Annotated in this window: 57 protein-coding genes and 1 pseudogene (2 of these 58 cut by a window edge); 28 read left to right on the top strand and 30 right to left on the bottom strand. The window is 38.4% G+C overall.

What is annotated here, in order from left to right; translation table 11 throughout:
• Together H9D55_RS01480 and H9D55_RS08145 are read left to right on the top strand one after the other, a co-directional pair.
• On the top strand, positions 1 to 27 hold the 3' portion of the coding sequence (locus H9D55_RS01480) for a DUF2529 family protein (RefSeq protein ID WP_186076222.1). Its footprint begins 489 nt before the window's first position; only the last 27 of its 516 coding nucleotides appear in the window; its start codon lies off the left edge, out of view; the stop codon is at positions 25 to 27.
• A pseudogene (locus H9D55_RS08145) lies at positions 17 to 556 on the top strand (3'-5' exonuclease); the annotation flags it as partial. The gene H9D55_RS01480 and the pseudogene H9D55_RS08145, both read left to right, overlap by 11 nt.
• A 615-nt stretch (positions 557 to 1,171) precedes the next feature.
• Here the strand turns inward: H9D55_RS08145 and H9D55_RS01470 are convergent.
• Both H9D55_RS01470 and rpoE read right to left on the bottom strand, forming a co-directional pair.
• Positions 1,172 to 2,782 carry a CTP synthase gene (locus H9D55_RS01470; protein ID WP_186076218.1) on the bottom strand — a complete coding sequence of 537 codons (1,611 nt, stop codon included), beginning with the start codon at positions 2,780 to 2,782 and terminating at the stop codon, positions 1,172 to 1,174.
• 130 nt (positions 2,783 to 2,912) lie between these two features.
• Positions 2,913 to 3,422, bottom strand: a complete 510-nt coding sequence (gene rpoE / locus H9D55_RS01465; protein WP_186076216.1) for a DNA-directed RNA polymerase subunit delta — start codon at positions 3,420 to 3,422, stop codon at positions 2,913 to 2,915.
• 190 nt (positions 3,423 to 3,612) lie between these two features.
• On the opposite strand from rpoE, the gene H9D55_RS01460 reads away from it, so the two are divergent.
• Both H9D55_RS01460 and coaW read left to right on the top strand, forming a co-directional pair.
• Positions 3,613 to 5,208 (top strand): BCCT family transporter, encoded by a 1,596-nt coding sequence (locus H9D55_RS01460; protein WP_235963074.1) that lies wholly within the window; start codon positions 3,613 to 3,615, stop codon positions 5,206 to 5,208.
• Between the two features lie 68 nt (positions 5,209 to 5,276).
• On the top strand, positions 5,277 to 6,086 hold the full coding sequence (gene coaW / locus H9D55_RS01455) for a type II pantothenate kinase (RefSeq protein ID WP_186076212.1): 810 nt from the start codon (positions 5,277 to 5,279) through the stop codon (positions 6,084 to 6,086).
• On the opposite strand, the gene H9D55_RS01450 is transcribed toward coaW, so the two are convergent.
• The 3 genes from H9D55_RS01450 to H9D55_RS01440 are packed head-to-tail and all read right to left on the bottom strand — an operon-like array spanning position 6,076 to position 7,496.
• A complete protein-coding gene (locus H9D55_RS01450; RefSeq protein WP_186076210.1) occupies positions 6,076 to 6,756 on the bottom strand; it encodes an ATP-binding cassette domain-containing protein in 681 nt (226 codons plus the stop codon). The genes coaW and H9D55_RS01450 overlap by 11 nt on opposite strands.
• Before the next feature lie 32 nt (positions 6,757 to 6,788).
• Entirely contained in the window at positions 6,789 to 7,214 is a 426-nt protein-coding gene (locus tag H9D55_RS01445; protein ID WP_235963073.1) for an OsmC family protein, read from the bottom strand.
• Positions 7,215 to 7,274: 60 nt separating this feature from the next.
• Positions 7,275 to 7,496, bottom strand: a complete 222-nt coding sequence (locus tag H9D55_RS01440; RefSeq protein ID WP_186076208.1) for a hypothetical protein — start codon at positions 7,494 to 7,496, stop codon at positions 7,275 to 7,277.
• Between the two features lie 187 nt (positions 7,497 to 7,683).
• Between H9D55_RS01440 and nrdD the strand changes: the two genes are divergently transcribed.
• Together nrdD and nrdG are read left to right on the top strand one after the other, a co-directional pair.
• Positions 7,684 to 9,543, top strand: a complete 1,860-nt coding sequence (gene nrdD, locus H9D55_RS01435; protein ID WP_186076206.1) for an anaerobic ribonucleoside-triphosphate reductase — start codon at positions 7,684 to 7,686, stop codon at positions 9,541 to 9,543.
• A gap of 12 nt (positions 9,544 to 9,555) precedes the next feature.
• Positions 9,556 to 10,089, top strand: a complete 534-nt coding sequence (gene nrdG / locus H9D55_RS01430) for an anaerobic ribonucleoside-triphosphate reductase activating protein (protein ID WP_186076204.1) — start codon at positions 9,556 to 9,558, stop codon at positions 10,087 to 10,089.
• Positions 10,090 to 10,129: 40 nt separating this feature from the next.
• Here the strand turns inward: nrdG and H9D55_RS01425 are convergent, their stop codons facing one another.
• Positions 10,130 to 10,639 carry a GNAT family N-acetyltransferase gene (locus H9D55_RS01425; RefSeq protein WP_186076202.1) on the bottom strand — a complete coding sequence of 170 codons (510 nt, stop codon included), beginning with the start codon at positions 10,637 to 10,639 and terminating at the stop codon, positions 10,130 to 10,132.
• Between the two features lie 123 nt (positions 10,640 to 10,762).
• Between H9D55_RS01425 and H9D55_RS01420 the strand changes: the two genes are divergently transcribed.
• A complete protein-coding gene (locus tag H9D55_RS01420) occupies positions 10,763 to 11,671 on the top strand; it encodes an acetamidase/formamidase family protein (protein ID WP_186076200.1) in 909 nt (302 codons plus the stop codon).
• A gap of 33 nt (positions 11,672 to 11,704) precedes the next feature.
• Here H9D55_RS01420 and H9D55_RS01415 read toward each other — a convergent pair whose 3' ends face one another.
• Positions 11,705 to 12,004: an AzlD domain-containing protein gene (locus H9D55_RS01415; RefSeq protein WP_186076198.1), complete on the bottom strand. Its 300-nt coding sequence runs from the start codon at positions 12,002 to 12,004 to the stop codon at positions 11,705 to 11,707.
• On the bottom strand, positions 12,001 to 12,690 hold the full coding sequence (locus H9D55_RS01410; RefSeq protein WP_186076196.1) for an AzlC family ABC transporter permease: 690 nt from the start codon (positions 12,688 to 12,690) through the stop codon (positions 12,001 to 12,003). Before H9D55_RS01410 ends, H9D55_RS01415 begins: the two co-directional genes overlap by 4 nt.
• A gap of 83 nt (positions 12,691 to 12,773) precedes the next feature.
• Between H9D55_RS01410 and H9D55_RS01405 the strand changes: the two genes are divergently transcribed.
• Positions 12,774 to 13,613 (top strand): Cof-type HAD-IIB family hydrolase, encoded by an 840-nt coding sequence (locus tag H9D55_RS01405; RefSeq protein ID WP_186076194.1) that lies wholly within the window; start codon positions 12,774 to 12,776, stop codon positions 13,611 to 13,613.
• A 70-nt stretch (positions 13,614 to 13,683) separates the two neighbouring features.
• Here the strand turns inward: H9D55_RS01405 and H9D55_RS01400 are convergent, their stop codons facing one another.
• On the bottom strand, positions 13,684 to 14,289 hold the full coding sequence (locus tag H9D55_RS01400) for an alpha/beta hydrolase (protein WP_186076192.1): 606 nt from the start codon (positions 14,287 to 14,289) through the stop codon (positions 13,684 to 13,686).
• A gap of 130 nt (positions 14,290 to 14,419) precedes the next feature.
• Between H9D55_RS01400 and H9D55_RS01395 the strand changes: the two genes are divergently transcribed.
• A complete protein-coding gene (locus tag H9D55_RS01395; RefSeq protein WP_186076190.1) occupies positions 14,420 to 15,340 on the top strand; it encodes a VOC family protein in 921 nt (306 codons plus the stop codon).
• Between the two features lie 266 nt (positions 15,341 to 15,606).
• On the opposite strand, the gene H9D55_RS01390 is transcribed toward H9D55_RS01395, so the two are convergent.
• From H9D55_RS01390 to pdxR, 3 genes are all read right to left on the bottom strand, one after another.
• Positions 15,607 to 16,398 carry a hypothetical protein gene (locus tag H9D55_RS01390; protein WP_186076188.1) on the bottom strand — a complete coding sequence of 264 codons (792 nt, stop codon included), beginning with the start codon at positions 16,396 to 16,398 and terminating at the stop codon, positions 15,607 to 15,609.
• Between the two features lie 54 nt (positions 16,399 to 16,452).
• A complete protein-coding gene (locus tag H9D55_RS01385) occupies positions 16,453 to 17,439 on the bottom strand; it encodes a hypothetical protein (protein WP_186076186.1) in 987 nt (328 codons plus the stop codon).
• 63 nt (positions 17,440 to 17,502) lie between these two features.
• Complete coding sequence (gene pdxR / locus H9D55_RS01380; RefSeq protein WP_186076184.1) at positions 17,503 to 18,843, bottom strand: MocR-like pyridoxine biosynthesis transcription factor PdxR; 1,341 nt, start codon at positions 18,841 to 18,843, stop codon at positions 17,503 to 17,505.
• Between the two features lie 106 nt (positions 18,844 to 18,949).
• Between pdxR and pdxS the strand changes: the two genes are divergently transcribed.
• Positions 18,950 to 19,828, top strand: a complete 879-nt coding sequence (pdxS, locus tag H9D55_RS01375) for a pyridoxal 5'-phosphate synthase lyase subunit PdxS (protein ID WP_186076182.1) — start codon at positions 18,950 to 18,952, stop codon at positions 19,826 to 19,828.
• Between the two features lie 139 nt (positions 19,829 to 19,967).
• Here pdxS and H9D55_RS01370 read toward each other — a convergent pair whose 3' ends face one another.
• Positions 19,968 to 21,071, bottom strand: coding sequence for a M20 peptidase aminoacylase family protein (locus tag H9D55_RS01370; RefSeq protein WP_186076180.1), 1,104 nt, complete (start codon positions 21,069 to 21,071; stop codon positions 19,968 to 19,970).
• A 140-nt stretch (positions 21,072 to 21,211) separates the two neighbouring features.
• On the opposite strand from H9D55_RS01370, the gene menC reads away from it, so the two are divergent.
• Positions 21,212 to 22,351, top strand: coding sequence for an o-succinylbenzoate synthase (gene menC, locus H9D55_RS01365; RefSeq protein WP_186076178.1), 1,140 nt, complete (start codon positions 21,212 to 21,214; stop codon positions 22,349 to 22,351).
• A gap of 117 nt (positions 22,352 to 22,468) precedes the next feature.
• Here the strand turns inward: menC and H9D55_RS01360 are convergent, their stop codons facing one another.
• From H9D55_RS01360 to H9D55_RS01340, 5 genes are all read right to left on the bottom strand, one after another.
• A complete protein-coding gene (locus H9D55_RS01360) occupies positions 22,469 to 23,314 on the bottom strand; it encodes a metallophosphoesterase (protein WP_186076176.1) in 846 nt (281 codons plus the stop codon).
• 4 nt (positions 23,315 to 23,318) lie between these two features.
• Positions 23,319 to 24,557, bottom strand: coding sequence for a hemolysin family protein (locus H9D55_RS01355; protein WP_186076174.1), 1,239 nt, complete (start codon positions 24,555 to 24,557; stop codon positions 23,319 to 23,321).
• 111 nt (positions 24,558 to 24,668) lie between these two features.
• On the bottom strand, positions 24,669 to 24,875 hold the full coding sequence (copZ, locus tag H9D55_RS01350; RefSeq protein WP_245202390.1) for a copper chaperone CopZ: 207 nt from the start codon (positions 24,873 to 24,875) through the stop codon (positions 24,669 to 24,671).
• Positions 24,876 to 24,908: 33 nt separating this feature from the next.
• The gene (locus tag H9D55_RS01345) at positions 24,909 to 27,284 is read right to left on the bottom strand and encodes a heavy metal translocating P-type ATPase (protein WP_186076172.1); all 2,376 of its coding nucleotides are present in this window, start codon (positions 27,282 to 27,284) and stop codon (positions 24,909 to 24,911) included.
• Between the two features lie 9 nt (positions 27,285 to 27,293).
• Positions 27,294 to 27,587 carry a metal-sensing transcriptional repressor gene (locus H9D55_RS01340; protein WP_186076170.1) on the bottom strand — a complete coding sequence of 98 codons (294 nt, stop codon included), beginning with the start codon at positions 27,585 to 27,587 and terminating at the stop codon, positions 27,294 to 27,296.
• A 156-nt stretch (positions 27,588 to 27,743) separates the two neighbouring features.
• Here H9D55_RS01340 and H9D55_RS01335 point away from each other — a divergent pair, with 156 nt between their 5' ends.
• The 3 genes from H9D55_RS01335 to H9D55_RS01325 all read left to right on the top strand — a co-directional run bounded on the left by H9D55_RS01335 (position 27,744) and on the right by H9D55_RS01325 (position 30,623).
• Complete coding sequence (locus H9D55_RS01335) at positions 27,744 to 27,965, top strand: heavy-metal-associated domain-containing protein (protein ID WP_186076168.1); 222 nt, start codon at positions 27,744 to 27,746, stop codon at positions 27,963 to 27,965.
• A gap of 72 nt (positions 27,966 to 28,037) precedes the next feature.
• The gene (locus tag H9D55_RS01330) at positions 28,038 to 29,936 is read left to right on the top strand and encodes a heavy metal translocating P-type ATPase (protein WP_186076166.1); all 1,899 of its coding nucleotides are present in this window, start codon (positions 28,038 to 28,040) and stop codon (positions 29,934 to 29,936) included.
• A 54-nt stretch (positions 29,937 to 29,990) separates the two neighbouring features.
• Positions 29,991 to 30,623 carry a Crp/Fnr family transcriptional regulator gene (locus tag H9D55_RS01325; RefSeq protein WP_186076164.1) on the top strand — a complete coding sequence of 211 codons (633 nt, stop codon included), beginning with the start codon at positions 29,991 to 29,993 and terminating at the stop codon, positions 30,621 to 30,623.
• Positions 30,624 to 30,727: 104 nt separating this feature from the next.
• On the opposite strand, the gene H9D55_RS01320 is transcribed toward H9D55_RS01325, so the two are convergent.
• Positions 30,728 to 31,849: a tyramine oxidase subunit B gene (locus tag H9D55_RS01320; RefSeq protein WP_186076162.1), complete on the bottom strand. Its 1,122-nt coding sequence runs from the start codon at positions 31,847 to 31,849 to the stop codon at positions 30,728 to 30,730.
• A 138-nt stretch (positions 31,850 to 31,987) separates the two neighbouring features.
• Between H9D55_RS01320 and H9D55_RS01315 the strand changes: the two genes are divergently transcribed.
• Positions 31,988 to 32,839 carry a MurR/RpiR family transcriptional regulator gene (locus H9D55_RS01315; protein WP_186076160.1) on the top strand — a complete coding sequence of 284 codons (852 nt, stop codon included), beginning with the start codon at positions 31,988 to 31,990 and terminating at the stop codon, positions 32,837 to 32,839.
• Between the two features lie 33 nt (positions 32,840 to 32,872).
• Here H9D55_RS01315 and H9D55_RS01310 read toward each other — a convergent pair whose 3' ends face one another.
• Complete coding sequence (locus H9D55_RS01310; RefSeq protein ID WP_186076158.1) at positions 32,873 to 33,973, bottom strand: NADH-dependent flavin oxidoreductase; 1,101 nt, start codon at positions 33,971 to 33,973, stop codon at positions 32,873 to 32,875.
• Between the two features lie 166 nt (positions 33,974 to 34,139).
• Between H9D55_RS01310 and H9D55_RS01305 the strand changes: the two genes are divergently transcribed.
• Positions 34,140 to 35,210, top strand: coding sequence for a branched-chain amino acid aminotransferase (locus tag H9D55_RS01305; protein ID WP_186076156.1), 1,071 nt, complete (start codon positions 34,140 to 34,142; stop codon positions 35,208 to 35,210).
• A 133-nt stretch (positions 35,211 to 35,343) separates the two neighbouring features.
• On the opposite strand, the gene H9D55_RS01300 is transcribed toward H9D55_RS01305, so the two are convergent.
• Both H9D55_RS01300 and H9D55_RS01295 read right to left on the bottom strand, forming a co-directional pair.
• Entirely contained in the window at positions 35,344 to 36,090 is a 747-nt protein-coding gene (locus H9D55_RS01300) for a 2-keto-4-pentenoate hydratase (protein WP_186076154.1), read from the bottom strand.
• A gap of 6 nt (positions 36,091 to 36,096) precedes the next feature.
• The gene (locus tag H9D55_RS01295) at positions 36,097 to 37,359 is read right to left on the bottom strand and encodes an anthrax toxin lethal factor-related metalloendopeptidase (protein ID WP_186076152.1); all 1,263 of its coding nucleotides are present in this window, start codon (positions 37,357 to 37,359) and stop codon (positions 36,097 to 36,099) included.
• Positions 37,360 to 37,606: 247 nt separating this feature from the next.
• Here H9D55_RS01295 and H9D55_RS01290 point away from each other — a divergent pair, with 247 nt between their 5' ends.
• From H9D55_RS01290 to H9D55_RS01270, 5 genes are read left to right on the top strand one after another with little or no spacing between them, the layout of a single operon-like run.
• On the top strand, positions 37,607 to 38,746 hold the full coding sequence (locus tag H9D55_RS01290) for a betaine/proline/choline family ABC transporter ATP-binding protein (RefSeq protein ID WP_186076150.1): 1,140 nt from the start codon (positions 37,607 to 37,609) through the stop codon (positions 38,744 to 38,746).
• Positions 38,743 to 39,378 (top strand): ABC transporter permease, encoded by a 636-nt coding sequence (locus H9D55_RS01285; RefSeq protein WP_186076148.1) that lies wholly within the window; start codon positions 38,743 to 38,745, stop codon positions 39,376 to 39,378. Before H9D55_RS01290 ends, H9D55_RS01285 begins: the two co-directional genes overlap by 4 nt.
• A gap of 9 nt (positions 39,379 to 39,387) precedes the next feature.
• Positions 39,388 to 40,320, top strand: coding sequence for an osmoprotectant ABC transporter substrate-binding protein (locus H9D55_RS01280; protein WP_186076146.1), 933 nt, complete (start codon positions 39,388 to 39,390; stop codon positions 40,318 to 40,320).
• A complete protein-coding gene (locus tag H9D55_RS01275) occupies positions 40,320 to 41,009 on the top strand; it encodes an ABC transporter permease (protein ID WP_186076144.1) in 690 nt (229 codons plus the stop codon). The genes H9D55_RS01280 and H9D55_RS01275 overlap by 1 nt, the downstream gene beginning before the upstream one ends.
• 48 nt (positions 41,010 to 41,057) lie before the next feature.
• Positions 41,058 to 41,870, top strand: coding sequence for an alpha/beta hydrolase (locus tag H9D55_RS01270; protein WP_186076142.1), 813 nt, complete (start codon positions 41,058 to 41,060; stop codon positions 41,868 to 41,870).
• A 132-nt stretch (positions 41,871 to 42,002) separates the two neighbouring features.
• Here H9D55_RS01270 and H9D55_RS01265 read toward each other — a convergent pair whose 3' ends face one another.
• Entirely contained in the window at positions 42,003 to 44,120 is a 2,118-nt protein-coding gene (locus H9D55_RS01265) for a DEAD/DEAH box helicase (RefSeq protein ID WP_186076140.1), read from the bottom strand.
• A gap of 24 nt (positions 44,121 to 44,144) precedes the next feature.
• Entirely contained in the window at positions 44,145 to 44,849 is a 705-nt protein-coding gene (locus tag H9D55_RS01260; RefSeq protein ID WP_186076138.1) for an MOSC domain-containing protein, read from the bottom strand.
• A gap of 107 nt (positions 44,850 to 44,956) precedes the next feature.
• On the opposite strand from H9D55_RS01260, the gene H9D55_RS01255 reads away from it, so the two are divergent.
• Positions 44,957 to 45,391, top strand: a complete 435-nt coding sequence (locus tag H9D55_RS01255; protein WP_186076136.1) for an acyl-CoA thioesterase — start codon at positions 44,957 to 44,959, stop codon at positions 45,389 to 45,391.
• 290 nt (positions 45,392 to 45,681) lie between these two features.
• Here H9D55_RS01255 and H9D55_RS01250 read toward each other — a convergent pair whose 3' ends face one another.
• The 3 genes from H9D55_RS01250 to H9D55_RS01240 form a co-directional block, all read right to left on the bottom strand.
• Positions 45,682 to 46,155 carry a DUF1307 domain-containing protein gene (locus H9D55_RS01250; protein ID WP_186076134.1) on the bottom strand — a complete coding sequence of 158 codons (474 nt, stop codon included), beginning with the start codon at positions 46,153 to 46,155 and terminating at the stop codon, positions 45,682 to 45,684.
• Positions 46,156 to 46,229: 74 nt separating this feature from the next.
• Complete coding sequence (locus H9D55_RS01245; protein WP_186076132.1) at positions 46,230 to 46,595, bottom strand: iron chaperone; 366 nt, start codon at positions 46,593 to 46,595, stop codon at positions 46,230 to 46,232.
• Positions 46,596 to 47,423, bottom strand: coding sequence for a metallophosphoesterase (locus H9D55_RS01240; RefSeq protein ID WP_186076130.1), 828 nt, complete (start codon positions 47,421 to 47,423; stop codon positions 46,596 to 46,598).
• A 141-nt stretch (positions 47,424 to 47,564) separates the two neighbouring features.
• On the opposite strand from H9D55_RS01240, the gene chrA reads away from it, so the two are divergent.
• The gene (chrA, locus tag H9D55_RS01235) at positions 47,565 to 48,728 is read left to right on the top strand and encodes a chromate efflux transporter (RefSeq protein ID WP_186076128.1); all 1,164 of its coding nucleotides are present in this window, start codon (positions 47,565 to 47,567) and stop codon (positions 48,726 to 48,728) included.
• A 133-nt stretch (positions 48,729 to 48,861) separates the two neighbouring features.
• Here chrA and H9D55_RS01230 read toward each other — a convergent pair whose 3' ends face one another.
• On the bottom strand, positions 48,862 to 49,002 hold the full coding sequence (locus tag H9D55_RS01230) for a hypothetical protein (RefSeq protein WP_186076126.1): 141 nt from the start codon (positions 49,000 to 49,002) through the stop codon (positions 48,862 to 48,864).
• Between the two features lie 200 nt (positions 49,003 to 49,202).
• On the opposite strand from H9D55_RS01230, the gene fdhF reads away from it, so the two are divergent.
• The 5 genes from fdhF to H9D55_RS01205 all read left to right on the top strand — a co-directional run bounded on the left by fdhF (position 49,203) and on the right by H9D55_RS01205 (position 56,401).
• On the top strand, positions 49,203 to 52,169 hold the full coding sequence (gene fdhF / locus H9D55_RS01225) for a formate dehydrogenase subunit alpha (RefSeq protein WP_186076124.1): 2,967 nt from the start codon (positions 49,203 to 49,205) through the stop codon (positions 52,167 to 52,169).
• The gene (locus H9D55_RS01220; RefSeq protein ID WP_186076122.1) at positions 52,169 to 52,795 is read left to right on the top strand and encodes a DUF1641 domain-containing protein; all 627 of its coding nucleotides are present in this window, start codon (positions 52,169 to 52,171) and stop codon (positions 52,793 to 52,795) included. Before fdhF ends, H9D55_RS01220 begins: the two co-directional genes overlap by 1 nt.
• Before the next feature lie 413 nt (positions 52,796 to 53,208).
• Positions 53,209 to 54,372 (top strand): M20 family metallopeptidase, encoded by a 1,164-nt coding sequence (locus H9D55_RS01215; protein ID WP_186076120.1) that lies wholly within the window; start codon positions 53,209 to 53,211, stop codon positions 54,370 to 54,372.
• A complete protein-coding gene (locus H9D55_RS01210) occupies positions 54,365 to 55,795 on the top strand; it encodes a YfcC family protein (protein ID WP_186076118.1) in 1,431 nt (476 codons plus the stop codon). Before H9D55_RS01215 ends, H9D55_RS01210 begins: the two co-directional genes overlap by 8 nt.
• Before the next feature lie 87 nt (positions 55,796 to 55,882).
• The gene (locus H9D55_RS01205) at positions 55,883 to 56,401 is read left to right on the top strand and encodes a GNAT family N-acetyltransferase (protein ID WP_186076117.1); all 519 of its coding nucleotides are present in this window, start codon (positions 55,883 to 55,885) and stop codon (positions 56,399 to 56,401) included.
• Between the two features lie 32 nt (positions 56,402 to 56,433).
• Here the strand turns inward: H9D55_RS01205 and H9D55_RS01200 are convergent, their stop codons facing one another.
• Both H9D55_RS01200 and H9D55_RS01195 read right to left on the bottom strand, forming a co-directional pair.
• A complete protein-coding gene (locus tag H9D55_RS01200; protein WP_186076308.1) occupies positions 56,434 to 57,105 on the bottom strand; it encodes an ABC transporter ATP-binding protein in 672 nt (223 codons plus the stop codon).
• Positions 57,105 to 57,671, bottom strand: the 3' portion of a protein-coding gene (locus H9D55_RS01195; protein ID WP_186076116.1) for an ABC transporter permease. Its footprint extends 456 nt past the window's final position; the window shows 567 of its 1,023 coding nt (coding positions 457-1,023); its start codon lies beyond the right edge, outside the window — the gene reads right to left on this strand; its stop codon occupies positions 57,105 to 57,107. Before H9D55_RS01195 ends, H9D55_RS01200 begins: the two co-directional genes overlap by 1 nt.

Below are 57,671 nucleotides of genomic sequence, written 5' to 3'. Positions count from 1 at the left end.
GAAATGACGAGCGAAGATGAGCAATAGATTTGTGGCTCTAGACTTTGAGACAGCAAATGCTAACCCTGCATCGATTTGTAGTGTCGGTATGGTCAAAGTCATCGATAAGCATATGACAGAAACCTTTTACACACTCGTCGATCCAGAGACAAGATTCTCTGAAGGTAATATCAGAGTTAATGGCATTACACCTGAAGACATCCAAGATGCACCAACATTTGAGCACATTTACCCATATATGATGGATTTCATTGGAGACCTACCCGTTGTCGCGCATAATGCAAGTTTTGATATGAAGGTACTTTTCGCGTCTCTAGTGCGCTATGGAAAAGAAATCCCACCCATTCAATACTTCTGTTCTGTGCAGATGGGACGTCGCACAGTACAAAACCATAGTTACTCCCTTGCAAATATGATGCGCTTTTATAATATCGATTTTAAAGGGCACCACCATGCCTTAAATGATGCAAAAGCTGCTGCAATGATCACATATCGATTACTTGAACACTATCCATCGCTCGATTCTTATCTAAAATCACATAAGAAATATTTACGTTCAATGAGAAATAGTAAAAGTAAGCGCGCTACGATGGATCTTTATAACGATGCACTTTTATCGATTAAACCGACAGTGGACATCACAGATGATACTCACCCCTTCTTCGGTAAAAAAATCGCAATATCTGGGACACTGTATTTAAAAAGAAAAGATCTCGTTCAATATATTGTAAATCATGGCGGAACATACACAATTTATGATGATATGGATATTTTTATTCACGGGATACAGCGCGGAAATACGCTGAGCAAAAAAGAACAAATTGTTAGAAATAAAATTGCAATGGGTAAAGATATCGTACTTATAAATAACGAAAAACTTAAAAGTTTGATTGAATTTTACGACTCTTTATAGTGGTTAAATAGGGCTTCAAAAACGAGCAAGCGCAGCCGAGCAATACTTTTAATATGATGCACGAATAAAAGATTGAAGATTCATTCTAAGGGACCTCCCAATAACAGTTCTAGGTCTTGAATAAAAGATGGTCGGTTTCAATTAAAAGTAACTTGTCATAATATTTTGCAAGTCGAACACGCGAGTTTCTTCAACACCTTGTCGTGCAAACAAAATTAAACCCGAACGATCAGTCGTTCGGGTTTAATTATATCTATATTATTTGTTTGTTCTAGCTTCTAGTGCTGCTTCTACTAAACCTTTGAATAGTGGGTGTGGACGTGTTGGTCTAGATTTGAATTCCGGATGGAATTGTACTCCAACGTAGAATGGGTGGTCTGAAAGTTCTACCATTTCCACTAATTTACCATCTGGTGATACACCTGAGAACACAAGTCCTGCTTCACTTAATTGTTCTTTATATTTATTGTTAAATTCAAAGCGGTGTCTATGGCGCTCTGAGATCTCTGTTTCACCATAAAGTTTATGAGCAACAGTGCCTTCCGTAATTATCGCAGGATACGCGCCAAGTCTTAATGTACCTCCGACATCTACAATTTCTACTTGATCTGGCATTAAGTCAATCACTGGATTTTTAGTTGTTGGATCTAATTCACTTGAGTGTGCGTCAGCAATTCCGACAATATTTCTTGCATATTCAATTGTCATGAGTTGCATACCGAGACAAATACCAAGCAGTGGCGTTCCAGTTTCACGTGCAAACTTAAGTGCATGTAGTTTACCATCAATACCACGGTCTCCAAATCCACCTGGTACAACGATACCGTCAAGATCACTTAAAATCTCAACATAGTTGCTTTCATGAACAAGTGAAGAATCAATCCACTCAATTTCAATATCAGCTAAGTTTTCAAATCCTGCGTGACGTAAAGATTCTGCAACCGAAAGATATGCATCTTGTAACTCAACGTATTTACCTACAATACCGATTGTTACTGATTTATCTAGTTTGCTGATGTTTTCTAGCATATGAACCCAGTCTTCTAAGTCCGCTTCACGTTTTGATTCAAGACCTAATGTATTTAAAACAATATCATCCATATCTTGGTCTTGTAAGCTTAATACGATATTATAAATTGTTTCTTCGTCTTTAGCCTCGATTACGTTCTCTTTTCTAACATCTGAGAATAATGCAATTTTATCTCTTAAATCTTCAGTCATTTTGTATTCTGTACGAACAACAATCATATCTGGTTGAATTCCTAAGCTACGTAATTCTTTAACAGAGTGTTGCGTAGGCTTTGTTTTCATCTCACCAGCGGCTTTGATGTAGGGAAGTAATGTACAGTGGATGAACATCACGTTCTCTTTACCAAGTTGTGAACGTAATTGGCGAATCGCTTCGATGAACGGAAGTGATTCGATGTCCCCTACAGTTCCACCGATTTCTGTAATAACAATGTCGGCGTTAGTAGCTTCACCGTTTGCCATCATACGTGATTTAATTTCATTTGTGATATGTGGAATAACTTGAACTGTTCCACCTAGGTAGTCTCCGTGACGTTCTTTTCTTAGAACTTCTGAGTAAATCTTACCTGCAGTTGCGTTGGAATACTTGTTGACAGTGATATCGATAAATCTCTCATAGTGTCCGAGGTCTAAATCCGTTTCTGCGCCGTCCTCAGTTACGAAAACCTCACCGTGTTGAAATGGGCTCATTGTTCCTGGATCTACGTTTAAGTATGGGTCAAATTTCTGTACTGTTACCTCAAATCCGCGACTTTTCAATAATCTACCGAGTGATGCTGCTGTGATACCTTTACCGAGTGACGATACAACTCCGCCTGTTACAAAAATATACTTTGTCAAAAAAGTTTCCTCCTAAAAAATAAAAAAGGCTCCCTTCCACGTAAATGTGAAAAGGAGCTCATATACAATCCCATTTAAGGGAGCCCAATTAAAATATTAGCATGTTTTACAATTTTGTCAATAAAAATTGTTAATACTCATCGCCGTCATCATAATTGTCTTCGAGTGTATCTCCATCGTCATAATTTAGATCTTTAGTGTCTATATCTTCATCATCAATCACTGCAGTGATGTCTGCTTCTTCCTCATCATCTTCTACAGCTTTCTCTGAATCTACTTCATCTTCTAATTTGTCAATGTCATAATCCACATCGTCTTCAAGGAAATCGTCGTCATCAACTACATCAAATTTATGAACAGTTGGTGCGATCTTCTCATTGATGTCGTCTACTGAGAACCATTTTCTTAAACCCCAGACACCATCACCTGTAGAAACAAAACGGCCGTCTGTGTTTAAATCCGTATAGAATTGAAGAATGCGGTTTTCGATTTCTTTTTCAGTATATCCCCCGATTTCTTTGAACTTATCTACTATATCGTAAAGATGTGTTTCTTTACCAACGTCTTCTAAATATATATGTGACATGTCAATGAATGAACTCTCATCAATCATTTCCTTTGTAAAGTCATCTAATTTCATTCTATGTTACTTCCTTTCCGAAACATAAATATCATCGTTATATTACATACTTATTAGATAAAATACAAGCAATTTTTTTTATTGTATCACAGTTCTTTTATATTCATTTATAATTTGGAGGAATTTGTTTGTTTAAAGACCTAGAGTTAGGGTAAAATGCATAAAGCCATAAAATTAGGAGGAAATGATTGTGACAGAAAACAATAACGATGACAAAACTGTCATTGAATCAGCAAAGAAAAGTCCCCCACTTAAGCTCGGTGTAGTATTTTGGGGCGCTGCTTTTATCATATTAGTCGTTGCAATTATCGCAATGATTATACCATCACAAGTACAAAATGCTTCTGAAGGTGTGTACGCATTTATTTCAGATAAGTTTAGCTGGTTCTTCTTACTTGTTGTATTTGGCTTCGGAGTATTCTTACTATTCCTAGCCATTTCACCGTACGGAAGAATTAAACTCGGAGACGATGATTCTGAACCAGAATTCTCATTCTGGTCATGGATTGGGATGCTATTCTCAAGTGGTCTTGGTGTCGGTCTCGTATTCTACGGGGTTGCTGAACCAATGGAACACTTTGTAAAATCACCATTCTTAGGTGGTCCAATTGAAAACGCAGAAGCAGCACGTATAGCAATGGGATACACATATTTCCACTGGGGTATTTCACAGTGGTCAATCTTTGGTGTCGCAGGACTTGCAATTGGATATTTCCAATATAGAAAGAAACGTGACGGACTCGTTTCAACAGCACTAGAACCTTTATTTGGTTTTAATTACAACACAAAAGCACGTAAAGGGATAGATATCTTAGCTATAATTGCAACAGTTACAGGTATGGCAACATCTGTTGGACTTGGTATTTTACAAATGGACGGTGGGTTAAATATTGCCTACGGTGTTCCAAGTGGACCAACAACGCAGCTAATATTGACTATCTTAATGACTGTATTATTTATTATTTCAACTTCTACAGGATTAAAAAAAGGAATGAAGTTCCTAAGTACAACGAATATGTTACTTGCTATGTTCTTAACAGTGTTCGTAATGTTCTTTGGGCCATTCACATTCATTATGGAGTCTATCGTAGTCGGAATCGGAGATTACTTTTCTAACTTCGTTGGATACTCTTTACGCTTACAACCATACTCAGGTCAACGTTGGGTGCAAGACTGGACAGTCTTCTATTGGGCTTGGGTAATTGCATGGAGTCCATTTATCGGTTCATTCGTCGCACGTGTATCACGTGGAAGAACAATCCGCGAATATGTTATGGGTATCTTAATTGTACCCCCAATTCTCTCATTCTTATGGGTAGGTGCTCTGGGTGGTTCAGCAGTTTACTCTGATTTGTTTAACAATACAAATATTGGCGAAATTGTACTAAACGACCAAACGAGAGCATTGTTCGCATTACTCGATACAATGCCGTTTGAGCTATTAACCTCAGCGATTGCAATCTTACTCATTTTCCTATTCTTAGTAACATCTGCCGACTCTGCAACGTTCATTGTCTCAGGTATGAGTATCGGTGACACTGAAAACCCACCAATTAAACTTAAAGTTATTTGGGGTGTTATATTAGGGGTGCTTACAATCGCATTAATTCTTGCTGGTGGACTGAAAAGCTTACAAGCAGCCAGTTTACTCGCCGGACTTCCGTTCGCAATCATATTGATACTCATGATCTTCAGCGTAACTAGGAGTATTAGACGTGAACCAAACCGAGCACTTGTTAGACGTCGTCACTCACACAACGCAAAAGAAGAACATAAACAATTTTAATTCAGACTAGTAAACGAAAATATCTTAGTATATCATCTATACTAAGATATTTTTTTGTGGAGGCCGCTATGAAAATTGGCATAGATGCAGGTGGAACACTGACAAAGATGGTCGTGATTGATAATGACGATAATTACTCATTTTCAGTACGACCTACAAGCGAAGTGAATTTGCTTATTGAAGAATTAAACGAGATGGAGGACATAGATGTTTACCTCACTGGTGGACAGAGTGTGTTTATCTCAGAAAATATTAGACATGAATCACACTTATCAATTGAATTTGATGCAACGTTTGTTGGTCTAAAAAAATTAATGGAACGTGCAGGAGTTAAACTCGATAAGTTCGTTTATTTAAACGTGGGTACTGGGACAAGTTTCCACCAAGCGGACCATGAAAAACAAGTGCGTGTCGGTGGTACTGGTGTAGGTGGTGGTACGCTCATGGGACTGTCCTACCTATTAACTGGTATCGAAATGTTTGAAGATATTGTTGAAGAATCAAAAAAAGGGTCCCGTGACACGCTCGACTTAAAAGTAAAACATATATTCAAGGGCGGTCCGAGCCCTCTTCCAGGAGAACTTACAGCAAGTAACTTTGCGCACGTTCAGCACGGTCACTTTGAGACAGCGACGAATGCAGACAAAATTGCATCTGTTATCGGACTTGTTGCAGAAACAGTGACGTCATTCGGTGTGACACTAGCAAATGGTTTTGGCACACAAGACATGGTCTTTTTAGGATCAACCCTCAACAACAATGATGTTATGCGCGACGTGATTTACAGCTACGGTCCCATGAAAGGCATCAAACCTTATATCATCGAAAACGGTGAATTCAGTGGCGCGCTCGGCTCTGTTCTCGTTTTTACAGAATAATGTGCCTTGTCCCATTCAAACGCTCGATACGGATATCCGTATCAAATGCATGACTCAAAATCGACGAATCAATATTTTCTGGTGCACTCTTAGCCAAGAGTGCGCCTTGTTTTATGACCATAATTTCATCAGCATATTTTAAAGATAAAGACAGTTGGTGTACACTTACTAATATAATTTTATTTTTAAGTGTGCTCAAATATTCAAACACGTGTTTTTGAAATGCAATGTCTAAATTCTGATCGATTTCATCAAGTAAGATTATCGGCTTATCTTCTAAAATAATTTGTGCGAGTTGTGCTCGCTTAAACTCCCCACCAGACAATGTTTCTATTCTTTTATTACGTATGTCTGTGAGACGAAATACCACTAATACTTCCTTAGAATCCTTACCTGTCGTCAGCTCTACAAAATCTTTCACAGATAGATTAGAACGCGGCATCTCTTGAGGGAGGTACGAGTAGAGATGATGAGTGAATCGCTTATTCTCATACCTTACGTCTCTGTGCGTTTTGGTATTTTCATCATAAAAACCAGTAATACCCGTCATAAATGTACTCTTACCACTCCCATTTTGCCCAATCAACATTGTGAGTCCTGGGGCAATTTTTGTACTGACGCTTAGATGAAAGTCCCCTTGAGCTATATTTAATTTATGAATGTTTAGCATACCATCACCTAAAAAAGAGACCGAGGATATCCTCAGTCTACTCTACTTCCATTCAAATATGTTTCAACACGTGTCTCAGCTTTTAACGAATTAATTGCCGAGCAATATTTGTCATGTGACAACTCAACCGCTCGCTTCACGACTTTCGCCGGAACTGTTCCATTTACATGTACTTTTACTACGACATCCTTATAGAATTTAGGTGCATCATCGTTTCTAGTTCCGACGACTTCAAGTTCTAATTCTTTCACATCATCCATATTGTGGCGCATGATCACACAAATATCGATCCCCATACATCCTGCAACACCATGAAGCAACATTTCCATTGGAGAAGATGCACTAGCGTCCCCGCCCGCCTCTTTATTCGCATCCATATTTACACTGAAACCTGTATTTTGTCCTTCAGACTCAAACTTAATATTACCCATCCATTTTGTTTTTACACTAATTGTCATAATAACTCCTCCTATTTTTCTCTAGTATACAGAATTACATCTAAATGAAGAATAAAACGCTCATTCGCCATCTTGATTTTCCATATCCTTTAATGAGGGACGGTGTTTTTGATAAGAAAATATAAATAACACAAAAAATAAAACCAGAGCACCCATAATTAAAAAGATAGCTATAAAACTAAAAGGACGATCATTTGTAAATGTGCTAGTTATAGAAAAGATAATACCAGCTGTAAAAAATGCGCCTACAAATGCGTAAGCAATAATATGCCAACTCTTCATTTTCACTCACCTAATATATTTGATAATTCTACTATATCACGACTTAATACTACTTTAAGATAAAAACGTGACAATCTATGCACGAGTTTTCGACATATATGTGAAAAATAACACAATATAATTGAAACACACTATATGTTGTGTTAGATTAATTATTAAATACTATATATTGTGTTAGGTGAAGCGAATGAAAACTTTTGGAGAAGTAAATAGTCAAATGATATACGATCAAAAATTAGGAGAATTACTGAATCGAGACGAAGACATTGTAAACGAAAATGCAAATAAAGACTCACGTGTTTTTAACACAATGAGAGATTTAACAGCAGGAGTCTCTTCTAAACAATACGCACTCGATCATATGTTACCCACACACGTAAAAGAGGCTCATTTAAATGGGGATATTCACTTCCATGATTTAGATTATCATCCCTTCTTACCGATGACGAACTGTTGCTTAATTGATATTCCAAATATGTTAAAAAACGGTTTTAAAATTGGTAATGCAGAAGTGAGTACCCCAAAATCCATTCAAACTGCAGCTGCACAAATTGCGCAAATCATTGCAAACGTTGCTTCTAGTCAGTATGGGGGAGCATCTATTGATAGAATCGATGAGGTTTTAGAGGAATATGCAGAATTAAACTTTAAAAAGCATCTAGACGATGCTAAGCATTGGATGGATAAAAAAAATTGGCTTTCATACGCTACTGAAAAGACGAATAAAGATATCTATGATGCGATGCAGAGCTTAGAATACGAAGTGAACACTCTATTCACATCAAACGGACAAACACCATTTGTTACGTTCGGCTTCGGTCTTGGTACTAGTGATTTTGCAAGAGAGATACAAAAATCAATTCTAAAAATTCGCATCGAAGGAATTGGAGAAAACAAACAAACAGCAATTTTCCCGAAACTTGTGTATAGCATTAAAAAAGGCACTAATTTTTATCCAAAAGATAAAAATTATGACATCAAAAAACTCGCTTTAGAATGTTCATCAAAACGAATGTATCCTGATATTCTAAATTACGATAAATTAGTAGAGATTGTTGGAGACTTTAAAGTACCAATGGGGTGTCGCTCGTTCTTATCTTACTATGTAGAAGGCGATATGAACATTAATTCCGGACGCAACAACCTTGGCGTGACAACGATTAATATTCCACGTATTGCTTTAGAGTCTAACGGTGAGATGGAAAAATTCTTTGAAATACTTGATAAGCGTTTAGACATCATTCGAGACGCAAATCTCTACAGAATCGAACGAATCAGTCAAGCAACTCCAGAGAATGCACCAATTTTATATGAGCATGGAGCACTTGGAAAAAAACTACGGAAAGATGAAAGCATCATGCAGTTATTCTTAAATGAACGCGCAACAATTTCGGTCGGCTACATCGGATTGTATGAAGCTGCAACGGTATTCTTCGGGCCGAATTGGGAAACAAATGAAGACGCAAAGGACTTCACTCTTGATATCCTGAAATTCTTAAAGTCTCATGGCGATGCTTGGAGCAAAGAATATGGGATTAGATTTAGTATCTATGCCACGCCTAGTGAGTCACTGACTGACCGCTTCGCTGCAATGGATTTAAAAAAGTTTGGAGAGATAAGAGACATCACAGATAAAGGATATTATACAAATAGTTTCCACTATGATGTACGTAAAAGACCAACACCCTTTGAAAAATTGGATTTCGAATCTCTATACCCATTTTATTCACCAGGCGGATTCATTCACTATGCAGAATATCCAATCATGACTCACAACATTAAAGCTTTAGAACAAGTTTGGGATTATAGTTACGACAAAGTTGCGTATCTTGGTACAAATACACCAATTGATCAGTGCTTCGAATGTGATTTTGAAGGAGAATTCTTAACGACAGATGAAGGGTTTAAATGCCCATCCTGCGGTAATGACAACCCTGACACAATAGACGTTGTTAAACGTACATGTGGTTATCTTGGAAACCCTGCTAAACGTCCAATGGCAAATGGCCGTCATAAAGAAATAAAAGCCCGTGAAAAACATATTTAAGGAATGATTTAAATGATTAAGCAAAATCTATCAGAAGGCAGAATTGCATCATATCAGCCTTACTCTTTTGTAGATGGTGAGGGTGTACGGGCAAGCGTGTATTTCTCAGGTTGCTTATTTAATTGCAAAGGGTGCTACAACAAAGCAGCACAGAATTTTTCATACGGTGATATTTTAACCAGCGAAAGGATTCAAGCAATTTTAGATGACATAGATGTAGCATATTGTAACGGCATTTCACTTCTTGGCGGAGATCCATTCTTTAATATTGAAACAGCAATGGGAATCATAAAACCATTTCGTGAAAGATTTGGAAACAAAAAATCCATTTGGGTATGGAGTGGATTTACTTATGAAGCTCTGCTTAATCATGATAACTCTCTAGAAATGTTAACTAAGATCGATGTACTTGTAGACGGAAAATTTATACAAGAAAAATTTGTGCCAAATCTGGCGTTTCGTGGAAGCACAAATCAGCGCATTATTGATGTAAGAAGCTCGAACGCGACACATATTGAAGTATTAGAATATGATTATCGTGCATAAAATAGACTCTCTGAGCATATCAGTTCAGAGAGTCTTGTCATTATTTTTTAATCCACTGAGTCATATAAATTAAATCTGTATATCCTTCTTCTAACTTCACTTGATTTGTTAAAGTCGCTTCTTTTTCAAATCCAAATCGCTCATATAAACGAATCGCACCCGTGTTATTTGAGAACACAGTAAGCATCACCTTTTCAATAAACTCATTACTTTTTGCGAACTCTAACGCATTTTCAATGAGCCGAGAGCCTATTCCCATACCTGCATATTCTTGTTGAACACTGATACCAAACTGTGCAATGTGTTCAAATTTCTTTCTTAAATCTTGCTTCATATTGATGATTCCAACAATCTTCCCATCGACTACAGCGACTCGCTTATAGTCATTTGGTCCGACGTTTTCTATTGTCTCTTCTTGCTCATTAATGGAAATGTAGTGATTCTCTATTAAAGTTGCGAGAGTATCTGGATTCTCTTTAGTCACAATCAATTTATGTTCGATTAATTGCTCTGCATCACTGAGTACAGATTCTCTTATTTCAAAGTCCATTTATTTCACCTCAAATTAACATTAGTTTCATCTTAACATTTACACATGAAACGTACACTTACTTTGTTTTCATTAGACTTTAATTCTAAACTTTTGCACAATAGATAAAAAGGAAGTGATCACATGACAAAACACATTTCTAAGGAAAACTACTTTTACAGTATGTCAAAAGATAACGAACCGAAGCTCTCAATCAATATTGGGGACACTGTAGAAATTGAAACACATGACTGTTTCACTGGACAAATCATCGATGAGGATATTAAGAATTTCAATGGTCTTGATTGGGAAGCCATTAATCCTGCTACTGGCCCGATTTATGTTGATGGTATAAAAAAAGGTGATGTCTTAAAAGTTACAATTAATAATATTGACGTTAGTGACTCTGGTGTGATGATTACAGGACCTAATATGGGGGTTATGGGTAAACATTTAAAACAAACGACAGTGCGCTTATTTGATGTGAATAAAGATAAAAATACGGTAGACTTTAAAGGTTTAGAAGTGCCGATGAACAAAATGATTGGTGTGATTGGTGTTGCACCTGAAAGTGATGCTATGAACAATGGCACACCAGATACACATGGTGGGAATATGGACTCGGTGAAAGTAACTGAAGGTGCAATACTCTACCTTCCAGTATTTGTTGACGGTGCATTATTTGGACTTGGTGATTTGCATGCTGCTATGGGAGATGGTGAAGTTAGTGTTTCTGGACTAGAAGTGAGCGGTTCTGTAAATGTCACAATTGAAAAAGCAGAAAACGTATGCACACACCATCCATTCCTGATCGATGCTGACGGAGCGTATATGTTTGTGTCAGACAAAGACTTAAATCATGCCGTCAATCAGTCAGTCATTGAAATGATTCATTTATTAGAAGATAAAGTTCCGATGACAAAAGAAGAACTGACGATGCTTATGAGTTTAATCGGTCAAACGGAAATTAATCAAGTCGTTGATCCTAAAAAAACAGCGCGCTTTAAAGTACCCATGTACTTCTTAGAAAAATATAATATACAGTTTAATTAAAATAACGCCTCTTCTTTAAAGAGGCGTTTACATTTACATAATAAACATTAATAGATACACAAATGCGACAGAGAATACAACAACAAAGAATAGTGGTACACGCATAATGCCTAATAAAGCAGCAAATATTGCACCAAGTACACCATGCGTTGGTGTTTCTACTGCTGTTAAGACTCCTGGAAAGATTAGCACCCCGAGTGCAGCAATTGGCACATAATTTAAAAAAGTGATGACTGTGTCAGGTAATTCAAATTTACCGACAAAGAATACAGGTAAAATTCTCGGCAGTAAGTTCACAACCGTAAGAATTAATATTAACTTTAAAATACTCATGAAACTGATCTCCAATTTTTATCTTTTAAATCTAAAAATAATCCAATCCATGCAGCCCCAAGCATAGCTAAAACAATTGCGATACCAGAAGCAAGTCCGATTTCTTTAAATAAGAAGTGCATTCCCATACCCAATCCAGCAACGACTAGATTTTTGTAGTCTCGAACTGAAGGCATTAAGAGTGCAATAAAGAGCGCATATAACGCGATTCCACTAGCCACGACTAACGTATCGCTCATCACTTCCCCAGTTAAATAACCGACAACAGTAAAAACAATCCAGAACACATAAGAAATAAATAATGTAACGAAATAATCAATAAAAGTTTTTCGTTCTTCCGGATATCTACTCGTAACAGCAAACGATTCGTCTGTTACAAACATGGATATTAAAAATCGCTTAAAGAAATCCAAATGCTTTAAATCATAATTTATTTTAAAGCTCATGATGAACATTCGTGAATTTAAGATAAATACTGCAATAATAATCGCAATATAGCTACTGTTATTCAACATTTGAAGTGTTAAAAACTGACCAGCACCTGCAAAATTCAGTGCACTCATTAGACCTGCAGACAGCAAGTCGAGGAGCGGTTTTGCTGTAATTCCAAATGCCATCGCTACCGGTAAATAACCGAGGCCAATCGTGATTCCATCGGCCAGCGATTGCGTATAAACTTTACTCAAAAAATCTCTCTCCTTGTGCTAAAATTAATAATAACATTGTATCATAAATATTCTGAATATTATTGAAACGGAGAGATAGTTTTATGAAGGCGATTGCGATAGATTTAGATGGGACTGCGCTCACCCATGGCGGCGTGTTTTCATCCCATCTAAACGATGTTTTAAATAAACTTCATGACAGAGGACTGAAAATTATTATCGCTACCGGGCGGTCTATGAAATCACTCGGCACAAAGATTCCTGATACCCTTAAAGTTGATGGTTACGTTGCTGCGAGCGGTGTGCGTGTACAAACACCTGAAGCAATTTTAGAGAGCCATGTTTTTAGCGAGGATACCGCGCATTATATCTTAAACTTAGCTCGAAAACACAAGATGTACTATGAAATTAACACTGAAACGGATGGTCCGTTTACTTTTAAACAAGATCGTGAGTATATTTTAAAAGATTTACTTAGTGATCCAGGAGAAAGCGTATATGGCTATGAATTGATTGGTATTGAGCGTACGCTGAAAAGTAAGAAGCAGTGGGTCGAACACGTCGATATGGCGAAAACGATCAAATTTTACTTTTTTAGTATGGATGCCGAAAAAATCTCAAATTTTTATAATGTGCTAGATAAAAATAAAGACGAGAAATATGCGCTATATCAGACTGCGCCACATAACTCGGAGACGATGGTCAGCGGTGTCGATAAAGGTACGGGACTTGAGACGTTGCTGGATCATTTGGGAATCTCATTTGATGATTTACATGTGTTTGGAGACAGCATGAATGACACACCGATGTTTTTACGTGCCGGTAAGAAAACGGCAATGAAGAATGCAACGGATGAGTTAAAGTCAATTGCGGATGATGTCACACAGTTTTCATGTGACGATGACGGACTTGCGAAGTATTTGGAAAATCATTACCTTAAATAGTAATAGAAGCGGTATCTTAGATAAAATAAGGCAAACCTAAACAGGTTTGCCTTATTTTTTAACCAAGATCTTATTTAATTCCTAACAACCAGACGTGCCCTTCCATCGATTCCATCTGATCTATTTCGTGCCCACCGTCTGTAAGTTTTATTTCTGCTTTCGCGCCTCGAGCTTCTAATAACTGTTTAAGCTTAAATGCTTCGCCTGCTGTCGTCAACGTGTCTCGTGCACCAGCAGTCAACAGCACATTTAATTGACTCAAGTCTACATTACTTACCTGCTCACTGAAATATCCAGGATGCATCAGCATCGCTCCTAAGTATTTTGTCTTATGATTTAAAAGCATATGTGCTGCGATATTAGCTCCGTTTGAATACCCAATAATCACAACTCGTGTCAAATCAAATCCAAATTCTTGGCTATCTGCAACAATCTGGTTAAATAATTTTTCACTTTCACGCTTCAAACTGTCTTCATTGAACGTTCTAAGATTTAAGCGCTCAAAGAACCTCGTTTGTTCTCCTTCCAAGACTTCTCCACGATAACCAAGCACGTTGGCATTCTGATCAACCGTTGCCGCTATGTGCAGTAAATCCGTTTCACGTCCACCAGTTCCATGCAAGAGGATAAGCGTTATATCACTTTTTCCATTACCTTTAATAAAAATTCGTTTCACAATCCTCACTCCACTCTTAACCCTAGTATAAATCAATACTCATGTGTTTAGTATGATTTTACCTTGAGTATCCAAACCAACAAATTCACGCTTTGATGCTATACTTGTTTTAATAAAAGGAGTGGTAAAAATGGTCGCAAAAGGCATACACCATGTTTCTGCAATCACAAGAAACATTCAACATAACTATTATTTTATGACACAAATTTTAGGTCTTAGGCTTGTTAAGAAGACGGTTAACCAAGACGATACAAGCATGTATCACCTATTCTATGCGGATTATAAAGGTTCGCCAGGAACAGATATGACATTTTTTGAAATTAAAGGAACAGATAAACACACACCCGGCACGAATGCGATCTCAAAAACAATTTTCCGGGTAAAATCGAATGAAGCGTTAAATTACTGGTTGGATAGATTCGATGAATTTAAAGTAGAACATGGAGAAATTATCGAGTACTACAGGAAACCTGCACTCGAATTTTACGACGATGAAGCACAGCGCATGATGCTAATCGTGGATCCAATAGAAGAAGATGTGGCACCATTCGGAAATAATGGAGAAATAGCTGATGAGTATCGCATCACCAGTCTGCACGGTGTTGAGGTTACTGTCCAATATGCACAACCATTTGTTGATTTCATGCAACTTCTTGGTGGTAAACATAACAGCAAATTAGACGTAGTTCAGTTTGGAAACGATTGTGTTTATGTAAACGAAATTCGACAAAACTTCGTTGAGAAACAAGGATACGGAAGTGTCCACCACTTTGCGATGCAAGTCGAAGACGAAGCTGCACTGCAACAAATACTCGAACTTGTTAAAGAAGAACGTTATCCAAATTCTGGTATTGTCGACAGATATTATTTCAAGGCACTTTATGTAGCAGCACCGAATCATATCACTGTAGAAATTGCAACGAATGGACCTGGTTTCACGAGTGACGAAGATTTAGAATCCTTAGGTGAAAAACTCGCACTACCACCATTCTTAGAAGAGGACCGAGTATTCATCGAACTTTACTTAAAACCAGTAAAGCAATTTCAATAAGAAAAAACACGCGATACGTTTAAAATCGCGTGCTTTTTTGTATTACAACTAATGTCAAGTTCTCTTAGAATTTAATCACTGTACCACTTCGTGTGATTCTCTTCTTAAGGCTTTATTAAAATTCCTTTTCCACACTTTAACTTGAAATGTAGGAATGTCTATGCGTTCAAACACTCTTATACGTTCATAACCTCGTCCTCAACGCTTCGTTTTTATATAGCACAAAAAAATTCTCCAAAACCACAAAGCTCTGGAGAATACGTGAATTACATTTCAGGTAAAATTATTTCTTTAATTTCATCAAATTCGTTGTAATGAACCTCACCATCGAGCTCAATGCCACCTTCTTGGTCATTGATTTCAGATGAAAACTCAACATCTGTAATAAGGTTGTTCTTTTCATCTACAGTAAATTCAATCTCTGTGTGATGATTCGTCGTGTCCACCGTACCAAAGCTCACTTGTAAATAGCGCTCAAGTCGATTGTACACAAATCCGTCGTTACCTTCGTAAACATACTTCACTTCACCATCGTCTGTAACGCGTTCTAATTCGTTATAGATATCACTGAAGTATTGAACTGCCTGATCATATGTTACGTGGAACAATGCATTTAATTCAACGGAGTCCGAGATATCCACCCACTCTTCACTGTTATTAAACACGGTCTTACCATCCACTGAAACCATGCGAAGTGTATCAAATGTTTTTAACTCGAACGCAGGCTTATCGCCATTAATGTAGTTGACATCTAATTCTAAAGACTCTTCCTCGCTATTGTCCAGATTCGCTGTCATATCCATTTGAGCACGATAAGACTCAATTAACTTACTTTGTTCTTTAATTGCTGTAAGCGCTTTGTCTTCTTTTGAATTTTCCTCTACGTTGTTTTTATTAGCATCGTCTTCTTCAGCTGATTTATTCGTCACCGCATTGTCTTGTGTCTTATCTTCTTGACTAGTGTCTTCTTTAACTGTCTCTTTTGTATCTTTTTGAGAACATGCCACTAAAATAGAAAGTGTCAACATGGATACAAAAAGCAATCTAATTACGTTCATGCTAATGCTCCTTAATTCTGTCTTATACTATACTGATAGTAGCACGAATTGACTTTAACTGATAGTAATATGCTGAGTGTCTTCTGGACCATAATTGTTATCGTTCGGCGTTTCATACTTCGCTTCATACGCATCACGGCCGTTAAAATAATATGAAATATATGAACCGATCATGTAGTACCCAATGAAGATGTACATGATCATGAATACGACACCCACAACACCCATCGATATCGCTACTCCAACCGGGAATACTAATGAATCTGGTGAACCCAGACTTAAGCCAGAAATACCGATCACAATAATAGCGACGAAGTGCAGGATAACTGGAATCGCAATTAGGATAAAGTTACTCAATAATAATTTGATTAAATCTTTCATTGATTTGAACGCGATTGTTAACCCTTTTGCGAGCTTGCTGCCAAGAGATGTCTGTGGCTGATCGATATGGTTTAACATGATCATTGAAATGGCAATTTGCGCGAGTAAATAAACTGCCATTTGTATGAACGCTAGTCCAAATTGGATGACTATTAATACACCCATTGCTCCGACACCCAGTGCTTCAGCTGCGTCTGGGTTAAACATTGCGCTTCCTACACCAAAGAGTGAGGCGATGGCAAATCCAGTGCCATATATAACACCGTATATAACACCAGAGAGTACGAAGAACATAATATTTAGTAAGATAATAATCCCTACAGACTTCCAGAAATTCCCTTTTTTAAATAAAAGAAGGCCATCTGTAAATCTAAAATCTGCATTGTTATATCCATACATGTAATAAGCGTAAATACTATATTGGAGTGGCATCAAAACTAAGACCATCATAACGAATAAGGCTAGCCCACCAAAAACAAGCGTCATAACACCTAGACCAATATAGTCGCCAAATATGAGTCCTATACCTCCACCAAACGTCACTAAAGTCACTAGAGCCGTTATAATTAGTGCGAGTATCATCATTGCTGCTCCGTAAAAGAAAATCTTTAAGTGTTGACCTCTCGCATTTCTAAAGTAATCTTTATGAAAAAAGAACATAATTTACCTCCTGTTTTAGTAATTTAATACTTTAATTTTAACAAACTATAATAGTACATCATACTAAAATCCAAGCAACACACGAATTAGGACATCCATATGTTCTTCCAGTTCTTCTTCTCTAACTCCACCAAAACCAATCACAAATTTTGCGGAGGTCGTTTTTTCAGCGTATGTTTTAAAAGGTTCGATGTAGAGCGATTCTTTTTCTGCTCGTTCAAGAATTGTGTTTAAATCACCATCTTGAACTGTCAGCACGAAGTGCATGCCTGTTTTTTCTCCTCGTACAGAGATTACGGGATGCTCATTTAACCTTTTAATGATATATGAAATCTTGTTTTCGTAGACCTTTCTCATCTTGTTTAAATGTCTATCAAATCTTCCTGTTCGTAAAAATTCACTCACGATCCATTGCATGTGAAGTGATACGGTTGAATTCTCTTTGTGTTTCAAGCTCTGATACTTTTGAATCAAGTGTTTGGGTAGAACCATGTATGCGATCCTGACAGTTGGAAACAGTGATTTTGAGAACGTCGATATGTAAATTACTTTATTTTTAGTATCTAAACTCTGTAACGCCGGAAGTGGTTTTTTGAAATAACGGAATTCCGAGTCATAATCGTCTTCAATGATATAACGAGATTTGCTTTTATTTGCCCATTTAATTAGTCGTGTACGATTCTCAATAGACATTACTTCGCCTGTTGGGAACTGATGAGAAGGCGTTACATATACTGTCTCAAAGTTACTCTTCTCAACAATGTTCATGTCAATCCCATGTTCGATTACAGGAACGTTTTGATATGCTATTTTCTTTTTCTCTAACACGTTTCTGATCGGTGGATATGATGGATCCTCAATTAAAAATCTGTTTGTTTTTAAAATTTCTGTTATGAGTTCGCTGAGCTGTTCAGTCGATGAACCAACGATTACCTGATTCGGCGTACACTTCACTCCACGACTGTTGAAAACATATTGCGCGATTGCTTGTCTCAGTGGCCAGTAGCCTTCTTTGTCCCCACTTATTAAAAGTTCCATATTTTCGTCTTCAAACGCTTTACGAGACAACTGCCTAAACTGCGCGTACGGGAAATGTGTAGGGTCGACTTGCGCGGTCTTAAATTCATAATTAAAGTACTCTTCTTCTTTATGAATGAGGCTTGGCTCGTGCTTTCTCGTTATTGGAAGCTGCTCAATTTGTGACACAAAGAAACCGGAGCGTGGTTTCGAGTATATGTATCCTTCATCCATCAACGTCTGATATGCATGTTCTATCGTTGTGCCACTTAGATTTAAATCTGCGCTTAAATTTCGCTTGGATGGCAGACGAGTTCCTGCACGATATTCACCTTCGATAATTTTATCTCTAAATTCTTCGTAGAGTTGAATGTAAAGCGGACGCATGTGTCTCCTCCTGATCTGACCTTCTAAAATATATTGATTTTGTATATTGTTGAATATCAGTTTAAATATTATGTTTAATATATTCAACCAAGAAGGAGAGAGATTAATGAAAAATTACGAACATCTAACTAATGAATTGAGTGAAAAATTAAGAGGTGGCGTTATCATGGACGTTATCAACGCAGATGAAGCGAGAATAGCTGAACGTGCTGGAGCCGTTGCGGTTATGGCTTTAGAAGCTGTACCAAGTGACATCCGTAAAATGGGGGGCGTCGCTAGAATGGCGAACCCTTCAATCATCAAAGAAGTTCAAGCTGCTGTTTCAATCCCTGTTATGGCCAAAGGACGTATCGGACACATCTCAGAAGCACGTGTATTAGAAGCGCTTGGTGTGGATTACATTGACGAGTCTGAAGTTCTGACACCTGCAGACGAAGCGTTCCACTTAAATAAATTTGATTACAATACACCCTTTGTGTGTGGCTGTCGAAATCTTGGAGAAGCAGCACGTCGTCTAGGTGAAGGAACGACAATGCTCCGCACTAAGGGAGAGCCCGGGACTGGAAACATTGTAGAAGCAGTGCGTCACATGAGACAGGTAAATCGTGATGTGAATCGAATTTTATCTATGAGCCATGATGAACTCATGGCAGAAGCAAAAAGTATTGGCGCACCAATTGACGTGTTGCTTGCGATTAAAGAATACGGCAGACTGCCTGTACTAAACTTCGCTGCAGGAGGAGTCGCAACTCCGGCAGACGCCGCACTAATGATGGAACTTGGTGCAGATGGTGTGTTTGTTGGATCTGGAATTTTTAAATCAGAGAATCCAGAGATGACGGCACGTGCAATCGTGCAAGCAACAGAAAACTATAAAGATTACACACTGATTGCAGAATTATCGGAAGACCTCGGTGACGCAATGAAAGGCATCGACGTTCGTACGTTACATGAAAATGAAAAAATGTCAGAACGAGGTTGGTAATATAAATCCCGCAAATGCGGGATTTTTTGTTTAATATATTTTGTTGATTTTACTGCGTTTTTAATAATTCAACATATGACCACGTACCTGTCAGTTAACGTAAATTCACGCTCATAAATAAAGAAGTAGGGCATCATCCCTACTCCGCATTCATAATTGCCTGATAAATGATCGCACTGCCGACCGGCATGCTGTCGTGGTTAAATTTCATATATGGATGATGCAGACCTGGTGTTAAGTCACATCCGAGTCCGATCATCGCACCTTTTAACTTCGGATTCTCTACTGTGTAGAAGTGGAAGTCGTCTCCACCGCTTGTCACGATTGGGTCGAGTAGTTTATCTGGACCAATTGTGTCGATGATTGCACTCCTTAAAATATCGATTGCGTCATTGTCACTCTGACTTGCGACCATCGCATGCATATCAAGGTTTTCTATTCTAACATCATATAATTCACTGATACTTTCTAAAATTTCTTTGATACGCTCTTGGATTTCTGTCATTACTTCATTTGTCTGTGCTCTTACATCGATTCCAAATTCAGCTGAGCCAGGAATAATATTAAGGGACTTACCACCCGCATGGAATTTCGTCATTTTAATACTTGATGGCACCATTGGGTTCACGTGAATTGATGACAACATATTGAGTAAATCTGAGCCAATCTCGATCACGTTGTGATTTAAGTGTGGACGTGCGCCGTGTGCATCGTGTCCAACAATTTTGAATGTTACACTACCAGATGCTCCATGCTCGATGCTCGGTGATGCATATCCATCCTTTGCTTCTTCGATTGGACGCAAGTGAATCCCAAACATATAATCAAGCACGTCAATAACGCCTTCTTCGATTACTTTTTTGGCGCCCAAACCAAGCTCCTCTGCTGGTTGGAATACGAAGCGGACCCCTTTATTTACAAGCACCTCATCTTTGACTTTCAACATCGCGCCGATGACCATCGCGATATGGGAATCATGTCCACAAGAATGGTTCGCTTGCTCTATACCGTTCACTTCCTGCCATAACGCATCAATGTCTGCACGGACACCAATCTTAAGACTATCTGCACTAAAATCGCCGACATCACAGTATAATCCAGTCACATTCTTAAATTTTATAGGATTAAACCCACGTTCTTTTAAAAAGTTAAATATGTATTCTGTTGTTTCGTACTCTTCCAAACTAATTTCTGGATTTTGATGCACATGTTCAAATACCTCATATATTTCTGCGTTCGACATAGAACTCCCCCAAATATGTATATATAAAAAGAATACCCCCTTTTTATGTCTGAATCAATTAAATATTCGTACAATTATTCGTTTCTAATTCTCGTTTGAGTTCGTTATAATTGAACTATCACTAATTTGGAGGGTTTTTAATGAATATAGAGAAAATTTTACTACACAGATTAAAAATGAAGATGCGAACACCATTCACGACAAGCTTCGGTACTCAGATCGATCGTTACGTTACAATCGTTGAATTAATCGATGAGAACGGTTTAAGTGGATTTGGTGAATGTGTCGCAGGAGAAGATCCATTATACTCTGAAGAGTTCATGGATGCTGCGCTCGTTGCTATCAAAAAATACTTCGGCCCTCTACTCATACAATCTAAAGTAACGCACCCTAAAAGTGTGACAGAGGTTTTCAAACCATTTAAGCGTAACATGATGGCAAAATCTGGTATTGAAACTGCTGCTTGGGATCTTTATGCAAAACAACAAGGTCTTCCATTATATAAAATACTTGGTGGAGATAAAACACAAGTCGACGTTGGTATTTCACTCGGTTTAGAAAAATCAGATGAATTGATTATAGAAAAAATTCGTGAAAAAGTTGAAGAAGGCTATAAACGAATTAAAGTAAAGATAAAACCCGGTCGTGATGTTGAAATGATTCGCGCAATTCGTGAAGTGTTCCCGGACATTCCACTGATGGCTGACGCAAACTCAGCCTACACTTTAGACGACATTGAAATTCTTAAACAGCTCGATGAATTTAATTTAATGATGATTGAGCAACCACTTGGAAGCACAGACATTGTCGATCACGCGAAACTACAAAAAGAAATCCATACACCGATTTGTCTCGACGAATCGATCGATAGCTACGAAAATGCAAAAGCTGCGATTGAGCTTGGAAGCTGTAAGATCATCAACGTAAAAGTAGGACGTGTTGGTGGTTTAACAGAATCAATTAAAATCCACGATCTTGCAAAAGAGAATAACATTCCATTATGGTGTGGCGGTATGCTAGAAGCAGGTGTGGGTAGACTCACTAACATCGCTATTACGACGTTACCAAACTTCATACTACCTGGTGACACCGCATCATCAAGTAGATATTGGGAAGAAGATATCATCACGCCAGAAGTCGTTGCAGAAAACGGTGTGGTACAAGTATCAGACAAGCCAGGAATTGGAGCAGAAGTAGACTTCGAGAAGATGAAGAAAGTACTCATTCAAACTGATGAAATCACTAAAGAAGACGCACTCGACATGGTGTTCTTTGACTGATCAAGAAGAAACCACAGAATTCTTAATCTGTGGTTTTTTATTTTTAATTTGAGTTACATTAGAGCGCCAAACTTTTAATTTTTCACCGACTTTGTCACATAAATAAAAAAAGAGAGGCTATGCCTCTCTTTTCAAGTCTACGACTACGAGTTCTGGCTGGTTAAATAGTCTCCATGGGAACCTACTATTGCCGAGCCCTCTAGATATATACATTTTGGAACCGTTCATTTCGTGCATACCTTCTGTGTATTTGGGCAGTATACCTTGGTCTGGAGCGTACAAACCACCGATAAATGGTACTCTGAATTGCCCACCGTGCGCGTGACCACTAAAAATTAAATCCACATCATACGTCGAGTACATATGAATTAAATCTGGACGGTGTGCTAAGAGAATTGTGAGTTTATCTTCTAATTCAAAAAATCGTTCTTCTAAATAATCTTCATATTGAACGTACAGATTTGGATTCGTATCGTCACCAAACACGCGAACGTCATGCACTCCAGATATTTTAATATAGTCATCACCGCGGTGCACATATGCGTCTCGATCACACACGCTGATCACATCAGTCATAATGACCTTCATATAAAAGTCTTCGAACTTACGATAGTAAGCTTCGTGGTTACCCGTCACATAATACGTCGGAGCGATGTCTGTTAAATCTTGTAGGAACTTTAGCGCACGCTGTTCATTCGGTGTACGTCTATCAATCGCATCTCCCGTTACTAAAATGACATCGGGACGCGTCTCACTCACCTTATCGAGTAAAATTTTAGAGTCTTTACCAATATACATATTGTGGAAATCCGAAACTTGAGTCATACGAAATCCATCAAAAGATGATGGCACGCGCTCTGATTTATAGGTATGGAAGCTCGAGACAATTCTCTTGTCTTGCACCCATAAGAATCTGATTAATGCGATGATGAAGCCAATGATAATTGCACTTCTCTTCTTCATATTATCACTCACTTCTTGTATTTAACTTAGTTATTTTCACTAAGCGAATCATATTTTCTTCCATCTGTAACACTTCGAATTTCAGTCCATCAACTTCGATTGAATCGCCCTTATCTGGAATCTCATCAAACATGAAATACAGGTAGCCGGATAACGTGTCTTCTTCCTCAGGAATTTCTGTTTGGAATACAGCGTTCAATCTGTGTAGTGTAATTTTTCCTTCACAGATAATTCTATTTTCTTTGAGCGATCTAACGATTGCTTCAGACTTAACATCCATTTCATCTTCAATTTCAAATCCAAGCAACGTTTCAATAATATCTTCGTGCGTCAGTATGCCTTCTGTTCCACCATACTCGTCTAAAACAATTGCCATGTGTCGGCGCTGTCTCGTCATCATACGAAGAACATCTTCAACACCTTGAAACTCACGAATCGTAAGTGGCGTTGTGTCACAATATTTTAAGAATTCCTCGTCTTTATTTTGTGCCCATTTTAAAATATATTTTGTATGAAATACACCAACGATATCATCTAGGTCCTCTTCGTAAACCGGATATCTCGTGTACATTCCTTCGGTTACAATTTTACTCACTTCATCAAATGTTAAATCGTATTTCAGCGCTTCCATCTCAACACGTGGCGTCTGTAGTACGTCTTTTACATTCAAGTTTGTGAAATCTAAAATTCCACGTACACGAAGTGACTCATGCGGATCAATTGCCCCTTCTTCATCTGCTATTTCGATCATCGAAATAAGCTCGTCCTTCGATACCGTCCATGGTTGCTTTTCACCGTGAGATAATTTATTAGTGATAAAATCAGTCGCTATATTAAATACAACCGTTACTGGCTTAAACACAATGATCAAGAAATTGATAATTGGCATAACGAGCATACTGATGCGCTCAGGAAATGCTGCTGCAATCGACTTAGGGAATACCTCACCAAAGATAATAATCGTGATTGTGAGAATTACCGTTGCCCATGTAATGCTGAAACCATTTTGTAGCGCAATTGTTGTAACAAGTACAGGCATCACAAGATTGGAAATGTTATTTCCAATTAAAATTGTAGTAATAAATTCGCTTGGCTTAGATATGAGTTCAAGTAATTTTTCAGCTTTTTTGTTGCCCTGATTTACTTCACTTTGAAGCTTTAGTCTGCTCGTTGCAGTCAGTGCTGTTTCACTTCCGGAGAAGAATGAAGAGACTAAGAGCAGTAATATTACAACGACGGTCAAGTCATATCCCCCTATTCATAATCCATATACTAATATTACCAAATTGTTTGAAAAGTAAACACAAAAAAGCGAACACCCTGATTGGATGTCCGCTTCAAAACTATAATTCAATTATTTTTCTACATCGTAACCTTGATCTTCAATCGCAGTTTCCATATCCACTAAAGATACTTTGCTGTCGTCGAAATCAACAGTTACATTTTTGTTTTCTAAGTCTACATTAGCAGATTTGACACCATCTAATTTAGATAAAGCGCCTTCTACCGCTGATTTACAGTGTCCACATGTCATACCTTCAACTTTAATTACCTGTTCCATGATATAACCTCCAAAATTATTTTTATCTATATTTTAAATCTTAACACGTTTTAGTCTGAGTGAGTTCGTAACAACACTCACAGAGCTGAATGCCATTGCAGCTCCTGCTACCCATGGCGCTAATAAACCAAGTGCTGCTATCGGAATACCGATTGTGTTATATGCAAATGCCCAGAATAAGTTTTGTTTAATATTGCGAATTGTTTTATGAGATAAATTGATGGCACGCGGAATGAGTGTTAATTCCCCACCTAAAATCGTAAGGTCAGCCGCCTCAATCGCTACTTCAGTGCCTGTACCAATAGCAATACCAATGTCAGCAAGTGCAAGTGCTGGTGCATCATTGATGCCATCTCCAACCATTCCAACAATCTTTCCTTTATCTTGAAACGCCTTCACTACTTCCGCTTTCTGTTCAGGTAACACTTCCGCGATTACGTTGTCGATCCCAACTGAACGCGCAATCGCTTCTGCAGTACGCTTGTTATCACCCGTAAGCATAACAACTTCTAAACCTTGCTCTTTTAACATTTCAATAGCTTCTTTAGCCGTTTTTTTCACAGTATCTAGAACCGCAACCGTACCTTTATACTCACCATCAACACTGATAATCATCGCTGTCTTACCGTCGTACTCATATGCTTCCATATCACTAATGCTCGTCATGTTCACATCGCGCTCCATCATTAATTTACGCGTACCAACGAGAACCAATTTACCCTCGATTTTCGCCTCAATACCGTGACCAGGTATTGCACTAAAGGCTTCTACTTCTAGCAGATCAAGCCCCTGTTCTTTTGAATAATCTACGATTGCGTTTGCTAGTGGGTGCTCAGAGTAGTTCTCCGCACTAGCAAGTAGTTTCAGAGTATCATCGTCTCCAGTGTAGTCTGTTACAACTGGAGTGCCATGCGTGATTGTACCTGTTTTATCTAGAATAATTGTGTCGAGTTGATGCGTCTTCTCAAGGTGTTCTCCACCTTTAAAGAGAATTCCGTTCTCAGCACCTTTACCAGTGCCTACCATGATACTTGTTGGTGTAGCGAGACCGAGTGCACATGGACATGCGATAACGAGTACTGAAATCGCCGCAACAAGTGCTGGCTCAATACCCTTACCTACAAAGAAGTACCAAACTAAAAAAGTCACAATCGCAATCGCAATAACAATCGGCACAAAATAACTTGAGATGATGTCTGCCATTCTTTGAATTGGCGCTTTCTTACCTTGTGCATCTTCAACAACTTTAATAATCGCCTGAAGTGCTGTGTCTTTTCCGACTTTTGTCACTTCCATTTCGATTGTACCGTTCTGGTTAACAGTCGCACCAATCACAACATCATGTATGTTTTTCTGTACAGGAATCGATTCACCTGTCAGCATGGATTCGTCGACTGATGTTGCTCCCTTAACGATTGTACCATCTACTGGGAATTTCTCACCTGGTTTAACCAAGAGTATATCTCCGACCCTTACTTCATCGATTGGAATCATAGTCTCTTCATTATTTCGGATGAGACGCGCATTACGTGCTTGCATATCCATAAGTTTAGAGATTGCACCCGACGTTTGTGATTTCGCGCGCGCTTCTAAATATTTACCGAATAGAATGAGCGTTACGATTACTGCCGATGCTTCGAAGTAAAGATGTGGATCTGTTGTAGCGCCTGTCATCCAGCGATACGTTTCGTATAGACTGTAGAAATATGCTGCCGAAGTACCCATCGCAACAAGCACGTCCATATTTGCGTTAAACGATTTTAGGTTCTTATACGCACCCCTATAGAACTGCCAGCCGAGGATGAATTGTACGGGTGTAGCGAAGAGAATCTGGAACCATGGATTCATGAAAATGCTAGGTAAATTCATTCCGAATAAATGGTCAAGCATCGTTACGACCAGTGGTCCTGATAGAATCGCACCGATAATTACTTTCCACTTAAGAGTGTTTAGTTCTTTATCTTTACGGTCTGCTTTTTCTTCACCGTCTCCTGCAACAGTCGCGTCATAACCAATGTCTCTTATCTTCTTGATGATTTCTTGTGTAGAAACTGTGTTTGGGTTGTATGACACTGTCGCTTTTTCAGTAGTGAGGTTAACGGATGCCGTCTCCACACCATCAAACCTGTTCAACACTTTCTCGATACGTGATGAACACGCAGCACACGTCATGCCTGTGACGTCAAACTCTGCATCTGTTTTTTCTACATCATAACCGATGTCATTAATCTTGTGTTCAATTTCTTCTAATGATACTTTATCCAAATCATATTCGATTGATGCTTTTTCTGTTGCGAGGTTGACTTTCGCCTCAACCCCATCCATACGATTCAGAACTTTTTCTACACGGGTTGAGCAGGCCGCACATGTCATACCCGTAATATTTAATGTTTCTTTTTTATTATTCAAGTACCTCACCTACCTTTTCGAAAATTGTTTTAATACGTCCATCAGTTCGGTAATGGAAGCTTCACCGTCTCCACTCTTCACCGCGTCAGATACGCAGTGTTTCAAATGTTGCTCTGTTATTCCAAGACCTACATTATGAAGCGCAGACTCAATCGCACTAATCTGTACGAGAATATCTACACAATATCTATCTTCCTCAATCATTTTTTGAATACCGCGTACCTGTCCTTCAATACGCTTCAAACGATTCAGTAACCTAGTCTTTTCTTCATCTGGACGAATGGTTAATTTCTCTTCCGTCATAACACATTTCCTCCTAACTCTTAATTTAAGAGTATACCCCCCATAGGTATTTGTCAAATAGTTGTTTTTATTGACATAGGTCAATTTATATATAAGAAATGTGCTGTAACATAATAAGTGAAGATAGCGAAAGAGCTAAACAAAGGAGATAAAATTATGATTAGAACACAACTTACAACAGACACATTAACTTGCCCAAGTTGCATTAAGAAGATTGAAACAGGACTGAAATCAATCGAAGGTGTAGACACAGTAGATGTGAACTTTAACGTGAGCCGCGTTAAAATCAACCACTCTGATCAAGTTACGGCAGACGAGCTTAAAGAACGCGTTGAAAAACTAGGTTACCCTGTTAAGTCCGTTCGTACAACAGCATAAAATAATAGCCATTATGGCTATTATTTTTTTAAAAAACTATACCCCCATATGGTATAGAAAGGATGTAAACAAATGACATTATTTATGAACAAACATTTAAATAAGATGATGGTTGCTTCAGGTATCTTGATCGTAATTGGACTCTTGTTTTTATTTTTAGGATTTACAAACATTCGTAATATAACATTTATAGTTGCGACAATCGTAGCAATTGGACCGATTTTAGTCCGTGCTTTTAACGCATTGATGGTGAAGAGTTTCAGTATTGAGCTTCTGATTTCCATAGCAGTAATCGCGGCACTCTTAATTCAAGAGTACACAGAAGCTGCGGTTGTATCATTCCTGTTCTTATTCGGTGCATACTTAGAAAAACGTACACTCGAGAAGACAAGCCAGTCGATTCAGTCGCTACTCGAAATGGAGCCAATGGTTGCGTATAAGTTAATTAACGGTGAAGAAGTAGAAATCGATGTCGACGATGTTGAGATTGGTGATCACCTAATCGTTCGTCCTGGATCACAAGTTCCGGTAGACGGCATTGTTGTGAACGGTTCGGCACAGATGAATGAAGCAGCGATCACAGGTGAATCTGTCACAAGACATAAAATGAAAGACGATGAAGTATTTAGTGGAACAATTATTGAGAATGGTTATTTAGAAATCGAGGCGACAAAAATCGGTGCAGACTCGACGTTCAGTAAAATTATTGAACTCGTAGAAGACGCGACAAGTTCGAAGAGTAAAACCGAGAAATTCTTGAACAAATTTGCCCAGTACTACACTCCATCAGTCGTGGTGTTATCAATTCTTGTTTACTTCATCACGAAAAATGTTCACTTAGCAATCACATTCTTAGTAATCGCATGTCCCGGAGCTCTAATTATCGGAGCACCAGTAGCCTATGTTGCGGGGCTCGGTAACGCGTCGAAAAAAAGCGTCCTTATTAAAGGTGGAGCGATAATCGACCAGTTTGCGAAAGTTAAAACAGTTATTTTCGATAAGACAGGCACACTTACTGAAGGAAAACCAAGTGTAACGCGTATTCACTCGTTAACAGATATAAAAGAAGAACAGTTACTTAAAGAAGTAGCTGCTGTTGAGCGCGTATCAGAACACCACTTAGGCCGTACGATTATTGAAGAAGCAGTAAAACGCGGACTTGACATCAACATTCCAGTTGTTGATATGACAGCAATTAAGGCTCGCGGTGTATCTGGAGTTATTGATGACATGAAGTATCTAATCGGAAACGAACGTCTAATGACTGAGAACAACGTTCCGATAACAAACGATACTCTTGAACTATACGAGAATGAACAAAAACTTGGACAGACTGTAATGTTTATCTCTAAAGATTCCGAAATCGTAGGACTCATATCAATCATGGATAAAATCAAGAGTGATGCGAAAGCAACGATTGACTACTTGAGAAATCAAGGAGTTGAGAAAATCGTAATGCTAACTGGAGATAACTACTTCGCAGCAGAAAAGGTATCAGAAATTTTAGGTATTGACGAGTTCCATGCAGAACTCTTGCCTGAAGATAAACTTAACTACATTGAAAATGAACAGAAGACTAACCGTACGCTGATGGTTGGAGACGGAATTAACGACGCTCCAGCACTGGCGATGAGTAACGTAGGACTTGCAATTGGTCATAAAGGAACAGATATTGCAATGGAGACAGCGGATGTTGTACTGATGGGTGAAAGACTCAGAAATGTAGCATACGGATTCGCATTGTCAAAGCAGACGTTTAACATCATGATTCAAAATACAGCGGTTGCTCTACTCACAGTAGTACTACTACTTTTTGGAGTAATCTACGGGTATATTCACTTGGCGAGCGGAATGCTCATTCACGAACTGTCTATATTGGTAGTAATCTTGAACGCAATGAGACTCATGCGCTATAACGATCGTGAAAACGTTCATAAAAATGTTGAATTTAAAGAAGACTCTTTCGTTTAGGTATCGTACAAATATAGGCTATAATAGACTTACAATCAGTTTAAGGTGATAAAAATGAGTAAACCAATGTGCGTAAGCCAAGTCCCCATTTTTTCTGAGTTAAATAATGAACAATTAAAAGAAGTGCATAGTACCGTGAATCACCGAAAGTTTAATGCAGGCGATTATTTGTACATGGCTGAAGAAATGAGAGACACGTTATATGTTGTCCATAGCGGAGAAGTCCGTGTCTATCGTATGAGTGACGATGGCGACGAGCAGCTGTTACGCATTTTAAGAAATGGTGACTTCACTGGAGAATACGCGTTATTCGGTTCAACTGGGAAGTATGCGAACTACGCGGAAGTGACGAAAGATGCACGTGTGTGTACAATCCAAAAAGAGGATATACAAGATCTCATCAATCGCTACCCTAAGATTGGGTTAAAGATAATAGAAAGTTTCGCAGAAAGATTGAATGAGTCAGAAGCACAGACGATGGGCGCTGCGACGCTAAGTGCACGCGACCGCTTGATGGATTATATAGATAAAGAAAAAAACAACGACATCATCGAGCTATCGATGACGAAGAAGAATTTGGCGTCTCTTTTGAGCATGCAACCAGAAACACTCAACCGTACCTTCACGAGACTAGAAGCAGAAGGTGTGCTAGAAAAAATGACACACAGGAAATATAGAGTACTGTAAACATTCTTGAAATCTGGTCTGTATCGATTGAAATTTTATGACATTGAATACACAACCCCCTCTACTCGAAACAATTCAAGTAGAGGGGGTTTTTATTTTAAAATTTAACGTACTTGATACGCAACATCCCAAAGATTTAACTTAGTGCCAATATTATTCTCGAGAGCATTTTGATAGACTGTGTATGCCCATGCAACGTCATACACAGGCTGTCCACCAAGAGCAAATACGACGATATCATCTTCGTTTTCTCGAGCGTTCACTTTTTTGTTAATAATATCACCTATTTCTTTAATATGTTCAGTTGTCATTTTTTCTTCATGTATCCAATCTAAGAGTAATCGACCGACTACACCCATCTCTTTATTGTTATATGGGTATTCATCTTCATATTTTACTTCTTCATACATTTGCCAATTATCTACAACAAATTGGATGTTTTTTACTGCAAAATCAGGATCAAATGTTGCACTGCCCGAAGTAACAAATAATGCACTCTTTTTTATCCACTCACTCTTAATTTCAGGACTCACGTTACCAGCAGTTGCGATTGAAATAACATCAGAACCTTCTACTAATTCTTGTTCACTGTTAACAATTTGAACATCTACATGTTTAAATTCAGATTCTATTTTTTCTTTTAATACTTCTGATGATTTTTGATATACATCATATATCTTAACCACTTCTACTGTTTTTAGTTCGTCTAATATCGCGAAGAGACTTGACGTTCCAATTGCTCCAGCTCCAATAGTAGAAACTACTTTTGCGTCTTTTTTTGCTAAGTATCTTACACCAACACCTGGTATTGCTCCAGTTCTCCATGCACTAAGTAAGTTTGCTGACATGTACGCTAAAGGTGCGCCTGTATCCGCATCATTTAAAGTCATCATCAAAATTGAACGTGGTAATCCTTTTTCTTTATTTTCAATATTGGATCCATACCATTTACATCCTGCTACTCTGTATTTCCCACCTAAGTAAGCCGGCATTGCACAAAAGCGTCTGTCCGGACCATTTTTTGGCATATTTTCATGTTCTGGTACGTCTGGAAAGTTTACAACCATACCGTGAGAGTTGCCGAGTTTTCCACCCATGCGATAATCTTTGTCTGAAAGTAACTTAAATACTTCTTCCATCTTGTTAATACATTGCGTAGTGTTCATTACACCTGCATCAATCATATCTTGCTCATTTAGAAATAAAAAATCTACACGTTGACTCATTTCTTTCACCCTTATGTATTATTTGATACATATTGTATCACTTAATATATTCACTGTATATAAAATCGCTTAACTCTTTTAAATTTTATTTATAATAGGTAAACTAAAGAGAGCAAATACGTGGTTCAGGAGTTTTTTATGGCAAATATCTTAAAGATTATTTATAAAGAGTACGATTCATTCACACCATCCAAAAAGGCGATCGCGGATTATATCATTAATCATACAAACTACATCATTTACGATACTTTAAGCGAGCTCGCTCAAAAAATTGGTACGAGCACCACATCTATCGTACGTTTCGCGCAATCCCTTGGGTTTGATGGTTACAGCGGTTTACAAACGAGCATTCGTGAGTACACGCATGCAGATGATCCGTTCAACGCTTCAAAAACACTAGATAATATCGAAAATAAAACAACGCATGATTTATTTAAACAGTCAATCGATAAAGACATCGAGAACCTGAATCAAACTTTAAAAACAATCGATCCAACACTCCTTGAGAAATCTGTTGAAAAAATAAATACAGCAAGAAATGTATATATCATTGGGTACAATGATTCCTTTACACTCGCCTACTACATGACGATGCGACTTGGGCAAATTAGAGAAAATGTACATCTGCTCCAAAGTGTAGGAGGGGTATATCCGTATGAAATTGTAGATTCTAATAAAGATGATTTGCTGATTGCCTACTGGTTCCCAAGATATTCTTTATATACATTAAATATCATCAATCGTATCAAGAAAAACGATGGGACCGTTTTAATTATCTCGAGTTCAAACACTGAAAAGATAAAAGAATTTGGAGATATTATATTGCCTACACACGTTTATGGTGGTGGAGTAAAAGAATCTCTCATCGCGCCTATTTCACTCAGCAGCTATCTCGTAAGTCTTGCAGCCGTAAAAGACTACGATAAGGCAACAAAGTACATCAGAGAATCAGAGAAGATTTTACAAAATGGATTTTATCTTGACACATAAAAAAACTGGTATGAAAAGTTCATACCAGTTTTTTTATTTTTTTAAGAAGCCAACGGAATTCCAAAAAGGTCGCGGAATTTTGTAATCTTCACGTTCTCCGTCAATCTTACGATCGATCGGATCACCGTTTTTAATTTTTTCTGCCCAGTCTGGATTCACAATGTGCGCTTTTCCGACTGAAACAATATCAAATCCTGTTTCTAGCGCTTCTTCTGCATCTGTTTTTTCCCAGATACCGCCTGAACCGATTACAGGAATTTCTCCTAGTGCCGTCGATTTATTCTTATGATATTTATGAATCAGACACTCAATATCCTCCGTATCAATTATACTGCCACGTTTATAATCATTCAGCGAGAAGTGGAAGTAATCAATGCACTCATGCGCAAACGTGTTCAGCATCAACATCGTGTCTTGGAACGTAATACCTGGTTTCTCTAATTCTTCTGGTGAGAATCTATAACCAACAATAAAGTTATGCTTGCCTAACTTTTCTTTCATAGCCTCAATTTCTCTAATCACACGACGTCCAAATGTCAGACGTTTCTCAACATCTCCACCAAACTCGTCATCACGCGTGTTTGAGTGTGGAGAAAAGAACTGTTGGATCAGATATGTGTTTGCACCGTGAATTTCAACACCATCAAATCCTGCTTCCATGGCGCGACGTGCGGCGTCTCCGAAATGTGCGATCATTTCTTCAACCTGTTCAGCAGTCAATGCCTCTGGCTCTTCCGCATCATCACGTAACGCTTTAACTGTAGATGCACCAATGGGTTTACGCCCTTTATTTAACGTTGATTTCCCCATACGTCCCGCATGGTACAACTGTATAATCGCTTTCGAGCCCTTATCCTTAATCGCTTTAGCAAGTTCGGCTAAGCCTTCTATTTGTGTATCTTTGTTGATTCCGAGCGATCCATCAAACGCACGTCCGTAGTCTTCAATAAATGTGCTTTCCACGATGATCATCGCTGCCTCTCCAGCTCGCGCACCGTAATAATTGATTAATTCGTCAGTGACAGACCCATCAAAAAAAGAACTCATCGTTGTCATAGGTGCCATCACAATTCTATTTTTGAGCGTTACTCCTGACTTATTTAATTTCACTGATTCGAATAATTGTTTTGTCATTTAATAAACTCCAATACTCCGTAATCTTAATGCTATCAATTTAATTCTAACAAAGAAACGGGTTACAATACATAGAACAAAAGGCCGATTTAGGAATGATTTTACATTGCATAGTTTTCCTAAGATTGATAAAATTAAATCAATTTAGAGAAGACGGAGATGATTTATGATGGAAATCAAATTTATCGAAAGAAAAGATCTCAAAGAAAAACCAGATATGTCGACAGTTAAGTTCGGTAGTCAATTTACGGACTATATGCTGACAGCTTCATACGACGAAGCAAATGGATGGCATGACTGGAGAATTGAACCCTATGGTCCAATACAAATTGCTCCGACAGCGGTAGTACTTCACTATGCACAAACAGTTTTTGAAGGATTAAAAGCATACAGCGTAGATGGTGAAGCTGTACTTTTCCGTCCAGATCAAAACTTTGCACGCCTGAACCGTTCATTAGAACGTATGTCAATGGCAAAAATTGATGAGGTAGAAGCGTTAACGGCGCTTAAAGAATTACTAAAAATTGAAAAAGACTGGATCCCAACAGGCGAAGGTCAATCACTTTATATCCGTCCATTCGTGTTCGGAGACGACCACACACTAGGCGTTCATCCGTCAGATACTTATAAATTCATGATTCTGTTAAGTCCAGTTGGTGGATTATTCTCAGCAGGTACAATGGGTACAACTAAGATTTATGTTGAAGATAAATTCGTTCGTGCGGTACGCGGCGGCGTTGGTGAAGCAAAAACTGGTGGTAACTATGCCGCTTCAATGAAAGCACAGGAAGTTGCCGAAGGTTTAGGATACGACCAAGTGTTATGGCTAGATGGTGTAGAACAAAAGTATCTTGAAGAGGTTGGCGCAATGAACATTTTCTTCGTCAAAGATGGCGAACTTTATACACCAGAACTAAACGGTTCGATCTTACCAGGGGTGACGCGCATGTCGATTATCGAGTTCGCAAAAGATGCCGGGTATAAAGTACACGAAGCACGCATTCCACTTACAGACTTAGAAGCAGGTTTAAAAGACGGAAGCGTAACAGAGGTGTTCGGTGCAGGAACAGCAGCAGTTGTCGCACCAGTTGGAGAACTCAACATTCATGGTAACAAATATGTAGTTGGAGATGGGAACGTTGGTCCAGTTGCACAAGAAATTTACACAACACTTACTGGAATCCAAAACGGTAAAGTAGAAGATAAATTTAACTGGATTGTTAAAGTAGACGAATAAGATTGAACAAGAATGTTTCCTGAGAAGTTCAGTAAACATTCTTTTTTTATGGAGATTAAATATAGATTCGTTTTTTTCTTGTAATGTTTCTTAAAATAAAAAACTCAACCCGATTTAGAGTTGAGTCTTAATATTATTCTGTGACTTCAATTGATACAGATCCTACGTTTTCGTAAGTTGCTGTGTACGACCCTACTTCTAGTACGAACGGGGTTATGAAAGTGCCGCTCGACACGAACATACCAGGTTCTAAGTTTTTACCACGTTTATCGAGCTCATGCACTAACCACTTCACTGCTTCAGCTGGATGATCCATGACTTCTGTAGAGTAACCAACTTTCACTTCCTCATCGTCTTTTAAAATCGTACCCTTAATGCTTGCGATGTTCGCATAAGTCAGTTGTTTCGGCTCACCAATCACAACGCCACCTGACACTGCTGCGTCAGAGATCACTTGGAACATGTCGATATTTGGGAACCAGTTCTTGTATCGTCCATCTGGAATTTCTATCCCCGGTGAAATCGTGCATTTTCTGCAAATGTCCTCTAAAGTATCTTCAACATCTAGCGTCTCTACAATATTAAAAACAAGCTCGAGCTCAAGCAATGGTTCGTTATAATCAGTTAGACTTACCGATTCTAAAATCTGCTTGTCCGTCATCGCGCCGTATAATGGATGTGTTGAGTTAAACAGTTTTTGGGTTTTTTCTGATGTTAAAGAAATTTTGTATCCTTTCAATTTTTCACCAAGTTCTTTTTTTCGTTCTAAAAGTTTTTCTTGGTTATCATAAGCATCTATTATATTCGCGACCTCTATGTCTTCAATCCTTACTGGCGTGTTTGTTTTATACGCTTCAAATAATTCATTGCTCACTGCCATTTTTCATCATCCTTTTTTATTAGATTTAAGTAGATAAACTAAGACGCCACCAGCAACTATTAAAATGCCAAATACCGCGAATACCAACGGTAAGAATGACATGATTGGATTCTCTTCAGTGATTGTCGCGACCCCAGTCACAGGACGCTTAGGCATATTTTTCATCACTAAATCGAACTTGATATCATTCACTTTAACCATAATCGAGTCTGTTAACTTATCAACTTTTTCCTGGGAAATCCGACCTTGCTCGATATTCGTAAACATCGTATCTGACTGTGCTTTTAATTGATTTAATGCCTCAGTTCTATTATCTACATCAATTGCTTTTATTTCATTATACGCATCTACAAGTCCCGATACATCAATATTTTCATATTTTAACGTCTGCACTACTTCCTCATAACTGCTCGAAATGACTTTTCCGTTCGCATCTTTCGTAAACACTTGCACTTTATAGCTCGAGTTTCCGAGTAAGTTGTCGAGACTAAACTCTGGTTCAGTCACGTCATACTCTTTGTCGTTCACGCGCACCATATAAGTGCTCGCTTGATTATGTTCATCCCAAACGATTTTGAATGAATGTTCTGAACGCGCTATTACCATTAGGATCTTCGTGTGCAAGTTATCAAAAAAACGTGCTGTTGATGGTGCTTTTTCATATAATATGTGTTTGGATGCTTCCGTATAGTAGTAATACGCAAATGCTTCCGCAAAATATTCGTCAACATAGTTAAAATAATCATCTTCCGGGAAGATATTGTCTTTATCTTGTTTATGGGCTGCTCTAAATTCTTCCGTTGCGCTAAGTTCAACACCTTCAAATGTATACATATCGACGATGTGTCCAAATTCATGCAGTTCTAAATTAATATCACCGTGGTTATTTTTGATAGATGGCTCACTTTTGCCAATCGCAGCGTAAGAAATGAAACCCCCGAGCCCGGGTACGTTGTCCCACGGCTCTGTATGTCCGCGTGGAATGACTCCCCTCAACTCTTCAAACTCAGGCAGCTCCACAAGTTTTTTGTCAGATAAAATCATGCGCGCCCCACTATTGCTGACATTTCGAAGAATACTGTCGTCAACACGATCCAGTCGCTCGATCATCTCAGCTGCATCTTGATTATTTTTCTCCGTGGTATCAAAAATACGAAGATCTATTATTTTTTCTAAATAAGGGTTTATTTCTGCAGCTTGCGTACTAGTTACAGTCGGTAAAATGATAAACAGCAAGCCAAGCATACAGTACATAATAAATTTCTTCATGTTTGCACCTTCTCTAGCATTGTTCACTTCATTCTACTTTAAATCTCCTTGAAACCATAGAAAAAACCTTTTTAAATCGTAATATGTGTTGCGATGACATACTTACAGCGTCTCACAATTTCACATAGTTATCATCAAAACACTGTTCTATGAATGTTTATTCTAAAATAGGGTATAGTTTCTATGTTATAATAATTAACTGTATTAAGTTTTCATAACAATTAAATACAAACCAAAGGAGAATATCATGTTAAGTATTAAAAATTTAACGAAGATTTACGGCGGTAAAAACAAAGCGGTGGACAATATTTCACTCGACATCAAACAAGGTGAGTTTATTGCCTTTATTGGTACGAGTGGTAGTGGTAAAACGACAGCTTTACGTATGATTAACCGCATGATTGAGGCAACGAGTGGCTCTATTGAAATCGACGGAAAAAACATAATGCAAATGAACCCGGTAGAACTCCGTCGTAGTATAGGTTATGTAATTCAACAGATCGGTTTACTTCCTCACTTAACAATAAAAGAAAATATAGTTTTAGTACCAAAATTACTAAAATGGTCAGAGGAACGTAAAGATAAAAAAGCACGAGAGCTCATTAATCTCGTGGACCTTCCTGAATCTTATTTAGATCGCTACCCAAGCGAACTTTCAGGTGGTCAGCAACAACGTATTGGTGTAATCCGCGCGCTGGCTGCAGAACAAGACATCATTTTAATGGATGAACCTTTTGGTGCACTAGACCCAATTACACGTGATACACTCCAAGACTTAGTAAAAGTATTACAGAAGAAACTTGGAAAAACATTTATATTTGTAACACACGATATGGACGAAGCGATCAAACTTGCAGACCGTATTGCGATCATGTCTAATGGACAGCTCGTTCAATTTGACACGCCTGATGAAATTCTAAGAAATCCAGCCAACCAGTTCGTGCGTGACTTCATTGGTGAAAACAGATTAATTCAAGACCGTCCAAACATGCGTACAGTCGAAGACGCGATGATTAAACCAATTAGCGTCACTGCAGATAAATCTCTCAATGACGTTATTGCAATCATGAGAGAACGTCGCGTCGACACTATTTTTGTAACAAGAAACGATGGTTCATTACTTGGATATTTAGATATCGAAGACATCAACGAAGGCTATCGTAAAGGCAAAGATTTAATCGACATCATGCATCGAGATGTATTTAAAATTAAAAATCATGACAAGTTACAGGACTCCGTGCGTACAATTCTAAAACGTAACTTAAGAAACATTCCTGTAGTAGATGAAAACAATATTCTACTTGGGCTTATCACACGTTCAAACTTAGTCGACATCGTTTATGACTCAATTTGGGGCGAAACGCCTGTTGGAGTTGATGAAGCATGAATGAATTCTTCACTAACTACGGTCTAGAGCTCGTACAAAAAACATGGGAACATTTCTATATCTCCATCATTGCTCTATTAATTGGCGTCGTTATTGCGGTACCAGTTGGTATGTTACTTGCACGTACAAATAAACTCGGGAACTGGATTTTAATGATTGCCGGAGTCTTACAGACGATTCCAACACTCGCTGTACTCGCATTGATGATTCCGTTATTTGGTATCGGTAAAATTCCAGCGATTATCGCATTGTCGATGTACATTCTTTTACCTATTTTAAACAACACCATCATTGGTGTACGCAACATTGACCAAAATGCTAAAGAGGCAGCACTATCTATGGGAATGACGCGTCTGCAACTGATGTCACAAGTTGAATTACCACTTGCGACACCGCTTATTCTGAGTGGTATTAGACTGGCGAGTGTATATGTCATTTCATGGGCAACAATCGCAAGCTACATCGGCGCAGGGGGGCTTGGGGACTTTATCTTCAACGGATTAAACCTCTATGACCCTGTAATGATAATTATCGGTACAGTTGCCGTAACTGTGCTTGCACTACTTACTGATAAAATACTTGGTCTCGTAGAGCGCTACGCAGTACCAAAAGGAATAAACATTTCCAGATAGGAGGCAATTATGAAACGATTAAGTAAACTTTTACTCGTTGTAGTGGCTTGTCTTACGATACTATCTGGGTGTACGTTACCTGGACTTAGTGGTAGTGACAAGGACTCTATTAAAATTACAGCACTCGCAACAAGTGAATCTCAAATTATGTCGCATATGGTGCGACTCATGATTGAGCATGAAACAGACGGAAAACTAAAACCAACACTAATTAACAACTTAGGATCAAGTACGATTCAACATAATGCAATTGAAAACGGGGATGCCCAAGTGTCTGGTGTCCGTTATACTGGGACGGACTTAACAGGTGCCCTTGGCGAGGAACCTGTTAAAGATCCAAAAGCGGCACTTGAATTAACACAAAAAGGTTTTGAAGATAGATTCGATACGAAATTCTTTGACTCATATGGATTTGCAAACTCTTATTCATTTATGGTGACGAGAGAGACGGCTGATAAATTCGATTTAAAAACAATCTCTGATTTAAAAGAGTATAAAAATGAATTACGCTTAGGTGTAGATTCATCGTGGATGAACCGTAAAGGTGACGGTTATCCGGGATTCATTGAAGAATATGGATTTAGATTTGATTCCGTATCACCAATGCAAATTGGATTAGTGTACGATGCGTTGAATGCAAATTCTATTGATGTTGCGCTCGGTTATACAACAGATGGGCGTATCGCAGCATATGATTTAGTAGTACTCGAAGACGACAGACAGTTCTTCCCGCCATATGACGCATCTGCATTAGCAACAAATGAACTTCTTGAAAAACATCCCGAAGTTGAACGCGCCTTAGAGAAGCTTGTCGGACAAATTTCGACAGAAACAATGCAAAAACTCAACTACCGTGCAGACGGTGAAAGTATAGAGCCTGCAGTTGTTGCGGAAGAATTTCTAGAAGAACATAATTACTTTGAAGAAGAGGAGGAAAAATAATGGTACTTGGTAGCTTAATTTCCGATTTATCGACTTATTACAGTGATAATTTCGGATATCTCGTAAGATTATTCCTCGATCACTTACTGATGAGTATTTATGGTGTACTGTTCGCGGCAATTGTCGGTATCCCACTTGGAATATTGATTGCACGTTACGGAAAATTATCTGGTACAGTAATCACGTTTGCAAATATCATACAGACTGTTCCCGCACTTGCGATGCTTGCGATTTTAATGCTTGGTATGGGCCTTGGACAAAATACAGTGGTATTCACAGTATTCTTATATGCTCTACTCCCTATTCTAAAAAATACGTATTCTGGTATTAAAAGTGTGGATCCGAATATCACAGATGCCGGTAAAGCGATGGGTATGACGCGTAACCAAGTGCTCAGAATGATCGAGCTTCCGCTGTCATTATCCGTAATCATCGGTGGACTCAGAATTGCGCTTGTTGTTGCGATTGGAGTTGTTGCGATTGGATCATTCATTGGTGCACCAACGCTATCTGATATCATCATCCGTGGTACAAACGCGACAGATGGTACGGTGTTTATCATCGCCGGTGCATTACCAATTGCACTGATTGCTGTAATCATTGATATTGTGCTTCGTATAATTGAGCGTAAACTCGATCCGACAGTATCAGACCATGCTTCACCAGAAGAAGTTCAGAGTATAAATTAAAAAGTATCGCACAGATGTGCGATACTTTTTTAATCGGAGGGAAAACTAATGGCTTTAATAGATATCAACTTTCATTCAATGACGCTCGGAAAACATCAGACGTTTAAGGTAATCTTACCGGAACAACAAGATATGTTTCAGCCGGAAAAATCCGTGAAAAGACTGCGTACACTCCTACTTTTACATGGATTATCAAGCGATGACTCTATGTTCAGTAGATATACGAATGTTGAAATGTATGCAAATACGCATAATTTGGCAGTTATCATGCCGAATGCCGATCATTCTTTTTATCAGAATATGAAATATGGGCATAGTTATTACGATCATGTGCTCGAAGTTTGGCGTTATGCACATCAAGTGTTGCCATTATCTTGGAAGAGAGAAGATAACTATGTTGCAGGAAATTCAATGGGTGGATTTGGAGCGTTCCATTTTGCGATGAATGAACCTCAATTGTTTGAAAAAGCAGTGATGATGAGTGCAGCACTAGATATGAATGCGTCGTTTATAGATTACGACTGGTATGACTTTGATGGCCGAGCAGTCTTTGGCGACATTGATGACATTTCAGAAACTGCGATGGACACGAGATATACTATAGATTACGCGCTAAGAAAACATGGTATAGGCAAGCTGCCTAAATTATATTTTATGTGTGGCACAGAAGACGATTTAATTGAGCGTACAGATTCATTCATACAATATTTAAAAACTATAAACGTTCCGCATAAGTATGATAGAGAACCTGGTGAACACAACTGGAGTTACTGGGACAAAGGGATCAGGAAAGCAATTGACTGGATTTTTGAAGACAAAACAGTCGATACAGATAACCAGATTATGAACTGGGTGGGATAATAAAACAAAAAGAGAGTACTTCTTAAAGTCAAAGAAATACTCTCTTTTTTTGTTCCATATATAGTTATTTCTATGGGACCCTATTCTTCTGAATTAAATATATGCTATAAGTTATAATTCATTTTTTGTACATCACGCCGGTTGCTCTTCTAATCGTTTTTTCTCTATTTCAAATGCTTCTTTTTGTACTTCCGCTTCGTTGATTTCTACTTCTTGTGCCTTAAAGACATCCGCCACACTGGAGTCGTTCGCATACAGGTTAAATGATTTCAGTTTCTCATCTCTAACTTCTGTGATCGCTTCATCAATACTTTTTTCTGATAACAGTCTATACACGATCACGTTTCGCGTCTGCCCCATTCTATACGCACGTCCAATTGCTTGTAACTCTGTGGATGGTTTCCACTGCGGTTCACACAGGATAACGATATTGGCTGCTTGTATATTTAAACCAACGCCTGCTGCATCGATCTGACCAATCAACGTTGCACCGGCTTCTCGAGTAGTAAATGCATCAATCATTCCTTGACGTTCATCCATACCAACATCGCCTGAAATAATTCCTGCACTCTGCGGACCTAACGTTTCATGTATCAAGTTCAGATTATCTTTAAAGAAGCTGAAAATTAATACCTTATGTCCGTTTTCTTTCGCCTCTGTACAAATTTCCACGATGTTTGCGAGCTTCTCTGAATCATTGATATTGTTACCTGTGAATGCTGCACGTCTCATCTTCATAAGGCCAGACAGACCTTCACGAACACCATCGTTGTAGTAGCTTCGCTCTTTTTCACTCATCTCAGAGAATTTCTCTATAAAGTCAATTTCTGGTAATTCTTTTAACACATCAAAACGCTTACGGCGTAGGTATGCTGGTGACACGAGTGTCTTGAATGCTTCCGGTTCATTCATACGCGGATTACGTTCCATCTCTTCAATGATGTGCGGTTGTAAGATACCAATAAGGTGTTTCATTTCATTTACATTGTTTTCAATTGGTGTTCCTGTCATCATCATCACGTATTCACTTTTTGCTGCAATTGCCATAGCATTTTGTGTGCGCTGTGTCTTCGGATTCTTGATGAGGTGTGCTTCATCAATAATCAAGCAATCCACATAATCAAGCGTATCAATGTCTAGATTCTTCGTGTGTTCTGGATTGGTAATCAGAATACTTGGCGTTTCTAACCACTCTTTATATGCTTCATCTCTTTTCGAACCATGAAATATCTTAACTGGAATCTCTGTCCATTTTTCAATTTCATGTGCCCAGTTCGCCATCACACTCTTTGGACAAATAACAAATGCACGTGTCTTTTGCGCAGTAAATAAATGTGTAATGACACCAAGTGCCTGAATCGTTTTACCAAGACCCATCTCGTCACCAATCAGCGTGCGCTTGTTGTAGACAGCGAACTTCGTTCCAAATAATTGATACGGACGCAGTGTACCACCTGTAAGCCCTGAAACGTCGAGCTCCATGTCGGTTATTTCTTCTACTAAAATCGCAGGTAAGTCACCAGAGTGTACAGTTGGTGCTACACCCGTTCTCGACTCAATAAATGCATAGAAAGCTGCACTATCATTGATGAACGCATCTCTCACATACTTTTCATCTTGGAACTCAAGTAAGAGTTTATCGACGATTTCATGTATTTCATTTAGTTCTGGTTCGATCTGTTCAAACTTACTAAACGCATCATTTATCTGCTCCTTCTGAGACGAAGACTGGAATAGTGAAAGAAACACCCCTCGTTTCTTCTTCATCTCTCCGAGTAAAGCTTCTGCTTGATCCGTAACAGTCTCAGACTCTAATATCTCAACATCTCTTTTATACGTCGTATTGAAATACCAATGCTTCAGTAATACGAGCGAATCTTTAGACAAATTGTCCGGGTCAATCTTAGGAAACGTATTGATCGTAATGTCGCGCATCAATATGTCTTTATCTTTGATAAGCTTTTCAACCGTTTCAGGCGCAATATTGTTTAATACAACACCTAGAGACTGTGCGTCAAAACGCTTCAAATCACCAATGTTGAAAATGTTATGCTGGCGTAGGTTAGAGACTAGTTCATCATCACCTTTATTCAGTACATCAACTGGAATCACTTCAATGTCATTTTCCGCACGTTTTGCCTGCAATTTCTTAAGGGAATCTTTCATGTTTCCTTCACTAATATTCTTTAAAAAATTCTCGATGTTACGCTTCATTTGTTTCGTCTTAAACGTTTGTGTTTTAACATCCATACTCAATATATTCCCTCAATTCATTCAAATATTTGGTCCGTAATGACGTCTCGTATCGTCAACTTGTTCACCTTTCATACGTTTCATAAACAACTCTCTAAACGACTTCGGCAAGATTTCTACGTCACATAGACTCTCCATCAGACCAATATTATCTGTGTATTTGTACAGCACGTCATTCACTTTTTCTATCGTCCAGTTTGGATACTTTCTTTCTAATAAGATAAACACATCTCCTGGCTTAATTTCACCAGGCACCAACACTTTGTAATACCATCCCGTACGACCAGTTTGTTCGATTTTTTTCGCGAATTCAATGTCACGTAACCGACGTGCTGGTTTCCAACACGGGCGTCGTGGTTGTGTAATTTCGATCTGTGCGTCACCAAGCATATACACGTCGCCAATACACACATCCGACTCATCCATCCCAACAACTGAAATGTTCTCACCATTTGCTCCTGGTTTAACCTCTTTATCGAGTTCGCGACTCCATTCTTCATAATGTCTTCTCGCATATACAAACAGTGCTTTGTCGACACCGCCATGATGTTTTTTATCTGCCTGTTCATCGCCTTTTAATCCGAGCCTATCTAAAAATATACTTCTATTTACTGGAGTCTTGAAAGCCGCTGTCTCCCACACTTGGTCGAATTTATTTTCTTTACAATTATCTCCATACGTAGTAATTTTACCTGTAAAAATTTCTTTTATAATGCCTGTCGACATTATTACCACCTACTTTAAACAGAATATACTCAACTATCATTATAATTGTTTTTAACTTCAAATTCATTAATGATACAATGTAACGTATTAATGAAAGGGAGATTAAAATGAGTCATTATATTGCAGAAACTGAGATTCAACTGCTGTACGCAGATACAGATATGATGGGCGTAATGTACCACGGCAACTATGTAAAATGGTTGGAAGTTGGTCGTATTAAGTTGATTGAAGATATTGGATTTAGTTATGTAGAGATGGAAAAAGAAGGGTTTGTCGCGCCGATCCATAATGTAAACATTACATACAAAATCCCTATCCAGTACGGTGATCGCGCATTTGTCAGAACGTGGGTCAATAAAAATACAGGAATCAGAATCGAATATGGATTTGAAATAGTGAATCAAAATCGTGACGTATGCTCAGAAGGCACAGTCACATGTGTCGTGGGCAAAAAATTGTCAGAGGGCGGGTTTAAACCTGTTAACATTAAGAAAACATTCCCTGAATGGTATAATAAATACGAAGAAATTAAAGTTAAGTAAACTGAATAAATCGCAAGCCTTTGGAATAGAAGTTATTGGCAACCTAAAGGCATGCTTTTTTACATAATAATTTCATTATGATATTGCATATTATCAAAATGATATAGAAATCAGAAGAGATTTAGATTATGTTAATTCGAACACCTCATATTTTTATAGTGTGCTTCTTTTTTCTTTATTATCTCCCCTTGATACAAATGCAAGATTCCTAAGTGTATTAAAGTAACCAAATAAAAAAACATTGTGGTGAATAATCAAAAAATCATTCATCACAATGTTTAATTTATTAACTACTCGCCTTCTTTTTTAAGGCCTAAGTCTTCATATCCTTTAACCGTTTTTTCTTTAGAAACACGGTCTGCTTTTTCATTACCGTCAGTATCTAATAATCCAGCATCAATTAATGCTTTAATATTATCTTTTGTGTAATTAAAAGTTGTTTCCATAGTAGCTGTCTCACCATCTACAGTATATGTTGTTTCAATAGCACCATCTGGAACATCTTTATATGTCTCTTGGTCAATTTCCTCTTGTTGCTTAAACGCTTCTTCAGCTTGGCCTTTAGAAGAAAAGCCCCACTGATCTAACTTACCCGTTTGAATCAGTTTTTCTTTTGATACATCGTCACCGTTAGCAGTGATTTCTATCGTTGTATCTAATCCCTGAACATCCCCTTTGTATGTGTCAGTTGTTTCTTTACCACCACACGCTGCAAGTAAGAACATACTTACGAACGCAAGTAATGTTATTCTCATGAATTTCATACATAGCACTCCTCAATTATAAAATAACTTATTCTGTAATTTAAACATACCCTAAAATTGTGGTATCAACCATATTATCTCCACAATCTTGTATAATCGTTTTTGTCTTTAATATTGAATGCAATAATGTCTATTAAGAGCTGCCAATCAATCTTGTCACTAAATTTAATTTTGAATAACCCTTTTGTTTTACTGTAACCTGCAGCATCAATACGATCTGCAAACTTCTCCATTGTTTTCTCTTCAGGAGCGATAGACATGTGATTCTTCGCAACGCTGACTGCAATAATAAACGTCCCTTCATTTAAAAAGAAAGGCTGATTCCATTTCACTGTGCAGTCAAGCTCTGGAAATTCCTCATGAATAAACTCTAGGATTTCACCAACATGCGTACGCTTGTCTTTTTCTTTTATTTTTTCTAAATACGCATCAAATATCATTTATGCATCCTCTAGCTCAATTACTTTTAATGTATTTCTTATTTCATGTTGCAGATCATTCGTCCGCCACTCACGTCTATAACCGAGACACGCACATATATAATCCACACCATCCTCTACAAGGGAATGTCTAAAGTGAATGTGTCCCATAACACTGTATCTTATATTGTACTCATCATAAAATGTATTGAAGTCTGATGTGCCGATAAATGCATTATAGTAGTCGAAAATGCGGTGCGGCATCGGAACACGGAACGCTTTATGAGTCGGTACGTGCGTGACGAGGATGATGTTTTTGTCTTTAACCTTTTCTAGATCTTTACGTGCCTCATCACTGAAGTACCGAGACATCTCTTGGTCGGACATCTGCCAGTTGATTTTTACCTTGTCTTGCCAAGTCCCACCTCTAAACTCACGCTTTTTTAAATCATTGTACGAAAAACGTCCACTCGCGAAGGAATAGTCATACCACGCGGGGCTTCCGACTATCGCCCACTCATCGTTAATAATATATGGGTTGCGGATTAAAGACTCCTGTTGCATCTTGAAAAAGCGGTAGATATCCCATGTCGATTTCGCATCCTTGCTACTGTTCCAGAAATCATGATTCCCTGGTACAAATAAAACACGAATACCTGTCAATTGTTCCACCTCTTGTATGAAACGGTGTGCTTTATGATGATCATTAGCAATATCACCCGCAATAATTAAAAGTTCAATAGACTGACGAGACACTTCATTCGCAAGAGTTAAAGAAAAGTCCTTGGGCTTAATATGTTCTGTATTATAACGATCGATATGCAAATCAGAGATGATACCTATTTTCATATAAGTTTTCTCCATTCTACTTATTATTGTTATTGTATCAAAGAAATTTACAAAATTGATTTGTAAAGAATATGTTAATTTAATAAAAATACGCATAGTATACTGTATGATAGATTAAATGAATTATTTGAGGTGAACTTAATGAAACAACTTATACAACTATTTTTAGTATCATTGAAACTCGGGGTAACGTCATTTGGTGGGCCTGTTGCACACTTAGGATACTTTCACACAGAATACGTGAAACGTTTGAAATGGATGACTGAAAAAGATTATATGGAACTTGTATCACTCTCTCAGTTCTTGCCTGGACCAGCGAGTTCTCAGGTTGGTATTGGAATAGGAGTGAAGCGCGCAGGGATCATCGGGGGCATCACGAGCTTTTTAGGATTTACTATTCCGTCTGTCGTCTTGTTAATGGTATTTCAATCACTCTTAACACAGACCATACACTTAGACGGACTGATTACAGGACTGAAGCTCGTCGCTGTTGCAATCGTCTTACATGCAATTATCTCTATGACAAAAAACTTTACAACAAACTGGCAAACGATACTGATCGCATCAATCTCAATTACACTCACATTGGTTGTGAACACACCCTTTATACATATACTTGTGATACTTCTCGGGGCAGTGGTTGGGTTTATCATAATAAAACCAGAGATCAAGAAGACAAAAACACAAGTCACGCATTATATCTCGAAGAAGACAGGTATCATATCACTCATTGTATTCGTAGCAATCTTCATAATGACCCCCGTGCTTGCAAGATTGACAGAAAACATCTATGTACAAATGCTAGACTCCTTTTACAGAGCAGGATCACTTGTATTCGGTGGCGGACACGTCGTGTTGCCATTGCTAGAAGCAGAACTCGTTCCAACATACTTGGACGAAGCAACGTTCTTAGCAGGTTATGGAGCGACACAAGCTGTACCTGGACCACTCTTTACATTTGCCTCATTTTTAGGTGCAGAAATCGCGGGAATACTAGGCGGATTATTTGCGACACTCGTAATATTTTTGCCCGCTTTTTTACTGATTGTCGGTATGTTGCCATTTTGGCAACACGTGATGAAAAATGAAACACTAGCAACATCGGTAGCTGGTATTAACGCAGCAGTTGTTGGGATACTCGTGTCGACATGGGTTACTCCTATTGTAGAGACGAGCGTTGTGGGAATCGTTGAAGCGGTTATAGCATTTGTACTTTTTGTTATGATAGCAGTGATGAAGATGCCTCCGTGGACTGTGGTATTAGTTGGAGCCGTACTCGGCTTATTAGTAGGAATAGTGTTTTAATTCTTTATAGAGTCATGCGGATGAACGCGTTAAAATGCAATTAAATATCCATAGAAAAAGACCTGAGGTAACATTTCAGGTCTTTCTTTAACTTAGCGACTCACAAAAATACATTACATACAGCTAAATTTATCTAAATTTCTTCATCTTCTTCTTCTTCAAGATCTTGTTCGAAATCTCCTGAGTTTTCATCATGTTGCAATCCGCCTCTTGCGGCAATCACAAACAGACTGAATATCACAAGTATCGAAACAATTATTCCAATCATGCTCATATATATCGGCCTCCATCATTCTGCCTTTTAATTAATTATACCAAATATCTTTCACTACAAATAAAACTTTCAGAATATTTCCAAACTTGTTTTAAGAAAACGCTTCATTTTTTCTGTGTTATCATTGATTTTCTTTCTAATTCATTCGATAATAGGTATAAGTATGAAGTTTTAGAATCCTTGAAAGGGGTCTTGTATATATGTCGAATGTATTGACAAGTGTAAATATCACCTTAAATGGTCAACCAATGGAAGTGCCGAGCAAAGGGAATCTTTTAGACTACCTAAAATGGAAGGGAATCCAAGTTCCTGCGCTCTGTTATCATCCTGACCTTGGTGCAATAGAAACATGTGATGCGTGTATCGTCGAAGTTAACGGCGAACTCGTTCGTTCATGTTCTACTACACTAAAAGACGGAGATGTAGTTAAAACAGGAGGAAGCGAAGTATTTGAATCACAAATGATTGCAATGGACCGTGTGTTAGCAAATCACGAACTATACTGTACAGTATGTGATTTCAACAATGGTAACTGTACAATTCATAATACGGTGAAAGAGTTACAGATCGATCACCAGGCTACGGCTCAAACATCGAAGGGTGCGCCTGTAAACCGTGGTTCGTTTTATCGATATGACCCAGATCAATGTATCCTTTGTGGACGTTGTGTTGAAGCATGTCAAAACGTACAAGTAAACGAAACATTATTGATTGACTGGACATTAGAACGTCCACGCGTTATCTGGGATGGAGACGGTTCTACTCTAATTGATGAATCTTCATGTGTTAACTGTGGACACTGTTCAACTGTGTGTCCATGTAACGCAATGATGGAAGTAAACATGGAAGGTGAAGCTGGATTCTTAACTGGTATGTTAAGAGATGCTTTCCGCCCTGCTGTTGAAGTAACAAAATCGGTTGAAACTGGATATACACCATTAATGGCAATTTCTGACGTAGAAGCTGAAATGCGCGAAGACCGCATCAAGAAAACAAAAACAGTATGTACATATTGCGGTGTAGGATGTTCATTCGATGTATGGACTAAAGGCCGTGACGTTCTGAAAGTAGAGCCAAGCTCAGACGCACCAGCAAACCAAATTTCTACATGTGTGAAAGGTAAATTCGGCTGGGATTTTGTTAACTCAGGAGAGCGCCTAACTAAGCCATTAATTCGTGATGGTAACGAATTCAGGGAGTCGACTTGGGAAGAAGCATATGAGCTCATCGTGAGAAAGTTCAATGAAACTAAAGAAAAACGCGGTGCAGACCGTCTTGCATTTATATCTTCTTCTAAATGTACAAACGAAGAATCTTTCTTAATGCAAAAGCTTGCTCGCGCAGTTGTTGGTACAAACAACGTAGATAACTGTTCAAGATACTGTCAGTCTCCTGCAACGATGGGGCTTTGGAGAACAGTTGGATATGGTGGTGACTCTGGTTCAATCACTGATATTGCGAATGCAGAACTCATTATCGGTATTGGTACAAACACAGCTGAAGCACATCCTGTTATCGCAACTCGAGTTAAGAGTGCTCAAAAGTTACGCGGTTCTAAAGTAATCGTTTCTGACTTACGTAAACACGAATTAGCTGAACGTGCGGACCTATTCATTCGTCCAAACCCAAGCTCTGACCTCGTTTGGTTAAACGCAGTAACTAAATATATTATTGATAACGACTGGCATGACAAAGCGTTCATTGAAGAGCACGTCAATGACTTTGATGCACTCGTTAAAGGCCTAGAGAAATATACATTAGAATATGCGGAAAAACACACTGGTCTATCTAAAGAAGAAATGATCAACGTTGCAACAATGATTAACGAAGCTGAGTCTACAGTAATCATGTGGGCGATGGGGATTACTCAACAACGTGGTGGTTCTGACTCATCTACAGCTATTTCTAACTTATTACTTGCTACTGGTAACTATATGAAACCTAACGCTGGTGCGTACCCATTACGTGGACACAACAACGTCCAAGGTGCGTCTGACATGGGAAGTATGCCAGACAGATTTAGTGGATATCAATTCGTTGCAGACGACGAAACTCGTGCTAAATTTGAAGAGTACTGGGGGACTAAACTGAACGCTAAGAAAGGTCAAAACAACCACGAAATGGTTGATGCGATGCACGCTGGTGAACTTGATGTGCTTTACTTGAAAGGTGAAGATATGGGAGTAGTAGACTCCAACGTCAACTATGTACGTGAAGGATTCGAAAAATTACAATTTATGGTAGTTCAAGATATATTCTTCTCTAAAACTTGTGAATATGCAGATGTAGTACTACCTGCAGCTCCAAGCTTTGAAAAAACAGGTACATTCACGAACACAGAACGTCGTATTCAACGACTATATCAAGTTATGGATCCACTAGAAGGAACTAAACCAGACTGGGTCATCATTCAGGAAATTGCAAACCTTATGGGAGCAAACTGGAATTACACACATCCAAGTGAAATAATGGATGAAGTCGCAGACTTAACTCCTTTATACGCTGGGGTTAGCTATGACAGACTTGAAGGTTACAATAGCTTACAGTGGCCAGTTGAACGCGATGGTAAAGATAGTCCACTTCTATTCACAGATGGTTTCCCATTTGATGATAAGAAAGCACGTTTTTACCCTGTTGACTGGACTGAACCAACTGAATACGCTGAAGAATACGATATTCATGTAAACAACGGACGTCTCTTAGAGCACTTCCATGAAGGTAACATGACGTATAAATCAGAAGGACTCACTCGTGAAACACCTGAAGTATTCTTAGAAGTATCACATGAATTAGCTGAAGAACGTAAACTTCGCGACGGTTCTCTCGTAAGACTTCAATCACCATACGGTAAAGTTGAAGTACGTACAATTGTAACCGATCGGGTATATGGTAAAGAAGTATACTTACCAATGAACGATTCAGGTGACGGTGCAATTAACCTACTATCAAGTTCAATTGCGGATAAAGATACTTCAACACCAGCTTACAAAGAAACAAAAGCTAAAATGGTTGTATTAGAACGCGGTGGTAAGTCACCACTTCCAGCACACAACTTCCGTTACGGTAACCGTGTTCCACAAAACGGCGTAAACGTTGAAGCGAAATGGGCTCGCGAAGACTATGTGTTCCCAGGTGACGTGGTTAGAGAAAGAAGAGGTGACAAGTAATGGCTAAAGCTACTACTAAAATTAGACGCATGGAAGTTGATCCTGAAGAAGTACGTAGAAAGGAATTACGTGAACTTGAAGATCAACTGATTGCCCACAAAGATACTTTAAACAACTTGTTCCGTTTACTTGATCAACTAGAGGAACACGAAGTATTAAACGCAGCGAACGCAGGACTGGCACATAGTGACCAGATCCTGACGCGTGTGTTAAAAGCACTAGGTGAAACAGAAACAGATAAGTCAATCCGAAATGCACTACTTCTCGTTCAAGGATTAGCAAAGTTTAACTTTGAAGACATTGAACCTATAATTCTTAAAGTGAATAAAGGACTATTGGCTAAGGAAGAAAGAACTGGCGTCGCAGGACTTTTCAAAACTCTAATAAGTCCAGAATTTATTGAGGGTATGAACTATCTACTGAATTTTGTAAAAGGTTTTGGTACACCAGTAGATCAGTTAAAAGAAGAACAAGGTATAAAAGATGCAGTCCATACAGACGCTGGAGAAATACGTAAAATGCAAAACTATCCTACGTCTCCATCATCTTCTAGCAACGGCATAAAATATTTAGGATTAGCAGGAGCTGCAGTAATTACTGTAGGAGCACTGTTCCTAAGAAAATAAATTTTTTAAACCAGAGCGCATGCTCTGGTTTATTTTTTTTATCATTTTGAGTATTTTATCTATGATAAGTTGAGATGAAGTAAGAATTAAATATTGCTGAATCACTGTACTTCCGATCATCATACCAATTAGTGTTATAACAACTGTCTGTCCCGTACCTATCGTAAAGGAAATAAACGACGCCAAAAATATTCATGATAAATAACTCTTCAGGTGTTAATTTACAGCGGTTTGAGTCGCTAAAAAGGCACCAACGAGTATTCCAAATCATGTTAATAACACAAGTTCTCATCCTCAAATGTTTCATTATATTATTTTCGCTTAAATAAATAAAATTAAATTTTAGCTTGTTGACGGATGAAAAAAAATACAGTATTATTTATATTTATTAATATACGAAGAGGTGCATAATAATGTTAAGAATAGATGATTATGAAAAAATCAAAGAAACTTTAGAACAAAACGCGATTGACATGTATAACAACCCTGAACTTGGTGATGAAGAGTTCGAGTCTATGAAAATGCTCGTTTCTGAGCTGGAGAAGTATGACTTTGAAGTGGAAGTAAACATTGTAGGTCGTCCAACTGCATTCAAGGCTGTATACGATAGTAAAAAGCCTGGTCCTACGATCGCATACCTTGCAGAGTATGATGCATTAGCTGGACTTGGTCATGCGTGTGGCCATAACTTAATTGGTAACATGGCGGTTGGTGCTGGAATCTTGTTAAGTGAGCATCTCGGTGATCTCGGTGGTCGTGTGATGGTGATTGGTACACCTGCCGAAGAGACGAACGGTGCGAAAGTACCAATGGCCAAAGAAGGAGTTTTTGACGACGTGGATGTTGCACTTATGGTACACCCTGCGGACGAGTCTTCAGAAAGTGGTCCCATGCTTGCAATGGATGCAATTCAGTATGACTTTTATGGTAAAGCAAGTCACGCTGCTGGTGCGCCAGATGAAGGTATTAATGCGCTTGATGGTGTGATACATCTCTTTAATGGTATCAACGCTCTACGTGAACATTTAAAAGATGACGTACGTATTCACGGTATAATCACTAACGGTGGAGATGCAGCAAACGTAACTCCTGATCATGCAACAGCACAGTTTTATATTCGTGCAAGTGAACGTGAGTACTTAGACACCGTTGTAGAAAGGGTTGAGAATATCGCTAAAGGTGCGGCACTCATGACTGGTGCTTCAGTAGAGATTTCGAATTATGAGCTTTCCTACGACAATATGGTACACAATGATCCGCTGTCACAGCTCTTCACGAAACATCTTAAAGCTGTAAGCCCACATCCTGTTAAGCCTAAAACGAAATCAACTGGCAGTGCGGATATCGGCGATGTATCTCAAGTAATACCTGCTTTGCACCCTTATGTCGGTATGAATTGTCCTGGAGTTAAATTCCATACAAATGAGTTTAGAGAGCAGACAATCACTAAGGACGGTTTCCAAGCACTTCAAGATGCGGTGCTCGCACTCGCAAATACTGGCTACGAACTATTAGACAACAAAGAGGCTTTTGACGCAGTGCAACAAGCATTTAAGGAGGCGAAGTCCAATGAGTAGTGAACCGAATATAAAAATCAAAAAGAAAAAGTGGGAGTTTCCAAACGTATTTGCTCTTTTGTTCGGACTCATCGTACTCACTACATTATTGAGTTACTTTATACCTTCTGGTTCTTTTGAACGTGTGGAGAAAGTCATTAACGGTACGACACGGACACTCGTTGTTGAAGGTACTTATGAAACAGTTGAAGGCACACGTCTTTCGTTCTTTAACATTTTTGAATCTGTGTTTAAAGGTATGGAAGCTGGCGCACCTATTATCTTCTTTATTTTTATTGTTGGTGGTGCGTTCGGTATTCTCGCTAAAACGGAAGCAATTGAAAACGGACTTGAAGCGCTTGTTTACAAGATGGAAAATCGTAAATGGCTCCTCATTCCGATTATTATGTTGTTCTTCGCACTTGGTGGTGCGACATTTGGTATGAGTGAGGAGACGATTCCTTTCCTATTTATTATCGTGCCACTCGCGATTCGTATAGGTTACAACTCGATGATTGGTGCTGCGATTGTAATTCTCGGATCGACTTCCGGATTCACGGCAGCATTCTTTAACCCGTTCACTGTAGGAGTAGCTCAAGGGATTGCCGAACTTCCACTCTTCAGTGGTAAAGGTTACCGTATCCTCATGTGGATTGTGATGGTCGGTGTCACGATTCTTTGGGTGATGTATCAGGCAAATAAAGCGAAGAATAACACGGATAAAGACCTTGATTTAATTGATAAAGTAGCAGTCGCACAGTATGAGAGTGACTATAAATCTTCGGATGAAAAAATATTCTCGTTACGTCAGAAGCTCATAATCGGAGTATTTGTATTAACAATTGTTGGGCTGGCAGTCGGAGTTACGAGATATGATTGGTACATCATGGAAATTGCGTCACTCTTCCTACTCTCAGGGATTGTGATTGGATTTATTGGTAACTTATCCGTAAACGAGATTTCTGATGGATTTATTGAAGGGTGTAAAGACCTTGCGACTGGTGCATTAATCGTTGGTTTCGCGTACGGGATACTTGTTGTGTTAGAAGAAAGCATGACGATTGATACAATTCTAAACTTCTTGGCAAACACTATTAACCAACTGCCATCGCTACTATCTGCGATGGGAATGTTTGCGGTTCAGAGTGCCATTAATTTCTTAGTGCCATCAGGAAGTGGACAAGCGGCTCTTTCGATGCCTGTTATGACACCAATCGCTGACTTAACTGGTGTATCCAGACAGACAGCCGTTCTCGCATACCAACTTGGTGATGGAATTTCAAACGCAATTACACCAACTTCAGGCGTACTGATGGCGAGTCTAGCAATCGCACGTATTCCTTGGCTCAAGTGGGCAAAATTCATCCTGCCATTACTATTAATACAATACACGCTCGGTGCAATCTTTGTAACGATTGCCCACCTATTTGTATGGATATCATAAACGTCATTTTAACCTGAAATCATATCAATGATTTCAGGTTTTCTGTTTTAATCTTTATAATAAAAATAAGAGATTGGAGGAGTCTTTATGATTTTAAGAGAGCTCACGATTTTAGATGAAGATAGGTTTCGTAAGTATATTAAAGATTGGAGCGATGAAAAAATCGTTCCAAGCAATAACACCCCGTCGAGATATGAATCATTCGAAGAGATGATAACAATCTTAGCACTTGATAAAACTACGAAGGATGCACATTGGATACCTGCAATGACACTATTTTTGTTTCATGATGATGAAATTCTCGGTTCTGTAAATATTAGATTTAAACTAAACACACATCTGGAGAAAATTGGTGGACACATTGGATACGGTGTAAATCCGAGTTATAGAGGCAACGGATATGGAAACTTCATGGTGCGAGAGGCACTCAAGTATTTAAATTCGCATAATGTATTTGAAGTATTACTTACTTGCGATGAGGACAACTACGCATCAAAGAAAATCATTCTGAATGCTGGTGGGGTTGAATCTAAAGACTACGGGCATGACGGAAAAGTTACAAAACGTTTCTTCATAAATAACGAAAGACCCAAAGACCGATTTTAGGTCTTTGGATCTTTCGTTTTCGTATTGATTTATTATGCGGCTTCAAGTCTTCCGCCTTTTAGCTCATACACCCTATCTGCGTACTCGAAAATGCGTGTGTCGTGCGTAATCATAATGCACATTGTATTCATTTCTCTTACTGTACTCTGAATTTTTTCTACTACTTGAATCGCACGTTCAAAGTCGAGACTCGCTGTCGGTTCATCTGCTAAAATCAATGATGGATGGTTCATAAACGCACGTGCAATCGCAACACGCTGTTGCTCCCCACCTGACAATGATTTCGGATAGTTATTCAAACGGTGCTCTAAGCCAAATGTTGTCAGTAAGTTCTGAGCACGCCTTTTTGCTTCTTTTTTCTTCATATCTGCCAAAGTGCCTACATAAACAAGCTGATCTATAACTTTTAAATAGGGTAACAGATGTGATTGTTGGAAGATAAAACCAATTTCCTTCTGACGGAGCATCGTCATCTCACTGTTTGAAAGATGCGTCCAGTTTTCATCCTCCATCATGATTTCTCCTGCAGAAGGTTCAAGTAACGCTCCGATAATGGATAGTAATGTACTCTTACCAGATCCAGATGGCCCATAAAGAACAACAAGCTCTCCTCTTCTCACTTTTAAATTCACGTCTTCTAATATTTCAGTTCTATTATCATCTTTACCAAACGCTTTATTTATATTTTTAAGTTCTAGCATAATTATTCTCCTCCAATAGCACTCAATGGGTCGATTCGAATAACTTTGAATACTGAGAGTAACGCTCCGATAAGTGATACTCCGACGAATGATCCAAATAAAAGTAATACTAGGTTTTCGTTAATGAAAAATGGCATGGTTACGGGTAAGAATTGTCCAATTACGAATGTAAGTCCAATTGCGATTACTGTTGATAAAATCACAATCGTCATGACTACTACTATAATTGACGTAATCATCTTGCCACTTGTTGTACCGATTGCTTTTAGAATACCGTATTCTTTTGTTTTCTGAATTGTAATCACGTAGAAGAACGCGCTAATTACAATCGCTGAAATTACAAATAAGAATACGACCATTAAGTTTAGTGGTAACTGCTCTGCTTGGAAACTTGGGATACCATTCATTGCGTCCTGTTTTGTAATTCGGTCGATGTGTTTTGGTGTTTCGATTTTTTTATCTCCAACGGCGAATGTTGGTGTCACGTTCTCATCAACTTTTTTGTAACCCTCTTTGGTTACAAAACCGATTGATGTATGAGCGTACATTGATTTTTCTACGAATCCACT

This window comes from Phocicoccus pinnipedialis, from assembly GCF_903994035.1.
In the GTDB taxonomy this organism is placed as follows: domain Bacteria; phylum Bacillota; class Bacilli; order Staphylococcales; family Salinicoccaceae; genus Phocicoccus; species Phocicoccus pinnipedialis.
The sequence above is the reverse complement of the archived record's forward strand: the minus strand, read 5'-3'. Positions and strand labels throughout refer to the sequence as shown.

Bases quoted from the DNA above. Each gene is read 5' to 3' on its own strand.
- rpoE (WP_186076216.1), bottom strand. From the start codon at position 3,422: ATGAAATTAGATGACTTTACAAAGGAAATGATTGATGAGAGTTCATTC.
- coaW (WP_186076212.1), top strand. From the start codon at position 5,277: ATGAAAATTGGCATAGATGCAGGTGGAACACTGACAAAGATGGTCGTG.
- H9D55_RS01450 (WP_186076210.1), bottom strand. From the start codon at position 6,756: ATGCTAAACATTCATAAATTAAATATAGCTCAAGGGGACTTTCATCTA.
- H9D55_RS01445 (WP_235963073.1), bottom strand. From the start codon at position 7,214: ATGACAATTAGTGTAAAAACAAAATGGATGGGTAATATTAAGTTTGAG.
- H9D55_RS01440 (WP_186076208.1), bottom strand. From the start codon at position 7,496: ATGAAGAGTTGGCATATTATTGCTTACGCATTTGTAGGCGCATTTTTT.
- nrdD (WP_186076206.1), top strand. From the start codon at position 7,684: ATGAAAACTTTTGGAGAAGTAAATAGTCAAATGATATACGATCAAAAA.
- nrdG (WP_186076204.1), top strand. From the start codon at position 9,556: ATGATTAAGCAAAATCTATCAGAAGGCAGAATTGCATCATATCAGCCT.
- H9D55_RS01425 (WP_186076202.1), bottom strand. From the start codon at position 10,639: ATGGACTTTGAAATAAGAGAATCTGTACTCAGTGATGCAGAGCAATTA.
- H9D55_RS01420 (WP_186076200.1), top strand. From the start codon at position 10,763: ATGACAAAACACATTTCTAAGGAAAACTACTTTTACAGTATGTCAAAA.
- H9D55_RS01415 (WP_186076198.1), bottom strand. From the start codon at position 12,004: ATGAGTATTTTAAAGTTAATATTAATTCTTACGGTTGTGAACTTACTG.
- H9D55_RS01405 (WP_186076194.1), top strand. From the start codon at position 12,774: ATGAAGGCGATTGCGATAGATTTAGATGGGACTGCGCTCACCCATGGC.
- H9D55_RS01395 (WP_186076190.1), top strand. From the start codon at position 14,420: ATGGTCGCAAAAGGCATACACCATGTTTCTGCAATCACAAGAAACATT.
- H9D55_RS01390 (WP_186076188.1), bottom strand. From the start codon at position 16,398: ATGAACGTAATTAGATTGCTTTTTGTATCCATGTTGACACTTTCTATT.
- H9D55_RS01385 (WP_186076186.1), bottom strand. From the start codon at position 17,439: ATGTTCTTTTTTCATAAAGATTACTTTAGAAATGCGAGAGGTCAACAC.
- pdxR (WP_186076184.1), bottom strand. From the start codon at position 18,843: ATGCGTCCGCTTTACATTCAACTCTACGAAGAATTTAGAGATAAAATT.
- pdxS (WP_186076182.1), top strand. From the start codon at position 18,950: ATGAAAAATTACGAACATCTAACTAATGAATTGAGTGAAAAATTAAGA.
- H9D55_RS01370 (WP_186076180.1), bottom strand. From the start codon at position 21,071: ATGTCGAACGCAGAAATATATGAGGTATTTGAACATGTGCATCAAAAT.
- menC (WP_186076178.1), top strand. From the start codon at position 21,212: ATGAATATAGAGAAAATTTTACTACACAGATTAAAAATGAAGATGCGA.
- H9D55_RS01360 (WP_186076176.1), bottom strand. From the start codon at position 23,314: ATGAAGAAGAGAAGTGCAATTATCATTGGCTTCATCATCGCATTAATC.
- copZ (WP_245202390.1), bottom strand. From the start codon at position 24,875: ATGGAACAGGTAATTAAAGTTGAAGGTATGACATGTGGACACTGTAAA.
- H9D55_RS01340 (WP_186076170.1), bottom strand. From the start codon at position 27,587: ATGACGGAAGAGAAATTAACCATTCGTCCAGATGAAGAAAAGACTAGG.
- H9D55_RS01335 (WP_186076168.1), top strand. From the start codon at position 27,744: ATGATTAGAACACAACTTACAACAGACACATTAACTTGCCCAAGTTGC.
- H9D55_RS01330 (WP_186076166.1), top strand. From the start codon at position 28,038: ATGACATTATTTATGAACAAACATTTAAATAAGATGATGGTTGCTTCA.
- H9D55_RS01325 (WP_186076164.1), top strand. From the start codon at position 29,991: ATGAGTAAACCAATGTGCGTAAGCCAAGTCCCCATTTTTTCTGAGTTA.
- H9D55_RS01320 (WP_186076162.1), bottom strand. From the start codon at position 31,849: ATGAGTCAACGTGTAGATTTTTTATTTCTAAATGAGCAAGATATGATT.
- H9D55_RS01315 (WP_186076160.1), top strand. From the start codon at position 31,988: ATGGCAAATATCTTAAAGATTATTTATAAAGAGTACGATTCATTCACA.
- H9D55_RS01310 (WP_186076158.1), bottom strand. From the start codon at position 33,973: ATGACAAAACAATTATTCGAATCAGTGAAATTAAATAAGTCAGGAGTA.
- H9D55_RS01305 (WP_186076156.1), top strand. From the start codon at position 34,140: ATGATGGAAATCAAATTTATCGAAAGAAAAGATCTCAAAGAAAAACCA.
- H9D55_RS01300 (WP_186076154.1), bottom strand. From the start codon at position 36,090: ATGGCAGTGAGCAATGAATTATTTGAAGCGTATAAAACAAACACGCCA.
- H9D55_RS01295 (WP_186076152.1), bottom strand. From the start codon at position 37,359: ATGAAGAAATTTATTATGTACTGTATGCTTGGCTTGCTGTTTATCATT.
- H9D55_RS01290 (WP_186076150.1), top strand. From the start codon at position 37,607: ATGTTAAGTATTAAAAATTTAACGAAGATTTACGGCGGTAAAAACAAA.
- H9D55_RS01285 (WP_186076148.1), top strand. From the start codon at position 38,743: ATGAATGAATTCTTCACTAACTACGGTCTAGAGCTCGTACAAAAAACA.
- H9D55_RS01280 (WP_186076146.1), top strand. From the start codon at position 39,388: ATGAAACGATTAAGTAAACTTTTACTCGTTGTAGTGGCTTGTCTTACG.
- H9D55_RS01275 (WP_186076144.1), top strand. From the start codon at position 40,320: ATGGTACTTGGTAGCTTAATTTCCGATTTATCGACTTATTACAGTGAT.
- H9D55_RS01270 (WP_186076142.1), top strand. From the start codon at position 41,058: ATGGCTTTAATAGATATCAACTTTCATTCAATGACGCTCGGAAAACAT.
- H9D55_RS01265 (WP_186076140.1), bottom strand. From the start codon at position 44,120: ATGGATGTTAAAACACAAACGTTTAAGACGAAACAAATGAAGCGTAAC.
- H9D55_RS01260 (WP_186076138.1), bottom strand. From the start codon at position 44,849: ATGTCGACAGGCATTATAAAAGAAATTTTTACAGGTAAAATTACTACG.
- H9D55_RS01255 (WP_186076136.1), top strand. From the start codon at position 44,957: ATGAGTCATTATATTGCAGAAACTGAGATTCAACTGCTGTACGCAGAT.
- H9D55_RS01250 (WP_186076134.1), bottom strand. From the start codon at position 46,155: ATGAAATTCATGAGAATAACATTACTTGCGTTCGTAAGTATGTTCTTA.
- H9D55_RS01245 (WP_186076132.1), bottom strand. From the start codon at position 46,595: ATGATATTTGATGCGTATTTAGAAAAAATAAAAGAAAAAGACAAGCGT.
- H9D55_RS01240 (WP_186076130.1), bottom strand. From the start codon at position 47,423: ATGAAAATAGGTATCATCTCTGATTTGCATATCGATCGTTATAATACA.
- chrA (WP_186076128.1), top strand. From the start codon at position 47,565: ATGAAACAACTTATACAACTATTTTTAGTATCATTGAAACTCGGGGTA.
- H9D55_RS01230 (WP_186076126.1), bottom strand. From the start codon at position 49,002: ATGAGCATGATTGGAATAATTGTTTCGATACTTGTGATATTCAGTCTG.
- fdhF (WP_186076124.1), top strand. From the start codon at position 49,203: ATGTCGAATGTATTGACAAGTGTAAATATCACCTTAAATGGTCAACCA.
- H9D55_RS01220 (WP_186076122.1), top strand. From the start codon at position 52,169: ATGGCTAAAGCTACTACTAAAATTAGACGCATGGAAGTTGATCCTGAA.
- H9D55_RS01215 (WP_186076120.1), top strand. From the start codon at position 53,209: ATGTTAAGAATAGATGATTATGAAAAAATCAAAGAAACTTTAGAACAA.
- H9D55_RS01210 (WP_186076118.1), top strand. From the start codon at position 54,365: ATGAGTAGTGAACCGAATATAAAAATCAAAAAGAAAAAGTGGGAGTTT.
- H9D55_RS01205 (WP_186076117.1), top strand. From the start codon at position 55,883: ATGATTTTAAGAGAGCTCACGATTTTAGATGAAGATAGGTTTCGTAAG.